Raw genomic sequence first — 57,671 nt, 5'->3', positions numbered from 1 at the left:
AAACGGACCCGGTCCAACGCCCAGCTATGCCAGGGCCCGGCCTCGTATTTCACCAGTTGCCCGTCAAAGGCCGCCCCTTCCGATACCTCGGCCCAACCCTTGAGATAGATCATCCGCCCCACACCCACCAGCACGATGAGTGCCAGCAGGGAAAGATGGAACAGCAGCAGCGGCAACTGCCGGCGAAACAGCGGGTTGACCAGGATGGCGGCCAGCAGATTGAGGGCCAATACACCCAGGGGCGGCGCCACCCACCAGGTAAAACCGTCCGCCAGGGTGAGGGCGCGCACCACCACCGCCAACAGCAGCAGCAGTGCCACCAGGGTGAACTTCAGCGAGCCGAGCCAGACCAGAAGCTGCCAGACCGGCGCCCCATTACTGCCCACTCGCTGTTGTTCAATCGTCGCCATCGCGCTCTCAGTTGGGACTCTCGCAGGCCTCGTCGCGCATCCAGTCCCGGCCGGTGTTACCCGATTTGGAGCCGCAGTCGTTCTCCCGCCACTGCCCGCTGGGGCGGAAGTTGATCACCTTGAGGAAGGCGTTCAGGTAGTAGGGGGCATTGGTATAGCCGTTGTCCTTGCTGCAGCCCCCGTTGGTGCTGCCCCAGCCGCCGCTGCCGGTGCAGATCTCCTCGCCGCCGGCCGCCTTGCCCGCCTCCGGCCCGACATCGTTCAGATTGACCAGCAGCGCCTTGTTCTTCCAGCCATGGGGCACCGCCACATGACACCAGCTGCACTTCATGGCGCCAATCTTTTTGCGGTGATAGGAGTGCAGATCGCCCCGGTCGGAACTGTAGAACCCGGTACGACTGCCGCCATCCGCCGGATAGGTGTTGTAGTCGTGGCACTTGAAGCAGAGGTCATCGGACTGGCCCGACCCAGTGTTGCTATCCCAGTCGCCCTTGAGGATGAAATTCTTGCTGGAGCCGTGGGGTCCCCAGGGGTTGCTGCCGGTCGGCACCCGGGTGGCGTTGGCGGTGGCCGAGCCGTGACAGTCGGTACAGTACATGGTCTGGTTGCCGATGTTGTTGCGCCAGGGCAGCAGGAAGGCGTTGGCGTTCATAGCGCGCACCGTGGCGGTACGGCCGGTGCTATCCATCACCGGGTGCCAGGAGCGGTGGTTATTGGTGGCATAACCGCTGCCGGCGCCGGTATTGGCGGCGCTCCCCTCACCCTGGTGACTGAACGGGGCCTGGAACTCCTTGGCCTGGTTGGTGTATTGGGTCATGCCGTTGGTCCCCGCGGGGGTGCCTCCTCCCGAGTCTCCCAGGTCGGGGCGGGTCCCCACCGGGTAGACATTGTCATCCTGGTAGCCGTAGTCCGAGTGACACTTGAGACAGATCTGGTACTCGCGGGTCAGGTGGGCGCTGGTCACGGCGGTGCTGGCGCCGCTGCCGCCATCCCCTTTCTTCACGGTGTAGCCGGACGGCTTGTCCTGAAAGCTGGTGGAGCTGTAGACCGGCTCCACGCCCCAGGTGCCGCGCAACGCCCCCGAGGCGATGTTGGAGGGGCTGTCCGGATCGTGGGTCGAATCCGCGGAGCTGCCGGAGCCGTTGAACAGCCGGTTTTTCATCAGCCGGTGGGGATTATGGCAGTCGGTGCACTCGGCATGGCGGTTGTTGGTGGTCTGATTTCTACCGAGGTTATCCTGGGTCTCGATAAAATCCGCATCATTGATATTGTGTTGCTCCGCGCCCGCCGGCTGATCATTGCTGCTGATGGGCATGCGGCGGGGGAGCTGGAAGTCGGTCTTGATATCCGGCACATCGGTCACCGTGGAGAGGATGCTCTCCGCCGCATTGCTGTGGCACTGGTAGCAGGTGCTTTCGATGGCGGCGCTGCCACCCAGTCGCGGGGTGGTGGGTCCACCGGCGGCATCGGTTCCCTCGCGCAGCAGGCGACGGGAGCCCTGCACCGTGTGGGTATCGTGGCAGTTGAGGCAGGCCGCCTCCCACACCCGGGTGCCGTCGGGAAATTCGCGCAGGGCCGCTGAAGCGCTTTTGTAGGTTTCATCCGCTACCGACGGATTGGCGTGCGCCGAATCCGCCCAGGCCTGACCCAGTTTGTCATGACAGGCGAGACAGACGATATCGCCACTCTCGTTGAAACTCCCGCCGCCGGGCGTGCTGCTTTGAAAGCGGTTGAGGCGCAGGAACTTGATATTTTTGCTCGGATCACTGTCCCGGATATGGGGATCGTGACAGCTCACGCACTCGACCTTGCCGTCCTCCAGCGGGACCTGATGCCTGATTCCGGGAGCCCGGGTGCCGATATGGGGGGCGCTGCCGGGGTCGCGCAGTTCACCATCCGCCAGGGCCAGGGTGCTGTTATAGGTGAACGAGATCGGGTGATCGTTGGTCAGGTCGACACCGAGCCTGCGGGTGAAGCCGCTGCTCTCGCCCTGCCCGGTTGCCATGGTACCCGCGGCGCCGGTCCCGCTCATATCGATACTCACCCCGGTCTGGCCGCTGGAGACATTGACCGAGCCGATCGCCAGGGTCCCGTCGTGGCAGGAGAGGCAGAGCTTGGAACTGCCGCCCGGCTCAGCGGCGATATCGGTGGCATTGATCGAATTCGAGGTGTAGGGGGTATAGGTGGCGCCGGAAAGCTCGCGATTCCACAGCGGTGCACCGACCGAGGCGGTAGAGCCGTGGGGTGTATGACAAAACACACAGACCTGGGTCTCACTGACCGCCTTCACCGTGCCGGGACCGGTCACCGACAGATTGTGCTTGGTGCTGCGGATGTCCGACACCCGGGCCGCCTGGGCCGTTGAAAACAGCCCCAGCAACAGCAACCCCAGCATTAACCTATGCCCGTTCACGGCGTTCCTCCGAGAAACTGGAAGATTGCGACCCGACCGTTGAACATATCGGCCACATAGATCTGATCTTGATTGTCATGCCACACCCCGGCCGGCAGAAAAAATTGTCCCGGTTGCTGGCCGCTGCCACCGATCGCCATCAGGAATTGCCCCTGGGGATCAAAGATCAGCAAGTGATCGAAGTAGGACTCCACCACGTAGATAAAACCGTTTAAATCAACGGTTATCCCCTTGGGACGCGAGAAGTTGCCGATATACAGGCCGCGTTCGCCGAACCGACCCCGCAGTCTGCCCTGGCGATCAAAGATCTGGATGCGTGAGTTGAGGGTATCGGTAACATAGAGCCGCCCTTCATGCCAGGCAATGTAGGTGGGTGCATTCAGCTCACCCGGACCATCCCCCGGCGCGCCGATGCGCCGCAACAGCAAACCCTCGGCATCAAACACCTTGATGGAACCATCCCGGGTGTCGGCGATAAACAGCTCACCGCTCCGCGGATCGCGGGCGATGCCTGTCGGCCGCGTTAATATGCCGGAACCCAATGGGCGCAGCGGCTCACCGTTTCGGTCCAGCCGGGCCACCAATCCAAGTTCCGCATCGGTGACCAGATAGTCCCCGGTTGCGCTTTCGACAATACCGATGGGCGCAACAAAACGCTGCCGGTCTGTCGCCATCTCCCACACCAGAAGCCGGGCCTGGAGCGGGTCAAACACATAGACCGCCTGGCGACTCACGTCGGTGACCAGAATACGCCCGGCCGAATCCACCAGCCCGCCCTGGGGTCGCTGCAGTACCCGGGGGATCCGCTCCTCCTGACCCAGCCCCACCAGCAGGGCGAACAGCCCCCTGCCCTGCCCCTCCGGCCGCTCGGTGACAAAGTTCTCTTCACCGCTCAATTGTCCGGAAAATATATACCGCGGCACCTCCGGTGCACTCGGCCAGACCGGCCACTGATCCCGGCTCACCCCGGCGAACGGGTCATAGTGGCGCGGCTCGTCTACACTGGCGCAGCCCGCCAGCAGCGCAAACCCGAGCAGCAGCAACCCGTGGCCCCCCAGCCGCTTCACCATCGTCCCGGACCTCCCGTCTCATGACCACCCATGATGCGGGTCTTGAGCCCCTTGCGCCCGGAATGGCAGATGTCGCAGTTTTCGACCGACCAGGCCACCTGCCCGTTGTGGCACATGCCGCAAAACTTGCCATCGATAATATCCGCCATGGTGATGTCGTTGGCCCCGGCGCGCATTTCAAACCCCAGTTCGTTATGACAGACCTTACAGCGGAAACGGATGCGGTGAAACCAGTGGGGATAAATCACCGGCCGCATCCCCTCTTGTTCCGCACGGTGGTTGAGGATGACATCGCCATACTCGGCAAAAACCGGCAATGCGAAAAACCCCAGCAGCAGCATGGCAAGCGCGGTGGCGCGGATTCGCTTGGGTATGGCGTGACGCTCGCTCATTGTCGCTGATTAACCTTATTCTCCAATGTGTCCGGTGGCACGCTGTGACAGCGGTTGCACAGGACCAGGGGGAAGGCCACCGCGCCGTGGCAGCGGCCGCAATACTCGCCGGAAAGGATAGCAAGCATACTGAGCGGGGTCTCACCCGCCTTCATCTTGAAGATCTTATCGTGACAATTGCTGCAGTCGAGCCACTCGGTATGGGGCTTGTGGGGAAAGCGCACATAAGCGGTACTGCCGGTGTGTTTCATGATGATATCAAGATCCAGCACCTCGATCTTGGTCTCCGGGAAGATGTTGGTGCGCGGTTCGATGTAACCCTGCTCCAGCGCCTGCACCCAACGCACCTTGTTGCCGACATCCCCCGCGTCATCCCGCGGCAACCGGGAGAGGGCATCGCCCGGATTCTGCATCACTTCAAGGGCCGGATTATCCGGATCATGCAACCCGTCCTCGGCCAACGGGGTCCACTCCGCGAACAGCGGGCCGGGCAACCACAGCCCGGTAAAAAACAGTGCCAGTGAATACCATCGCGCTTTTCCGTGCTGTCCCATTTTGCCCCCTTATCCCGGGATATAGACGCCGGCTCCGCGAATCGCACGCACCAGCTCTTTGGTCGACGACTCAAGCAACTCGACTGCCTGTTTATAATCGCCACCCGCCGCCTTCCGCTCGGCCTGGGCACGAAACTCCGCCGCCTTGGCCAGGAAGTCGTCCACCATTTTCCGCGTGTTGGCGGTCTTCATCTTCTCTTCCAGCAACACCGATACCAGCATCTTGTGGGTATCGTTGCGATCCAGTTCGTAGGTGTACTCATCCTTCTTGGTTGCGAAGTTAAGCGACCGAACCAGGGTATCACCCCGCCGCAGCCCTTCGATCGCCACCTTGGACTGGTAGTAGACATCATCCAGCTGCTGGCGCGCAGCATCCAGTTTTCCCTCGGATGCCAACTGCTGGGCCTGCTGCAGACCCTGCTCCACGCTGGCGATTGTCTGGCTGCTTTCACTGCCCGCCCCTTTTTCAGCGGCGATCCGCTTCAGCGCCTTCAGCAGCACATCCACACTGGCGGCCTTGGCATCAAAGTCCTTGCGCTTTTTCTGATCGATCTCCTTGTCAGCCCCCACCTCGCGGATGGCACCAAACATCAGGGCCGTGGCCTCGCCCAGCTGTCGGTTTGCCGCTGCGTAATCGCCCTTGCGCAAGAGTTTTTCCGCCTCGATCAGCTTCTGATCCGCCTGTTTCTGGTACCCCTGTGCCTTGCTATTGTCACTGGCTGCCACACGCCGGGCACCGGAGGAGGTGCGCACCAGGCGCTGCAGATTCTCCAGGCGGCTGCTGACAGACTCTTCGCTGACCGTCGGTTGCGGCGGTTTCTTAGTCTCCTCCGCCCACACCAGCGGCAGGATCAGGAGCGCTGCCAATACTCCCGCTATCAGACTCTGTCTCTTCATAATCCACTCCCGTAAAACCTTATTTGGAAAGATAGACGCCAACCACCGCCAACGCCTTGATCAATGTCTCGGTCGCCCCGGACTGGGTAGCGATTGCCGCGTTAAACTCTCCGCTCCGCGCCTGTTTTTCAGCTTCACTGTTGAGTTCCAGCGCCTGACGCCGCAACGCCTGAACCCGACCCATTCGCGCATCACCGAAGACCTGCCCATCCAGTTTCATGCGCAACAATAGCCGGTAGGTCTGATAGCGCCTGACCTCGTAACGATACTCGTCCTCCGGGCCCTTGAACTCCAGTCGGTAGTTGACCGTCTCCTTGTCCCGCAAGCGGGTCAGTTCCGTCACCAGTTCCTGATAGGTCACATCCATCAGCGCGATCGCCCTGGCGATCCCGTCAGTCCCGGCCGCCTTGTCGGCGGTTGCCAGCGTTGCGTGTAGCCGCGCCACATCCAGCTGGACCTGTGCGGCCCCCTGTTGCGCTATCCACTGTTCCAGGGACGAGAGCAGTGACCGAACCTCAACCCGCCGCCGCTGGTATTTCGTCCGTTGCCGCTCAGCCTGGTCTCCGCTACCGCGCGTCCGGTAGGTCCTGGCCAGTTGCCGAATCATCTCATCCAACCGCGCCTTGGCCTGCTCCGACTGGCCCTGCTCGATCAAGGCCCGGGCTTCTGCCAGGGAAGCCCGGTAGGGATCGTTCTTCGGATCGAGTTGCAACCGCTGATGCAGCCGCTCCACCAGGTGCAGCTTCTGCTCCAGCATTGCGGCATTCGCCGGGCCAGCGCTGCCGATGCTCATCACCAACAGCAGCACCGGCAGCAACGAACCCCTTATTTTTTCATCGGTTTGTTCTTGGAATGGCATTTTCTGCACTCCGCTACCGGAAACGCCACCTTGCCATGGCAGACACCACACTGCTCACCCATCAGAATGGATGCCATGCTGATGTTGTTCGCACCCTTCTTGGGAATAAAAATGGCCGGGTGGCAGTTGGAGCAGTCCAGCCACTCGGTGTGCTGCTTGTGGGGGTAGACCACATCGGGCATCGAGCCCTTCACCTCGCGCACGATATTCAGATCCAGCACCATGGGCCGCTTGTCCGGATCAAGCAGGTCATACCTTGGTGTGATCTTGTCACCCCCAAGGGATTTAACCCAGTCCACCCGGTTGCCGGAATTGGCCTTGTCGAGGCTGGAAAAGGCCTCTTTGGGGTGCTGCAAAACCTCGGTACCATCATTTTCCGCATCGTGAATACCATCTTTCGCCGGTGGCAGGTTGCGCTGCTCGGCGGGCCGCAGCAGCCGGTTGAAGGAGTTTACCCGGCGCGATTCGGGACTGGCCTTGGCGATAACCGCCGGCTTGGGTGCCGGCCTGGCCGCCGGCTTTTCAACCACCACGCTGCGTGCACTGTCCACGGGGCTCTTCCCGGCGGCAACCTTATCACTAGCCGGCGCAGGTTTGCCGGGCGCCTTCTCCGCTGCCGCGGGCTTGCCGGGGGGTGTTGGTGTTGCGGATTTGCTGCTGACGATACTCTCGCCCACCAGCCCCATCATGTGGTGCACCGCCAGCTTGATATCCTCCGTGGAGAGTGACGCGTTCCCACCTTTCGGCGGCATCGCGTTGAAACCCTCATCGGCATGTTTGATCAGGGCCTCTTCACCCTGCTGCAGGCGCGGCATCCAGTCCTGTATGTCGCCCAGTTTCGGCGCATTCAGCACACCCGCGACATGGCATGCGGCACAGACCGTATCGACGATCTGTTTGCCTTTCTCTTCAGCAGCCGAAGCCTGGAATCCCGCCAGACCGAGCAGGGCGACCCAGAGTACATTCCTCATGTATTCAGTCATCGCCATTACTCCTTAGCCTTCGGTTTTGCCGGAGCCAGCAGTTTCTGCAGGGTGCTCTGATGGACTTGCGTGGAGGTATTCGGCTTGCCGGAGTGGCACAGATTACAGTTCTCCACCGACCAGGCGATGTCGCCGTTGTGGCAGGCGCCACAAAACTCACCATCGATAATCTTCAACATGGTGATGTCATTGCCGCCCGCCTTGAACTGGAACCCCAGGTCGGCGTGGCACACCTTGCAACGGAAACGGATGCGATGAAACCAATGCGGAAAGATCGCCGGCCGCATACCCGCCTGGTCGGAATAGTTGTTGATGACGACATCGCCATACTCCGCCGTCGCCGGGGCGGGACCCAGCAGAAGAATCACCAGCATAACCGCCAAGCCTGGTATCCACCCCGGACAACGCCCCTTTCTGCTATTGATCATCGATTGCTCCTGTTAGCTAAAACACCGTCCGCAAAGGCTCAGAAGGAACGGCTGGTACTGAGAAAAATACTTTTGTCTTGTTCACCATCGGCACGCTGATGGACATTTGTGGTTAGTCGCAAATCCAGACGGCCGACGCTGTAATTGAATTCGTTGCGCCAGTGCAATCTGTTGGCGTCCATGAAAAAGTTGAATAGCTGCTCGCTCTCGGAGCGCAGTTCCAGATTGGACTGAAAACGCAGGTTCCGATAGTCCAGAAAACGCCGGTGAAAATAGCTTGCATTGGCGCTGGAAAAACTGTTCTGGCTGAGTTCACCGCTGCTGGTAACCGATGAGGTGCCGATATTGAAATCGGCGCTCCACCCGGAATTACGCGAGAGTGACTGATTGTGCCCTCCACCCAGGTTCAGCAACTGGATATGGGTATCCGTTTCACCCCGTATCAAGCTGTCCGTCGCCGACAGTCGCAAGCTGGAGCTGTTGCCCGCCCCGGCACGGGTCAGACCGGCCGACCCGGCATGGGTCAAGGTCATCAGGCTACCCTCGGGTGAACGTAAGTCACCGGTCACCCCCTGGCTGGCATTGATGGAGAGCATCCAGTCAGCAAATCCAAGCGCCAGTGAACGACCTATCTGGTGGGACAATGCGGAACTGACCCCCTGCCCGCCGCTGCCATCGGTCTGGAATTCGTTTCGTACCGCCCCGCTGGCCGACCAGTTGTAGGTAAACCCCAGTAGCTGACGCGCATCCGGCGTATAGCTCAGGGATGCCGTCTGAAAGCTGCTCACCGCGTTGTCGCTGTTACGCACGGTCGCCCCGGCATCGGCATTGAGCCGCAATGCATCGGTGAATCGGTACTCAACGCCACCACTGAGGCTGGCTTCCTGGCTCTCGCTGGCCGCGGATCCGGTGCCATCCTGACGCAACTGCAGGTTGGCCCGCGCGCGCGCCGTCAGTGGGCGATTGAGATCGCGCCACACCAGGTGGCTATTGGCCTGGAATTCCGTGTTGGTGCTCGCCGCGGAGGAGGCGGATTGCTGATCGGTCAGACTGAAGCTGGCATTGCTGTCAATCGACAACTGCTCTTGCGGATGGTAGCGGTGGGTACCACTCAACAGCAGACTGGACTGCTGGCTGTCAGGATTGGCCTGCTGGAAATCCAACCACAACATGTTGGCCGTAAAGTCATGCTGCTTGCCCCGGGTGATCATGTCGGCCTGCATATAGTCCCGGGTGCTGCTCTGGCCGTCCGACAACTGTTCCTGAACATTGCGTTCGACCCGGGCGGTATAGCGCTGGTTGCCTGCCACCGGGCGATAACTCTGAAACAGTCCCAGCCGGGTGTTGCGGCTGCCGCTTGATTCGATACTCAAGCCTGAACTGTCGATACGGCTGTCGGTCACATCGGCATAGGCCTGTAGCGGGAAACGGCTACGGGGAAACAGGTTGAGCTGCCCCATGCCGGAAAATACGCTACCGGTCTGTTCCAGGTCGTCGCTCTCACTGCTGGCCCGCGACACGGCCAGCCGCCCGTTCCAGTTGGCCAGCCAGGGACGCCAGATATAACTGTTGGCTGTGATCTCCGCGGTATTGGTCATTTGACTGCTGTTGTTTCCGTCTGATGGATGGTTCAACCGGTAGGTACTACGCAGAAGTCCGGAATAGTCAATCGGCGGCAGTATTGATTCGGCAGCATTGAGCCCCATTGACAGGCTGAAGCAGCAGGCGATCAATACCGCATAGGGAGCCGTCGACTGCGCCACCGAACCGCACCGGCCCCCAGTCAGTTCGCCGAGTTCAGGCCTTGACCGGGTTCGACCTCGGCCAGTTTCTGTCCCTGTTCCAGTTCCTGCTCCAGCGCACGGTATTGCGGGTCCAGGATTTCGATCCGTGCATGCTCTCTCAACTGCTTGACCTGCTCGGCCTGAACCGATTCCCTGGCCTGTCGAAGCCACAGTTCGGTGGCCCGTTGGCGAACCCTATCCAGGGGATTGACCCGGGGTAACTCGCGATCGATCAGGCGGAACAGCGCATAGCCTTCCAGCAGCTGCACGACCGGGGTGAGCTCTCCCGGCTGCAGGGCGTCGATCGCCTGCTGCGCCGTCTCGCCCAACATGCCCTGATGCAGGTAGCCCATGTCGCCACCCGACTCCGCCGACGGGTCCTGGGAAAACTCCCTGGCCAGCTCGGCAAAATCCCCACCTTCATCCAGGCGCAGTTTCAGCGTCTCCGCCAGCAGCCGGGTCTGCTGCCACACCTCTTGGCCGGACGAAGGATCCACCTTGAGCAGGATCGATTGCACATGATCACGACCCGGTGAGGTGAACTTATCGGGATTGGCACGGTAGTAACCGAGCAGCTGTGCATCATCCGGCGCGACCACCGCGTCCTTCCAGCGCTGGGCAAGTTGACTCAGGAGGCTCTTGCGCCGCAGCCGCAGCCGCAGATCGTCACTGACGATCTGCTGGTTCTCCTCCCAGCGGGGGTCCTTGCTGAAACGCTTCACCAGCCGATCAAACTCCGGCCCGGTCCACTGCGGATCGGGGACCAGACCCAGTCGCCCTGCCTCCTGAAGCTTTAGCTCCGTGTCGATCAGTTCCTGCCCCACCTGCCAGCGAAACTGCCTGACTTCGTCCTCGGGAGGGGTGCCGTGGTAGAAGCGGTTGCGCCCCGCATTCCGAAGTCCCTGGGCATAGCTTTCCATACTGATGGGTTGGCCGTTGACCCGGGCAAACAACGGTTCGGCCTCATCGGCTGGAATAGCCGGTGCCATTACCCAGAACAGGGCCCAGGAGACGATGAGTCCGGCAATCCTGTATCTCATTTTCCGCATAGCAATCTTCCTCGGAACCGCATCCACACCCGGCCAACAATTACCATGCGTCCTTAATGGTTTTGTAATCTCGAAACGTAAGTTGGGGTGCCAGGATTATTTCCCTGGCACCCCATAAACACAGCGAAGGTACGACTCTCTATTTAATATGACAGGAGAGGCAGACGTCGCTGTTGTTGTTGGCGATGCGCAGGAAGCTGACCGGTCTCTTGGTATCTTCATGCGGATCGTGACAGCTGGCGCACTCTACCGAAGGCCCGTTGGTACCGCTGAAGTCACGGGTGTAGAGGATCATGTCGGTCTTCTCCCGCACGTTTGCGGTGCCGGTCACGGCGGTGTTGGTGACGTCCACCCACCACTGGTCCTGGGTATTGATGGAAGCGTACTGCGCCACCGCGAAGTCCGGGTCACCGCTGCTGGCGGAAGCCGGATCGCAGTCCGCGGTGGTACCGGTACAGGCGCCGCCCGCATAGGCAATACTGATCGGATGGTCGTTACGCAGATCGGCGCCGATCTTGGGGATCGGATCGCCCACCATGGTGCCAATGGCGCCGGCATCGATCTCGCTGCCGGCGGCATTGTAGTTGCCGCTGCCCGGGCCGTTGAGCACCACGTCCATCGCCTGACTGCCGTCATGACAGGAGAGGCAGGCCAGCGAGACCGAACCGACGGTCACCTCCGAGCCATCCAGGCTGGCGGTACCCAGCGAGGAGTAACGGGTGTAGGTGGTGCTGGGCAAGGTCTTGTTCCACAACGGCGCCGCGACACCGGTATTGGACCCGTGGGGCGTATGGCAGAAGACGCAGACTTCTGTGGTCGCGGTCGAGGTACCCTGGCCGGCACCGCCGCTGCCAAGGTCATGCTGGCTACCCTTGATCCCGGCCCAGGCGCTGCCGTACGCAAGCAGTGTGCCCGCGATTAGGACGATATACTTGTTCATGTAGGAATTCCCTGTTTTCATTGTCGCACCCTCACTATGTTTAGAGTGGCTATTCACCTATGCTCAACAAGTGAATTGCAATACCGATGCCACTTTTATAATTTATTACTAATCAGTAACTTACCTTCTCGTTTCGGTGTGTTACACGGTTTTTTCCGGAAAACTTCCCGAATCCGGGAGGGCGGATTTTGGAATTTTCCCAATAGCGGGAGGCAGGGGGCGGGATTGGCCGAATTCAGGTATATCCGGCGGCAGGACCGACCGGGCCTATCCCGCCAGGCATAGGCTGGAGCAGGCCATTCGCGGGGTTGCCGGGTGACGGCGAGAAAAGGAGCCGGTTCGGTATGTTATTTGCTTGTTATCAGATTCAGTCAGCCAGCGGATGTATCGCCTGATCGATATACAGTATGAGGCTCTCGACCTGGGAATCACTCAGCACGGAACGCCAGGCGGGCATCGAGGTCCCCTCAAGTCCGTGCAGAATGACCTGACGCAAGCGCTGCGGGGTCATGCCGGCCATGAAGCGGTCGTCGGTCAGATCCCGCGCATGGGGCTCGAGAAAGGTCCCGATCCAGTTGCGGCCGGATCCGTCCGCGCCGTGACAGAAGGCGCAATTGGCGAGGAAGAGTTCGCCGCCCTGGCGGGCGGGCTCGGGAAGTAGATCGAGGGAACGGGCGATATCGTGGCGGGCGAAGGGAGAAGCGCCGGTGAGCGCATCCGGAGGCAGCAGAAAATCCCCGGTGGCGAATGAGGTGCGGGGATAGGAGACGGCGTCAGGCGCCCATGGCTCTCCTTCGTCGCTGACCCGGGCCCGGTCGTGACAACTGATGCAGCTGCCGAGAAACAGCCGCTTGCCCTGCCGCTGCCCGGGGGTCAGCTGTTCCCAGGGGCGGTCCAGGGGGATCCGGCCATCGGCAAACGGGAACGCCGGCTGGTAGCGCTGGTGATTCGCCCAGCCATTTTCGCGGGAATGGTAATGGGTGTTTGGCAGACGTTGGAGGATAAATTCCTCGCGAATGAAGTCGGCGACCAGTTCCATCTCCGCTTCACTGAGCAGGCGCGAGAAGGGTTTCATCGCCGTGCCCGGCCGACCTTCGCGGATCGCCTGCAGCATCTGATCCCGGCTCAGATCGCCCGGCGCGAGGGCGGTAAAATCACGCGGTGGCGGTTGCAGGTAAGTGGTGGCCAGGGTATTGGCATCACCCGAGTAGCCATGACAGAAGTAACAGCGAAAGTTGTAGATCTCTCTTCCTGCCTGGTGGCGATCCGGAGTAATCCCGGTCGCCAGGGAAACGGAGGCAAAGAGTGCCAGCAGCAGCCCGAGCAGGGCGGAGACAGTGGCCGTGTAGTTACGTGGACCCGGATTCATGGAAATTGGAAATCTCGCTATTTTTTCGTAACCAGATGATGAACATGCGCATGTCGAAAACCCGATACATGATAAACCACAGCCTGACCCTCCTGGCAATGCTGCTGGTTGCCGGCTGCCAGACGCTACCGGAGAAGGCGCCGGAAAAACAGCCGCCGATGGCCTTCCCCAGTCCACCGGAACCGGCACGGTTCTACCATGAACGTACGCTGTTGAGTACCAGTGCCGTCAAGCAGGCCGATAAAGAGGACAAGTTACGCGCCTTCCTGACTGGCGAGGGCAGCGACCAGGGGGAAGGTTTTGCCAAACCCTTCGACGTGGCCGTCCACCAGGGCCGGGTGTTCATCACCGACACCGTGACGCGCCAGGTGATTGTAATGGATTTTGTAACGGGTAAAACCTTCAATATCGGCACCGCTGGTGACGAGGGTGATCTCACCAAACCCCTGGGTATCGCCGTCGATCGTTCCGGTACCGTCTATGTCGCGGACAACGGTGCAAAAATCGTCAAGGTCTATGACCGTGATGGTAATTACCAGCGCAGCATCGGCAATCGGGAGCTGCTGCAGCGTCCCGCGGGAGTGGATGTCGACCCGGAGGGGAATCGCCTGTTTGTCGTGGATGTCGGGGGTGTGCAGAGCCAGCGACATGTCATTCAGGTGTTCGATGCCCGCAGTGGCGAGCTGGTACGGACTATCGGCGGGCGCGGAACGGGCGAGGGAGAGTTCAATCTGCCCCGGGATGTGAAACTCGGCCCGGATGGCCTGCTCTATGTCACCGATGGCGGCAACTTCCGCATACAGGTGTTGACCCAGGAAGGAGAATTCGTGCGCGCCTGGGGTAAACCCGGCGCACGGCTCGGCCAGTTCTCCCGCCCCAAGGGCATCAGCATCGACAAGCAGGGTAATGTCTATGCGGTGGATGCCGCGTTCGGCAACTTCCAGATATTCAATCCACAAGGCCAACTGCTGCTGTTCGTCGGCGCCCGCTCCACCACCCCAGGACCGGCCAAATACATGCTGCCCGCCGGCATCGACGTCGACGAGGATGGCCGGGTCTATCTGGTGGGGCAGTTCTTTCGCAAGGTGGATATCTACCGGCCGGCCACGCTTCCTCCGGACAAGGGATTTCTGGGGAATGCGGCGGAATGAGGCAGGGTGGATACCTTTCCGGGGCCGCCTGGTCGCACCAGGCGACAACGCCCGTCAATCACCCGGACACCGCGAAACATAACCAGCAATGGCCAGCATCTTACAGCCTTCGCTTTCATTCCGAATCTCTTGAACAACCGAAATACCGACTGGACCCGACCAAGATGAAGCCTATCCTGACTTGTATCACCAGCCTGATCATCGCGGCCACCTGTACCGGGGCACTGGCACAGACCCCGCGACCGGCCAACACCTATTTTTCCGTGGCGGTAACGGAAAACTCCCATAACCACTACGGTGAGAACCTGATGTATCTGGCCTTCTCGGATACACCCCAGGTTGCAGCAGACAACTCCCGGACCGTGCACTCGGTGCGTACGGAAGCCCAGCAGATCCAACTCGATGGCAAACTCGATGAATGGCCGGCACAGCGCTTCACCCGCATCCGCGGCCGGGTGATGAACAACTACCCACTCGGGTTGCACCATGATGCCACGCCGACCGAGATCCAAATCGCCTCCGCGTTTGATGATGAGTACATCTATTTCGCCTTGAGCTATGAAGACGCCAACCGGGACGCCTCCATCCGCCGTAACCAGTGGCAGTATCACGAAGGCGGCTGGCGACCACTGCCCCATGCCCGGCCGACACCCGGCACGGCGGCATCGGCCAGCGTCAATCGTGATGCGCCGCTGGCCGGTAATGAGGATGAAGATCGACTGCTGATGATGTTCCCGATCCAGGACAAGCAGAAAAATTTTGTCGACGGCGGTCTCGGATGCGCCGGATATTGCCATACCAATCTGCGCCTGACGCCCGATGCCGGGAAGGGTCTGACAGGTGAGGGGGTGGCGGCGATGCACACCGCGCTCCCGGGTGACCTGGCCGATCTCTGGCACTGGACCGCCACCCGAAGCCGGCCGATGAATACCCTCAAGGACGCCCATCTGGATTATGGAACCGAGAGCTACAACGGGCGCAAGGCCGATGACGGGGATTATCCGTTCGAGAACAACGCGCTGTTGCAGCCGCTGCGGCCCCGCTACGTCTCGCGTAGCGACTACCAGGCCGGCCGCTATCAATTACCCGGATTCGAAACCCGCCAGTTGCGGGCCGATGACCTGCTGGAGATCACCCCCGATATGCAATTCGCCGAAGGGGTTTCACTACCCTTCTATATCCCGACGGCACCCAGTGGCGGCATTGCCGACGTTCAAGTGGTCGCCCTGTTTGATGAAGCGAGTTTTCGCTGGCAGCTGGAACTACGTCGCAAGCGTGTGACCGGCGACCAGCATGACCGGCAGTTTGTCGCCGGAGAGGACCTCCCGGCGCCGACCGACCGGCCGGTGGCCGCCGGAGACCCGGGCAGGGGAGAAAAACTGTTTCACGAGAAGGCCTGTGCCGCCTGCCATGGAGAACAGGGCGAAGGTTTGCGCCACACGGAGCATACACACGCGGATGGCGGGGCTGCGGAGAGTGGCGAGGGTGGCTGGCACGCCCCGAGAAACCAGCGCGCATCGGCGCCGGCGATCCGCAAGACCGTCTCGCCCTTGCGGCCACGCCGCCTGCAGTACCTGGCACACTCGCTGCAGCAGCAGGACGGACAGCCACCCGAGGACCTGATGCCCTTCGTCACCCTGACCCCCCAGGAGATCGAGGATATCGCCAGCTGGCTGCAGCTACAGTACACACCCGACCGGCATTAATCGATAACGGCAGCGGATATCGCTTCGGATGTCCGCTGCCGTTGTCATCAATGTGAGGGGTGTGCGTGCTCTTCCCCATCGGCGTGCGGGTGATCTGTCTCTGCGCTGCCGGCTTCCGCTTCAACCTCGGGCTGGATAAAGGCGTTGAAAATATACTCCGATACGTGGGCGATCTCCTGGTAGGTCAACACCTTGTCCCAGGCCGGCATCTCGCTGCCGTGACTGCCGCTGGCGATCTCATTGAACAGGCGTTCGCGATTGAGCTTGTGGCGTGCGGCCGGGTGGCGGTAGTCGCGGGGACGCGGCAGGATGAAATAGGCCCGGGGCCCGTTGCCATCCCCCGTGACGCCATGACAGACCGCGCAGCTGGACTCATAGAAAAGCTTGCCCCAGGCCGCCTCCCCCACCAGACCGTGGGGCATGGGCTGTGCCATATAGGCGGGATCGAAGCGGCCGTCTCGGATCATTTTGTCCTCCTCGGCCGGTGCGGCGGATTCGGCACTGGCGGAATCCGGCAGTCGCATGAACGCCTCACGCATATAGTCCACCACGGCGATGACCTCCTGCGGCTTCAGCTGCGTGCCCCAACCGGCCATGGCGGTATTCGGCCGTCCGTAGGTCACCGAAAAAATCATCCGGTTCCGGCTCAACTCCCGCGCCGACTGTGGCGTGGTGAAATCGCGCGGTGGCGGCAGGAAGCTGTCACGCGCCCGGGAGCGGGCATCTCCGCGGTCGCCGTGACAAACCGAGCAGTAGTCATGGTAGATCCGGGCCCCATTGGGCGACTGTCCGGTACCCTCGCCCGCTGTTTGAGCCGCCCGCGCAGCCCCGCCCATGTGCAGCAGGAGCGCTGTCAGCAGCAGGCCGAATGTTTTGCGTTTCATAATTTCTGTCGATCCTCGATCCGCGCCTGGGGCGCCAACTAAAATCATCACTGGCCTGGATATTGCAATTACCATTCCATCGAAGGGTCACTCGTGGCTGGCCAGCGTAATAATTCAGGAGTATTTAGGGTGAAAGCCGGATATCTCGTCATGATCATGGCACTGTCGGCCGCCGGTTGCGGCAATCAGTCAACAGAAACAGCAAACCAGGCGGATCTTGTGGAGCAGGTTATCGCCCAGCAGACACAGGCAGCCTCCCCCACTGCGAACCCGCATGCCGGGATCCCCGGCTACAAGGCGACTGGTGACAGCGCACAACCACAGATCCTGGTCGGCAACCAGGGGCAGGTCAAGTTTGTCCAGCAGGCCGGAGGCTATACCTATGCGGAGGTAACGACTGACCTGGGCCCGGTTTGGGTCGCCGCCAATCGCAGCGCCGTCGAGGTTGGGCAGCAGGTCAGCTGGCGGGACGGTGCGGTCATGCGCAATTTCCACAGCAAGGCGCTGGATCGCTCTTTCCCTGAGATCATCTTCATCTCCTCCTTCATCACCGAGAGCGGTGATGGAGTCCAGGGTAAGGTGATTTCATCGAGCCAGAGCGCAGGCTACAGCTACCTGGAAGTGGAAACGGACAGCGGGACCGTCTGGCTGGCCCTGCCCGCCATGCGTATCGAGAACGGTGACCGGATTCGCTGGATTGGCGGGGCGGAAATGCAGAACTTCCACAGCAAGACCCTGGACAAAACCTTCGATGCCATCTGGTTCATCAGCTCTGCCGAAAAGCTGAAAAGCACCGGCTAAGGGCGCCCCCGGTGGGCCCGCTTCCAGGAAACGGGAAGCGGACCTTCCCATTTCCGGGAATCTTACCCAAACTCACCCCCTTTCTTCGACGCCTGTGGTCGCTTAGCAGCCGGCGCCGGACAACCCTGGCGCCAACCCCGACAATCCTGACATACAGGGATAAAAGTGCCTGATCTCCCGGTTGGACAAGGTGCCGGCTGGGATGCCCGTGGTATTTAGGCTCGCGCAAAAATAAGTTTCGGTATTCGGTCGCCACTGGACCCCGCTGGCGGCGTTACGCTTTTTGCCAAGGGAACAGCCATTGCCTGCAAAGCGTGCCTTGCCAGCGTGGCCCAGTTACGCCCTCGGTACTGCGAAATTATTCTTGCGCGAGCCCTTAGTGCAGGAAATCGGACAGACCACCCTCATCCAGGCCACCTGAATGGCCGAAGATCAGGCGATTGAGGGCGAGTCGACATTCGCCATCCAGTTCGTCAAACATCAGGCCGACGCCCTGTTCGGCGCAGCGCACCACGATCGCCTCGATCTGCATGTGGCACTGGGGACCGGACGTTCCGAGCATCAGGGAGGCCTCGAGGGTAGCATTTACCGGCAGTTGAATGCGCCCGATATCGACGAACATACCGCCCATACCGATGTCGCGGATGCAGCCCCGCACCAGCCCGAGGCTGGGATAATTCAACATGGTATAGAGGGTGACCGGTCGGCGCGGTGAATTGCGATGTTCCACTGCTTGCTATGCCTCCAGAGAGTTGAAAAACACCAGGGCGCCTACTCCTACTCCGATAGGCAACCTGGTGACTTTCTCTTAATATAGACCAATTATCCTACGCCAATGTGACGCAGGACTAATTCCGGCGGATTCGCCGCCCGCAGCGACACCGTTTAAATCACCCCATGAAAAAGAACATAAAAATTGATATAAATCAGTCAGTAACCCCTGGATTGCCGCGCCGCCTGGCGGCCATGCTGTATGACGCCCTGTTGGTCTTCGGCCTGTTGCTGCTGGCCTCGATGGTGGTTACCCTGCCGGTGGGGATGCTGGCCGGCGAGGCGGCCTCGCAGGCGCTGGCGGAGAAACTGCTGTTCAGGATCTGGCTGGCACTGGTGCCGCCGGCGTTCTTCCTGCTGTTCTGGCTGAAGGGGGGGCAGACCCTCGGTATGCGCTCCTGGCGCCTGCGGGTGGTGCGCGATGACGGCTCGCCGCTGCAGTGGCCCGACGCCGCGAAACGGCTGCTCTGCGCCCTGCTCTCCTGGCTGCCGTTGGGGCTGGGTTATCTGTGGATCCTGGTCGATCGGGACGGGCTGGCCTGGCACGACCGCCTGTCGGGAACCCGGCTGATCCTGCTGGCAAAACGGTAAGAACCGCGTCAGTGCACGCGACGTGCAAACCAGAAGCCGATGCCGAGAAACAGCAGCCCCGGGAGCGCGGCCGCGAACAGCGGATTCAGCGAGTAGACCACCGCCATGTGGCCGAGCACCTTGTTCAGCAGGAAGAAGGCCAGCCCCATCAGGGCACCGGCAAAGATCCGCTGGCCGATACCCACCGAGCGCAACACCCCGAACACGAACGGCACCGCCAGGAACACCATCACCAGGGTGATCAACGGCATGATCACCTTGCTCCAGAAGGCCACCTCGTAGGTGGTCGCCTCCTGGCCGTTCTCACGCATGAACGCAATGTATTGATAGAGCCCCCAGACCGGCAGCATGGTGGGACGGACCACCACCACATTGAGGATATTGGGATTGAGCATCGAGTCCCAGGTCGCCTCGTCGAGGGTGCGGCTCTCCACCCGGTCGACCAGGAAACGGGTCTGGTTGATGCCACGCAACAGCCAGTGCCCATCCTGGTACTGGGCAAAGTCGGCATGGGTGGAGACCAGCAACTCGCGCTGCTCGGAGAACTCGTAGATGTAGATATCCCTGAGTTGCGAGCCGGGAAGAATCTGGCGGATATTGACGAACGAGCTGCCGTCACGAGCCCAGAAGCCGTATTTCGATTTCAGGGTGATCTGCTGGCTCATCTTGCTGGCGCGCATCCGTTCGGCGTACTGCTCGGTATTGGGCGCAATCGCCTCGCCGATGACCAGCACCACCAGCATGGCCAGTAGACCCGCCTTCAGCACCGAGGCGATGATCCTGGCCAGGGAGACACCGGCCGCGCGCATCGCCACCAGTTCGGAGTTGTTCGCCAGGCCACCCAGACCGACCAGACTGCCCAGCAGTACCGCCATGGGGAACACCTCATAGGCGCGGCGCGGCAGAATCAGCAGCACATAATAGAACACATCCGCCGTGGTGTAGTCGCCCGTGCCGACACTGCCCAGCTCATCCATCAGGGTGACGAAGCCGACCAGCACCACCAGGATCACCAGGGTGAACAGGATATTCAGCAGCACGCTGGTACCGATATACCTGTCCAGTACTCTCATGCCCGCTGACCCCACAGCCGCCGGCGCAACACGCGGAACATGCGCGGGGATTTGTACAACATCACCGCGCCGCCCAGCAGCAGCATGAACGGATGCACCCACCAGCGCCCCATCCAGGCCGGGGTGACGCCGGAAACCATCCAGTTACCGGATACCGCCTGCAGATTGAGGAACAGAAAATAGCACAGCAGCGCCAGCAGCAGGCGTCCGTAGATCCCCTCCCGAGGCAGTGACTTGCTGAGCGGCACGCTGAGAATGGTGAACACCAGCACCGCGACCGGGAACATGAAGCGGTACTCCAGTTCCGAGCGCAGGCCCAACTCTTCCGTGTTGAACAGTTCATCGGTGGGGATCGCCTTGTTCGGCAGCTTGTCGCCGACCTGGTCGCGCCGGTCGATGAGGATCGCATACTTGTCGAAATCGCCGACGGCGTAGTCGTTGTGACCCGGGGTCCCCTCATAGCGGTGACCGCGGGTCAGCACCAGGTAGAGGTCGCCCGTATCCGGATCGGTGTACTGGTAACCTTCGGTGGCGGTGATCAGGCCCAGCTTGCCGTGCTGCCGGTTCTGCACAAAGACATTGCGCATGCGCCGCTTGTCCTCGCTCATCTTCTCCACATAGAAGACCAACTCGCCCTGGCTGAACTCGTTGAAGCGGCCGGCCACCGCCATGCCCAGTTCGGTCGACTCCGCCTTCTGCTGCTGCATGATCTCCGCCTTGTTGGCATTCACCCAGGGGACCAGCCCCAGGGTGAACCAGGCCACCACCAGGGCCACCGGCACGGCCACCAGGGCGAAGGCGCGGTAGATGCGTGCCAGGCCGACGCCGCCGGCCGCCAGGGCGGTCATTTCACTGTCGCGATACATGCGGCCGAGGGTGTAGAGAATGGCGAAAAAGAAGGTGGGCGGGGTGACCGGCCCCAGCACCTGCAACACCTCCAGGCCCAGCAGCCGGGTCATCACCTCGCTGCTGATGGAACCGACGACCGCGTCCTGCAGGATCTTGATATAGCTTTGGCTCACCACGATCAGCATCAGCACGGTCATGATGGCGAGAAACGACCTGGTCACTTCCCGAAGAATGTAGCGATCGATAATCGGCAGCATAAAAAGCGTTCTGTTGAAAAAACCGCGGCATGGTCCCGCATCGGTGGTAAGGACCTGTCAATAAACAACTGCTACATCCTGCTGGTCTTTTCGTCCGCCTTCGGCGTTACGGCAAGACTTACATAGCACGACTATGCGCGCCTTGCCGTGCCTTGAAGGCAAACGAAAATCCGGCGCAATATGCAGCAGTTATTTCCTTCCAGGCCCTAAACGGCCATAATTCTTGTAGACTATTACCACAATGGCTTACCGGACGGGTTGTGTACGACGCAACCGGCACCCTCACGGGATCGGCAGAAACCGCGATGGATAGTACATCCTGGCCGGGCCGTGGGCAAACCGGCGGCAACCGCGCCCGTCACGCCACGGCAATGCTAACGACAGACAAACAACAACCTTTCAGGGAACCGCTATGGAATACCATGTGAAATCAGGCGACCCATCCGCACAGCGCACCGCGTGCCTCGTGCTGGGTGTCTTTACCCGACGGCAACTGGCCGGACCGGCAAAACAGATCGACCAGGCCAGTAACGGATATCTCAGCGCCATTCTGAAGAAGGGCGACATGGATGGTGAGACCGGTCAATCCCTGATGCTCTATGACATCCCCAACATCCAGGCCGAGCGCATCCTGCTGATCGGGCTCGGCGTGGAGAAGGAGCTGACCCTGAAATCGGCCATCACCGCCTGGGCGGAAGCCGTCAAGAGACTCAACGAGAGCAGTGTCATCGAGGCCACCAATGCCCTCTGCTCCCTGGAGATCAAGGAGACCGACACCACCCAGCTGCTGCGCGAATCGGTAATTGCCACGGAAGAACAGATCTACCGGTTTGACCAGTGCAAAAGCGAGGCGAAGCCGCCCAAACGCCCACTGAAAAAACTCGGCCTGTTCATCGGCGAGGAGAAAAAGAGCCAGGCGGTGCTGCGCGCCATCGCCCAGGGCGAGGCGATCGCCGGCGGCATCACCCTGGCCAAAAACCTGGCCAACCTGCCGGGCAATCTCTGCACCCCGAGCTATCTGGCGGATCAGGCCCGGCAACTGGGCAAACAGTCGTCCAAGCTGAAGGTATCGGTGCTGGAGGAGAAGCAGATGCAGGCCCTCGGCATGGGCTCGCTGCTCTCGGTCTCCCGCGGCAGCCGCGAGCCGGCCAAGCTGATCGTCATGGAGTACCAGGGCGGCAAACCGAAATCCAAGCCGGTGGTGCTGATCGGCAAGGGTCTCACCTTTGACGCCGGCGGTATCTCCCTGAAACCGTCAGCCGCCATGGATGAGATGAAATACGACATGTGTGGCGGCGCCAGCGTAATGGGCGCCATGGCCGCCTGCGTCAGGCTGGAACTGCCGATCAACCTGGTGGTAATCGTTCCCTCCTCGGAAAACCTGCCGGATGGCGCCGCCAACAAGCCGGGGGATATCGTCACCAGCATGTCGGGACAGACCATCGAGATACTCAATACCGATGCCGAGGGCCGGCTCATCCTGTGCGATGCCCTCACCTACGCCGAGCGTTTCAACCCGGCCGCCGTGGTGGATGTCGCCACCCTGACCGGCGCCTGCATCGTGGCCCTGGGTGCCCAGGCCTCGGGTCTGATGAGCAACGATGAGCCGCTGGCCGCCGAGTTGCTGGCGGCGGGTATCCGGGCCACCGACCGCGCCTGGCAGCTGCCGCTATGGGAGGAGTATCAGGAGCAGCTGAAGAGCAACTTCGCCGACATGGCCAACATCGGCGGCAAGGGCGCCGGCACCATCACCGCCGCCTGCTTCCTGTCGCGTTATGCGAAAAAGTTCAAATGGGCACACCTGGATATCGCCGGCACCGCCTGGAAAAGCGGCGACCAGAAGGGCGCCACCGGGCGGCCGGTGTCGCTGCTCGCCCAGTTCCTCCTGCAACGGGCAGGCCAGATAAAGTGACCCGGGTCGATTTTTATATTCTCGGCGACCAGGCCGCCGGCGACCGCTTCCAGCTCGCCTGCCGCCTGGTCGACAAGGCGTGGCAGCAGGGACATCGTGTCTACCTGCACACCAACTCGGATGCCGAATCGCGCCATCTGGATAAACTGCTGTGGACCCTGCGGGAGGAGAGCTTCATCCCCCACGGCCTGATCAACGAGAGCGACGGGGCACTCACGCCGGTACTGATCGGACACGGTGAACAGGCGGGCGACGAGCACGATGTGCTGATCAACCTGGCGGCCGCGGTACCCCCGTTCTTCAGCCGCTTCTCCCGGGTGGCCGAGCTGATCGACAAGGACCCGGCGGTGCGCGAGGCCGGGCGTAACCGCTTCCGCACCTATCGCGACCGCGGCTACACCCTCAATACCCACAACTTATGAAAAATTGTCAGGACGTAACTACTCACGGGGTGATTGGCCTGCCTTTCCGGCCTCACACGATGGCTTATCTCCTCGAATCCAGCCCCCTTTTCAGCGCCGGCCCAAACTCGCTTCGCTCAAACAAGGGCAGGCTTGAATCTGAAAACGGGGCTGGATTCGAGGCGCCATCAAGATCGGCCAACAAGGCAGGCCAATCGCTTGCAGACCGGGTGAGTAGTTACGTCAGGATAAACTATTTCCACGGTTGCAGGCCGCCCGCCAGGGTGCGGCACAGGGATGGGCCTGTCGCATGAAAAATTGGCAGGAGAGGCAATTTCCACGGCCGCAGGCCGCCCGTCAGGGTGCGGCACAGGGATGTGCCGCATGAAATTCAAATGGCCATTGAGTAGGACATCCCCGGAACCTCCCCCCACGGAGGCGACCCTCGCGGTCGATCACGAGGGCATCCCGATCCTGCATGAGGTGGTGGAACCGGACGAGCTGCAGCCAGCAGACAATACGAACCCGGATCAGCCCGACCTGCCGCTGTTCGATGCCCCTCCAGACGCATCCGCTGACCCGACCGCGGTCGACCTGGACGCCGTGCGCGAGGAGCTGCGTAACGAGATGCTGGGAGTGATCGAACAGACCGCCGCCGCCGTGGCAGAACGCTTCCGCGACGACCTGGAGCACAGGCTACGGGAAGAGCTGGTCCGGACGCTGGATGAACGGCTGCTTCAGTCGATCTATCGCGAACACTGCAACGACCCCGAGTAGCCGCTGGCAACTGCCGGCTCCTTATCAAGCGCCCCCCTTGGATCTCCGCCCCCCGCCAAGATCGCGGCAAAGCGCGCCTTCCGTGGGTGTATCAGCCAAATGCAGGCCAAACAGAAACCGGGAGTAGGGGCAGGCCCCTGTGCCTGCCCTTCTCAGGCAGTGCCGCAACCATCCGGGCAACCACGGGGGGTTGCCCCTACCGGAGCCTCTATCAATCAAGGCCAGATGTAGGGTGGATAAGCCGGTAGGCGCATGCCATCCTCAGGTCCGTAAACGGTACATCCATGTACCACTCCTCACCAATGCCCGCGAGAACCTGGCCATAGGGCGGGCCGTGCCCGCCACGACAGCTACACCCTGATTCACGGCGCCCACGGGGCGCCCTGTATCCGTGGAAGCGGACAGGAAAACTACAACTCCACCTCGACCCGTTCCACCTTCTGGAAACCGCGCGGCAGCTTGTTGCCGCGGCGTCCCCGCTCGCCCTGATAATGCTCCAGGTCGCTCAGCTTCAGGGTGATGAAGCGCTTGCCGGAGTGGGCGGTGAGGCGCCCCCCCTCGGGCACGCAGGCCACCGCCACCACGAACTCGATCCGATCCTCCACCCGCTTGGCGGGGATGCCGATGATCTTGTTGCCCTTGCCGCGGCTCAGGGCCGGCAGTTCGGAGACCGGGAAGCTGAGCATCCGCCCCTCGTTGGTGATGGCCACCACCCGGTCGCGCTCGCGGTCGCTCACCTGGACCGGATGCAGCACCTTCGCCCCCTTGGGCAGGGTCAGCAGCGCCTTGCCCGCCTTGTTCTTGGCGTACAGCTCCTTCAGTTGCACCAGGAAGCCGTAGCCGGCATCGGAGGCGACCAGGTACCACTGCTCCGGATCGCCGCCCAGCACCACGCTGAAGGTGGCGCCGCTGACCGGCGACAGGCGCCCGGTGAGGGGTTCGCCCTGGCTGCGCGCCGACGGCAGGGTGTGGGCCGGCACCGAGTAGCTGCGCCCGCTGGAATCGATAAACACCACCGCCTGGTTGCTGCGCAGATGGGCCGCATCCAGGAAACCGTCCCCGGCCTTGTAATTCAGGCTGCCGGGGTCGATGTCATGTCCCTTGGCGGCCCGCGCCCAGCCCTTCTCCGAGAGGATCACGGTGACCGGCTCGCTCGGCGCCAGATCGGTCTCGGCCAGGGCCTCGGCGGCCTGGCGCTCGACGATGGGCGAGCGCCGCGCATCGCCGTACTTCTCCGCGTCCTCCTGGATCTCCTTGCGGATCAGGGTGGTCATGCGCTGTTTGGAACCGAGGGTCTTCTCCAGCCACTCCTGCTCCTTCGCCAGCTCATCCTGCTCGCCGCGGATCTTCATCTCCTCCAGGCGCGCCAACTGGCGCAGCTTGGTGTCCAGGATGTAGTCGGCCTGCAGCTCGGACAGGTCGAAGCGCTGCATCAGCACCGGCCTGGGCTCGTCCTCGCTGCGGATGATGCGAATCACCTCGTCCAGGTTGAGAAAGGCGACCAGCAGGCCATCCAGCAGGTGCAGGCGATCGCGCACCTTGCCCAGGCGATGCTCCAGACGGCGGCGCACGGTCTCGTAGCGGAACTCCAGCCACTCCCGGAGCAGGCGCAGCAGGTTCTTCACCTGGGGCTTGCCGTCGAGACCGATCACATTCATGTTGACCCGGTAGGTGCGTTCCAGATCGGTGGTGGCGAACAGGTGCGACATCAGCCGCTCCACGTCGACCCGGTTGGAGCGCGGCACGATCACCAGGCGGGTCGGGTTCTCGTGATCCGACTCGTCCCGCAGGTCCTCCACCATGGGCAGCTTCTTGGCCTGCATCTGCTGGGCGATCTGTTCCAGCACCTTGGCCCCGGAGACCTGGTGCGGCAGCGACGTGATCACCACGTCACCCTGCTCGCGGATATAGCGGGCGCGCATGCGGATGCTGCCACCGCCCGTTTCATAGATCTTCAGCAACTCCTCGCGCGGGGTGATGATCTCCGCCTCGGTGGGATAATCCGGCCCCTTGATATGCTCGCACAGCTCCTCCAGGGTGCTCTTGGGGCTCTCCAGCAGGCGGATGCAGGCGCTCGCCACCTCGCGCAGGTTGTGTGGCGGTACATCGGTGGCCATGCCCACGGCGATGCCGGTGGTGCCGTTGAGCAGCAGGTTGGGCAGGCGCGCCGGCAACATGGCCGGCTCCTTCAGGGTACCGTCGAAGTTGGGCACCCAGTCCACCGTGCCCTTGCCCAGTTCGGCGAGCAGCACCTGGGCGTAGGGGGTGAGGCGCGCCTCGGTATAGCGCATGGCGGCAAACGACTTGGGATCGTCGGCGGAACCCCAGTTGCCCTGCCCGTCCACCAGGGTGTAGCGGTAGGAGAAGGGCTGGGCCATCAGCACCATCGCCTCGTAACAGGCGGAATCGCCATGCGGATGGAACTTGCCCAGCACGTCGCCCACGGTGCGGGCCGACTTCTTGTGCTTGGATCCGGCGGAAAGCCCCAGCTCCGACATGGCGTAGATGATACGCCGCTGCACCGGCTTCAGGCCGTCGCCGATAAAGGGCAGCGCCCGGTCGAGAATTACATACATGGAGTAATCCAGGTATGCCTTCTCGGTAAACACCTTCAACGGCATCCGTTCGATGCCCTCGATACTCTGGTCGATTCCGCTGCTCATATCACCCTGTCAAATCGGTTACTGGGGAGGGGGATCATACGAAAAGTGCCGGCAGATGTCACAGGGAGAGTGCGCAATTCCGTTGGTGAGCAGGGAGACCGCAGGGAGTCGACGCAGGTTAACTAGCCACGGCTACTTCTCGGCCCCTAATTGGCGGGGGACTTGTACTCTCGCCAAGACGCAAAGCACGCCAAGGAATACCAACCCCTTATCTTAAACTTTGCGTGCTTGGCGCCCTTGGCGAGCATTGATTGTTAGGGGTCGGAGTCAAGCCGGTCGGAATGAATCAACCGATTCCCGGACATACGCGGCTTGACTCCGACCCCCGCGATATCGAAATCAACGGGGGATCGTCAGCCAATAAGTGTCGGGAATGACATAAAACAGCACGGCGAAGAAGTGGAAGATACTGCCGGCCAGCACGAACAGGTGCCACACCGCGTGATGGTAGGCCAGCCGTTCCCAGGCGTAGAAGATCACCCCCAGGGAGTAGAACAGACCACCGATCACCAACAGGGTCAGCCCTTCGAGCCCGATGGCCTCCAGCATCGGCTTGATCGCCGCCAGGGCCAGCCAGCCGAAGCCGAGGTAAATTGCCAGGGAGACCTTCGGGTAGCGCTGTTCGGTAAACAGCTCGAAGATCATGCCGACAATGGCGATGCCCCAGACGGTGCCGAACAGCCACCAGCCCCAGCTCTCGCGCATGCTGACCAGGGCAAATGGGGTATAGGTGCCGGCAATGAGCAGAAAGATGGTGGCATGATCGATCTGGCGAAGAATCCGCTTCGCCCGGGGATGGGGAATGCTGTGGTAGAGCGTCGAGGCGGTATAGCAGAGGATCAGGGTGGCGCCATAAATACTGCTGCTGGTGATGTGCCAGGCGTTGCCGTAGCGCGTGGAGAAGGCCACCAGCACCGCCAGCCCGGCGATGCTCAGGACAGCACCGATACCGTGGGTAACCGCGTGGGCGATCTCTTCACCCGGACTGTATTCCGACGCCAGCGCTTTCGCAGCCATGATGACCTCCTCGATCCAGATCCCTTTATCCAGGGTTCGGAGTCAATCCCGGTACGACAGGGTAAAAATAGACACCGCCAGGCGGCTTGACTCCGCCCCCGGTGTTGAACGAACGTTTATTTTAGGATGGTCCGCGCCGCTGGGAGTGTCAAGGTCGGGCGGGGTCGCGGAGTCCCCCTGCCCCTGGATGACAAAGGTTGCCGTTTGACGCCACGGGCTGAATAATAGTTTCATTCGAGGAGTGGTGCAGGGATGCACCGTTTACGGACCTGAGGATGGAATCAATCACGTTACCCGCAGGAGCCCGACGGCTTGAACAGACTCCATACATGGGCCGCCGAACGACTGGCCGGCCCCCTGCTGTTCCTGATGGTGCTGTTCTCGATCCTGCACGGCCTGCAGGCCGGATTCCCGGCCTATGCGGCCGGCGGGCTGGGCTGGCTGGCGGCACTGCTGCTGGCCACCGCGATCAACATGGTGCAGCGTATCCAGGTGATCGCCATGCTGCTGGTGGGCGGAGGCGGGCTGCTCTGGGGCCTGCTTGCCGCTACCCCGGTACCGGTGACCAAGGCGCTCAGCGCCAACCAGGCGATGCTGGCGATGCTCGCTTCGGTCAGCTTTCTGCGTCTGATCACCCAGCCGGCCGTCTGTGACGAGGCCCTGCCCCAGGGCGGGCGGCCGCTCTGGCGCACCCTGTTCGGGGTCCATTTCCTCGGTGCCGTGATCAATATGTCGTCCATTGTGATCATCGGTGACCGGCTCTCCGCCAACCGGCCCCTGACGCCGCAGCAGGCGTGCGTGCTGTCACGCGGCTTTGCCATGGCGGCCTGCTGGTCACCCTTCTTCGCCGCCATGGGTATCGCCCTCTCCAACGCCCCCGGCGCGCAGCTGACCACGCTCTCCACGGTGGGCTTTCCGGTGGCCATGCTGGGGCTGTTGCTGAGCGGCTGGGAACTGACCCGCAACGGCCGCGCCGACGGCTTCCACGGCTACCCGATGCAGTTCAGTGCCTTGTGGCTGCCGGGCCTGCTGGCGCTGCTGCTGATGCTGCTGCACCAGGCCTGGCCGGCCATCCCGATCCTGACCCTGATCTCGGCGCTGTCGCTGACGGTCACCCTGTTGCTGCTGCTATTGCGGCATGGGCGTGCGGGGTTCAGCGCCTATCATCAGCACATCCGGGTCGGCCTGCCGCGCATGTCGGGTGAGCTGCTGCTGTTTCTCGCGGCGGGCGTGCTGGCCACCGGCATCACCACGGCAATTCAGGCCAGTCAGCTGGTGGTGGATGTACAGCGCTTCGCTGCCGCCGAGGCGGGCCTGCTGTTGCTGGCGATGGTGGCGGCCTCGGTGATCGGTATCCATCCGGTGATCAGCATCGCCACCGCCGGGGGCATCCTCGCCCCGCTGGGGGTCGATCCCAACCTGCTCGGCATCACCTTCCTGCTGAGCTGGGCGATCGGCGTCAGCACCACCCCCTTCTCCGGCCTGCACCTGACCATACAGGGGCGCTATCACATCAACGCCTTGAGCCTGCTGCGCTTGAACGCGGGCTTTGCCCTGGTGATGCTGGGGATATCGCTTTTGGCCCTCTATCTCTACGCCGGCGGGTGATCGCCCGCCGCCGTTCCGTTAACGGAAACCCGACTCCCGGGCCTCCGGTCGGCCGTATTTCAGTTCGCTGATGATCTTTTCCGTGCTGGGATTCAGTATGCGGATATTGCAGAAATAGAACTCGGCCAGATCGCTGCGATAGCGGGTGTAGTTGTTCTCTGCAATCGCCTTCCATTCGATGCGGCGCGGCTTGACGAACTCGCCCTTGCCGTTGCCGAAGGCATAGGTCTTGTACTCGTGGGTGGTGCAGCGCATCCCCTCGAAGGCGACATTCTTCGCCCCGGTGCGGGACTTGATCACCACGGTATAGCGCACGATCCCGTCCGCCTCGGTATAGCTGACCGAGTCGGCGTCGATAAAATAGTTGAAGGAGGCGTTCGGACGGGTCACCTGAAACTCGATCAGGTTGTCGTCGTCCGGGAAGGGGGGCAGCTTGGCACCCTGCTCGGACCACTCATACTCCTCCACATTGGGATTGACCGTCTCATGGGGACTATAGAATTTGCTGTCGCCCTTTCTTGCCGTCAAGGGACCACCGCTATCCGCCGCCTGGACAAGCGCCGGCACGACCAGTGACGGTAGCAAAAACAGTAACGCGAGCTTTTTTATAGACATATCGATATATCCCCTTGAGATCCGCTGAGGCTCACCTCACACCTCCGCCAGATCGCCCTTCTCCTGTAACCACGCCTTGCGGTCCGAGGCCCGCTTCTTCGCCAATAGCATATCCATCATGCCGTTGGTGTCGTCTCCGGCATCGATGGTGAGCTGCACCAGGCGCCGGGTATCCGGGTCGATGGTGGTCTCGCGCAGCTGCAGCGGATTCATCTCGCCCAGACCCTTGAAGCGTTGGACACTCACCTTGCCGGTCAGTTTCTCCGCGGCGATCCGGTCCAGCACGCCCTGGCGCTCGGAGTCGTCCAGGGCGTAGAAGATGTGCTTGCCCACGTCGATCCGGTAGAGCGGCGGCATCGCCACGTAGACATGTCCCTCCTGCACCAGCTTGCGGAAATGGCGCAGGAACAGGGCGCACAGCAGGGTGGCGATATGGGCGCCGTCCGAGTCGGCATCCGCCAGGATACAGACCTTGCCGAAGCGCAGCTTGCCGAGGTCATCCGAGCCCGGTTCCACGCCGATCGCCACCGAGATGTCATGCACCTCCTGGGAGGCCAGCACCTCGGCGGAGTCCACTTCCCAGGTGTTGAGGATCTTGCCGCGCAGCGGCATGATCGCCTGGAACTCCCGGTCCCGCGCCTGCTTGGCGGAACCGCCGGCGGAGTCGCCCTCCACCAGGAACAGCTCGCTGCGGGTGGTATCGACGGTGCTGCAGTCTGCCAGCTTGCCCGGCAGCGCCGGCCCCTGGGTGACCTTCTTGCGCAGCACCTTGCGGCCCGCCCGCAGCCGCGACTGGGCGGCATTGATCGCCATGTCGGCGATGCGCTCACCGGCATCGGTATGCTGGTTCAGCCACAGGCTGAAGGCGTCCTTCACCACCCCGGAGACAAAGGCGGCGCACTCGCGGGAAGAGAGGCGCTCCTTGGTCTGGCCGGAGAACTGGGGATCGGACAGTTTCACCGAGAGGATATAGCAGCAGCGGTTCCACACATCCTCCGGCGCCAGCTTGACCCCGCGCGGCAGCAGGTTGCGGAATTCACAGAACTCCCGCACCGCGTCGGTGAGGCCGGAACGCAGCCCGTTGACGTGGGTGCCGCCCAGGGCGGTGGGGATCAGGTTGACATAGCTCTCGGTCACCGCCTCGCCGCCCTCCGGCAGCCAGACCACCGCCCAGTCGGCAGTCTCGGTGTTGCCCGACATGGAGCCGACGAACGGCGGCTCCGGCAGCAGTTCCAGGCCCTGCAGGGCATCCAGCAGATAGTCCTGCAGGCCGTCCTCGTAGTACCACTCGTAGTGGTCGCCACTGTGCTCATCCAGGAACAGCACCTTGAGACCGGGACAGAGCACCGCCTTGGCACGCAGTACATGCAACAGCTGGCGTACCGAGAACTTGCCCGAATCGAAATACTTGGCATCCGGCCAGAAACGCAGCCGGGTGCCGGTGTTGTTCTTGCCGACCCGACCCACCTCCTCCAGTTCGGACGCCTTGTGACCGTCGGCAAAGGCCATGTTGTACTCGGCCCCGCCGCGCTTGACCCAGATCTCCAGATGCTTGGAGAGGGCATTGACCACCGACACTCCGACGCCGTGCAGACCGCCGGAGAACTGGTAGTTCTTGTTGGAGAACTTTCCGCCGGCATGCAGCTTGGTGAGGATCACCTCGACCCCGGGCAACCCCTGCTGCGGGTGGATATCCACCGGCATGCCCCGGCCGTCGTCCTGTACCTGTAGCGAGCCGTCCTTGAACAGGGTCACCTCGATGGTGGTGGCGTGGCCGGCGACCGCCTCGTCCACGCTGTTGTCGATCACCTCCTGGGCGAGATGATTGGGACGCGTGGTATCGGTATACATGCCAGGGCGCTTGCGCACCGGCTCCAGGCCGCTCAGCACCTCAATGGCGGAAGCGTCGTAAGAACTGCTGCTCATGGATAAAAAAACCTGCCTGATTGACTCACGATGGGCCCAGAGTTTACACGCCCCCACGGTGCTATGCGAGGGGCTGGGCGAGCCCCCGGTCGCGGGTGCCGATTGACCGCCACCCCTCCTCTGGTTAAGGTTTACCTATTTACAGCTACAACGAGCCGCACCGTGCCAAAAAAAGAATCCGCAAAAACTGAAAACCACGCGCCTTCGTTCGAACAGGCCCTGAGTGAACTGGAGTCCCTGGTGGAGACCCTGGAACAGGGCGACCTCTCCCTGGAGGAGTCCCTAAAGTCCTTTGAGCGGGGCGTCGCCCTCACCCGCACCTGCCAGCAGGCCCTGAAGGAGGCGGAACAGAAGATCCAGATCCTCACCGACCAGCGCATCGACGCGGAACCGGAAGCGTTTGGCCGTGACGACTGAATCCGCCCTCAAGCAGTACCTGGAGCAGTGCCAGCAGCGGGTGGGTGCCGCCCTGGAACAGCAACTGCCGGCCGACAGCATCCAGCCGCAGCGGCTACACCAGGCGATGCGCTACGCCACCCTGAACGGCGGCAAACGGATCCGCCCGATGCTGGTCTATGCGGCCGGTGCCGCGCTCGGAGTGACGCCGGAACGGCTCGATGGGCCGGCCTGCGCGGTGGAACTGATCCACGCCTACTCGCTGATCCACGATGACCTGCCGGCCATGGATGACGACGATTTGCGGCGCGGCCGCCCCACCTGCCACAAGGCGTTTGACGAGGCCACCGCGATCCTCGCCGGCGACGCCCTGCAGACCCTCGCCTTCAAGGTATTGTGCCGGGAGGAGTTCGCCCCCTTCAGCGCGGATATACGCCTGGCGATGCTGGAGGCCCTGGCCAACGCCAGCGGCTCACGCGGCATGGCCGGCGGTCAGGCCCTGGACCTGGCGGCAGTGGGTCGGCAGATCGACCTGGCCCAGTTGGAGATTATGCATATCCACAAGACCGGTGCGTTGATCCACGCCAGCGTGCGCCTGGGCTGCCTGGCCGCACCCGCCGCCGATCCCGAACAGGTCCGTCGGCTGGAACACTACGCCAACTGCATCGGCCTCGCCTTCCAGGTGCAGGACGATATTCTCGATGTCGAGGGGGATACCGAAACCCTCGGCAAGACCCAGGGCAAGGACCAGGCCAACGGCAAGCCCACCTACCCCTCGCTGATCGGCCTCAAGGGGGCCAAGGAGCTGGCCCGGAGCCTGCGCCAGGACGCCCTGGACAGCCTCGCGGCCCTGGACGGGCAAGCCGATCCGCTGCGCTGGCTGGCCGACTACATCGTCAACCGCGACGTCTGAGCCGACCTACATTCACTTCAACATCAACCCCGCGGGCAACCACGGGGGGTTGCCCCTACAACAACTCGGAGAGCTGTCCCGTAGGGTGGGCACGTAGTTTGTGCCCACGCGGTTATCGCGCGGTATGCATTCCCACGCGGAGAGACTGTGAAAGAATTGCCAAATGACGCGAAAAGGGGGGTACCCAAACCCTTCCCGAGATGGCGATCGCCTCTCTACGGGCTTCTCAGGCGGTCAATTTTTTTGCCGCGTTGATCAGCCTGAATACTTTCACAGTCTCGGAGCATGGGAACGAGAAACACCAGAAGGCTTCAATATTCCAGGCATAGGGGCAGGCCCCGTGCCTGCCCTGTTATCGTCCAACCTCGAGCAATCGGTCAACCACCGGGGGTGGCCCCTACGACAATCCGGTGAGCAGCTCGCGCCGGGTCAGCGGGGCTTCCAGACGCTCGGACAGGGTCGGTCCCTCGTCGAGCGGGGTGGTCTCTGCCACCGCCTCCGTCACCGGCGCATCACCGCCTGCCCACGCCTCGGCGATCTCCCGGCTGTGGGTCGAGACCTCGGAGCGGTTCTCCTCCCGCATCACGCCGCGCATGATCTCGCGCGCCGTCGCCACCGCCAGCTCCTGGGAGTCGAACGGTTGCATGGGCGAGAACAGGGAGCAGGCCTGGTAGCGGCCCTGATTGTGGGCAAGCGCCGGCTCCTCGGCGACGATGAATTCGTACAGGCCGGAGGGGAAGGCATGACTGATCTTTTCCCCCGGCCATTGCTCGGCCAAGCGGTCGTTTTCCGCACCACCCAGCAGGATCAGGTTCATGAACCAGGGGGTGATCAGCACCCCCAACTGGTAGCCGTTCCAGGGCCTGAAGCCCACCGCCTGCACCCGCAGGGCCGGGTTGAGGATCGGCACACCGGCCATCCGGGACTGTTCGATGTGACGGAACAGCCCCTCCAGGCGGAGCACCTCGACCGGCCGCTCGGCCCGGCTCATGGCATCACCATGAAATCGTCCTTGCGGCCGTCGCAGTTGGGACAACTCCAGTCATCGGGCAGCCTGGAGAAAGGGGTCCCCGGCGGGATCTGCCAGTAGCTATCGCCCTCGGCCGGGTCGTAGAGATACCAGCAGATCTTGCACTCCAGCCGCGATGTGTCACTCAGCTTGTCCGCACAGCCGCCATAGGAGCCGGCAAAAAAGGCCGCACTCACCGGTAGATCTCCAGGATCTCGTCCAGCCGCTGGGCGCTGTCGACGATATCCTCCGGCGCGGCACAGGCCACCGCGGGCACGTCGGTCACCTCCAGGGTGTTGAGGATATTGGCATCCTGGGAGTTGAAATACTGCACCCACCAGACATAGCGCGTCGCGGTACTGGTGATGCGGCAGTTGCCGTAACCCCGGGAGAGGATGGTGACCGAACCGGCCCCCAACAACTGGTCGAGAAAGGCCAGGTCCTGCTCGGTCTGGGGCAGCAGGGTCAGGTTGATCACATGGGGTTGGCTGCCGGGGCGGCAGGCGAGGGACTTCTCATCCAGTTCGGCAATCAGCGGTGGCGCGTTCTGCACCCCCTCCGGCAACGGTGCATCCGGCAGGACCAGCTGCTCGGCGGCCGTGGAAAAGGTGGCCTGGCGCACCAGCCCGGGGATGTCCGCCACCTCCAGGGTGTCGCGCAACAGGGTGCCCGCACCATCCAGGTAACGTACCCGCCACAGCCCGGCCAGCACCGACTCCTGGATCCGGGTCTGTGCCTGGCCGGACACCACGATACTCACCTCCCCCTCCCCCAGCAACTGATCCACCAGCGCCAGGTTGGCCGCATCCAGGCCGCCCAACTCGAACAGCGACGGCGGATCGCCGGCCCGGTAGTCGCTCAGCGCGCTCTGCACGTCATCCAGCAGTTGCCGCGCCGCCAGCAGATCCGCCACCACCTCGGGTTCCGGTATCTCCGGCATGGCGAAGGTGGCCATGCCCTCCGGCATCGCCTGGTAATTCAGTTCGGCCCCGTCCGCCTCCGCGGGCTGTGTGCCCATGCCGACGGTCACCGCCGGCAGTTCGTAATAACCCATGATTTACCTCCTCAATTTGCAACCAAAGATGGGTTACGGCACGCCCGACTACCGTGGACGACCGCCAACAACGGTGGCGCGCGCCTCCACCTATCCTACGCACTCTCGCCATGACGCCAAGCACGCCAAGGAAAAACGATCCCTTTCTCTAATCTTTGCGCTCTTGGCGTCTTGGCGAGAGTCCATTTGCCATCAGGCATGCAGAGGCGGGCAAACCGAAAACCTTGGCAGGCGCGCCCCCCATCCACCTACGCCCGACCGGCCGCGGCGGTGATGACCGGGATACCGAGGCCGCGGACATGCAACGGCTCGGCGCCCAGCAGCCGTTCGATCTCGGCCAGGTACTCCCCCCAGTTCTGCACCCGGGTGATCGCCCCCAGGTAGTGCTCCCCGCGGAGGAAGACCAGCGCCGGCCAACTGCTGAAGGGAAAGCGTTTTTGCAGTGGCAACTCCGCCTCCCGCGCCACCACCGCCACCCGAAATCGGCCGGCGAACCTGGCCGCCAGCTCGGGCAGAATCACCGCCACGTCATTGCTCTCCGGATACTGTTTGGGGTCGCCGGTAAAGAACAGCACCGCATGCTCCTGTCCCGCCAGAAACGGTGCCAGGGCGGCCTCGTCCACCACCGGATAGGCCTGCTGCTGGATCATCTGTCTGATCAGTGTTGATGGCATCGGCTTACTCCTCTCTCTCCGCCCTGGCCCGACGATAGGGGTCCAGGTGTTGGTCCAGTCCGACCCGCAGCGGCACCCCTTCCAGGTCGGCCGGTCGATAGGCCACCTGGTAGTCGCCGGAGCGGAGCACCCGTTCGTCACCCAGCCGGCACGCCTGCTCCGGTCCCGGCCGCTCCGACTCGTAACGGGCCATGTCGCCGATGGCGGCGCTGTAGGCGTCCACCGAGGGCGGCCGTGCCCGGCGGCGGACCGCCACCCCCTGGCGCCGCAGATAGGCGACCGCCTCCCGCAGGGCCGGTTCGATCTGTGCCTTCACCACCGGTCGCAGGCTGCCGCCGTAGTCCTCGATCTCTTCCGGCTGCACGCCGATCAGCAGCAGCTGACGCGGGTAGTCGCCGAGCATCTCGGCCAGCGCCAGCACCTCCTGAAAACCGGTCTGGTGCAGGCTCACCTTCTTCACCCCGAGGTATTTCGGCACCGCCTCGCCCTCGATCAGTTTCAGTGTGCCCGGCGGCAGGCCGTAGTCGATGGCGTCGAACACCACCAGCAGCTCGGCCTCGCGCACCTCCTGCACCAGGTAGACTCCCTGGGTGCCGCCATCCAGCACCCGCACATGGGCCGGGGTGTGGTAGCGCTGCTGGAACGCCTCCACCGCCCGCACCCCGAACCCCTCGTCGGCCCACAGCAGGTTGCCGATGCCCAGCACCAGGACCCGTGGCGGCCGGTTGGTTGCCGCGTTCATGGCCGGTCATCCTTGAAGGTGCGCCAGCCGCTGATCATGGTGCTGATCAGGCTCTGGCGCGATACGATGTCCTCGCGGATCGCCACGTAGACATGCAGCATCACGAACACCACGATCACCCACATGCCCCAATGGTGCCACAGGCGCACGTCCTGGCTCTGGCCCAGCAGCGGGATCAGCCAGCCGAACAGGCTGTCCTGCCAGCTGCCCAGCCCGGTCTGCTCGGCATAGAGGGCGAAACCGGTGAGCAGCATGATGAAGCCGCCCACGGTAATAATCGCCACCATGAACAGGTGGGCCAGCGGGTTGTGGCCGACATACTTCTTCGGTTCCTTTTCCAGAAAGGCGTACCAGCGCACCTCGTGCAGCAGCTCCTTCCAGAACCGCGGCCGGTGCAACGGCAGGGTGAACAGTTGCCGCGAATACGCATTGCCCACCAGGGCCCAGTAGATCCGTCCCAGGAAACCGACCGCGAAGATATAGGCGGCGGCAAAGTGGACGAAGCGGATATAGCCCATGAGGAAATGGTCGCTGGCCTCCCCCGACATACTCGGCAGGGGATTCGCCACCAGGTAACCGGTGATCGCCAGCAGGGTGATGGAGAGGGCATTGACCCAGTGCCAGACCCTGACCGGGGCCTCGTACACATAGACCGCGCCCGAGTTGATTTCTGTCTGCATAATCGTGCCTCCTGGGCATTATGACTTGTTCATCAATAACTACTCACGGGGTGATTGGCCTGCCTTGCCGGCCTCACGTGATGGCTTGTCTCCTCGAATCCGACCCGAATGGCACTTACTTAAGCCAAGAACCACCGTCATCCCGGCGCAGGCCGGGATCCAGACTGCTTAATGGTGGCGGTTTTCCTGGATTATTCGCTTCGCTCACCCTTCGGGCCGACTTTCAGTCGTTCAACGCGCTTCGCGCTTTAGTCCGGCCTGCGCCGGAATGACGAAAATCCTGCAATTCGCCTTAAGTAAGTGCCACCAAGATCGGCCAACAAGACAGACCAATCACTTACAGACCGGGTAAGTAGTTACCTCTCCAGATCCTTAACGGACCTTGACCTCGGCCAGCTCCTGGCCATCCTCGCTCATCACGTGGGTGGAGCAGGCGAGGCAGGGATCGAAGCTGTGCAGGGTGCGCAGGATCTCCACCGGCTCCTCCGGGCGTTCCACCCTGGTGTTCATCAGCGAGGCCTCGAAGGCGCCGATGTTGCCCTGCTGATCCCGCGGCGAGCCGTTCCAGGTGGTGGGGACCACGCACTGGTAGTTGGCGATGCGGGTATCCTCGATGCGCAGCCAGTGACCCAGCGCCCCGCGCGGCGCCTCGGAGAAGCCGACCCCCTTGGCCTTGGCCGGCCAGGTCTCCGGGTCCCAGCGCTCCACGTTGGCCGTGGCGCTGTCACCGGCCTTGATGTTGGCCATCATCTTGTCCATGAAGTAGCGCATCTTGTCGGCCGCCCACTGCGCCTCGAGGCCGCGCGCCGCGGTGCGCCCCAGGGTGGAGAAGAGCGCCGTCACCGGCAGGTCCAGGGTCTTGAGGGTGAAGTTGATCTGCTCGGTGATCTCCTTGTCGCCCTTGGCGTAACCGACGATGTAGCGGGCCAGCGGCCCCACCTCCATGGCGTGTCCGCGCCAGCGCGGCGCCTTGATCCAGGAGTACTTGGCCGCCTCGTCGATCTGGCGGATATCGGTCTTGCTGCCCTTGGTGTTGGCGCCCAGCTGGAAGTCGGCCTCGGTGATCCCGTCCCAGGGGTGCAGGCCCTTGGCCCCGTCCGGGTACTTGTACCAGGAGTGGGGCACGAACTCCTGGATCTCCTCGGGATTGCGCAGGTCCACCTCGTGCACCTCTTTCAGGTTGCCGTTGATAATGGCGCCGCGCGGCATCATCAGGTTGTCCGCCGAGTAGTCGTTGGCGCGATCCGGAATGTCGCCATAGGCCAGCACATTCATGCTGGCCAGGCCGCCGCCGTAGGTCCAGCCCTTGTAGAAACCGGCAATCGCCAGCAGGTCCGGCACGTAGACGTTGTTAACGAACTCCCGCACCTGGTCGATGATCGAGGAGATCTGGTTCAGGTTGACCATGTTCAGCGCCCCAACCGCGCCGATGCCATCCATGTTGATGGCACAGGGCACGCCGCCCACCAGCCAGTTGGGGTGGGGGTCCTTGCCGCCGAAGATGGTGCGGATCTTGACGATCTCCTTCTGGAAGTCGAGCGCCTCCAGGTAGTGGGTGACCGCCATCAGGTCCACCTCCGGCGGCAGCAGGTAGGCCGGGTTGGTCCAGTAGCCGTTCTTGAACGGCCCCAACTGGCCGGACTCGACAAACTTCTTCAGCCGGTTCTGGATATCGCGGAAATAACCCGGCGAGGAGAGCGCGTGCCGCGGGGAGATCTTCTGCTGCAGCTCCGAGGTCGCCTTGGGGTCCGCCTTCAGGGCATTGACCGGGTTGACCCAGTCCAGGGCGTGCAGGTGGTAGAAGTGCACCAGGTGGTCGTGGGCCTGCAGGGCCAGCTGCATGATGTTGCGGATCGAGTTGGCGTTCTCCGGGATCTGGATGTTCAGCGCATCCTCCACCGCCCGCACCGAGGTGAGGGCGTGGGTGCCGGTGCAGACGCCGCAGATGCGCTGGGTGAAGGCCCAGGCATCGCGCGGATCGCGTCCCTTGAGAATCACCTCCAGACCGCGCCACATGGTGCCGGTGGAGACGGCGTTGCGGATCACGTTGTTCTCGTCCACGTTCACTTCGCAGCGCATGTGGCCCTCGATCCGGGTGACCGGGTCCACCACCACGCGCCTGCCGGAGTCGTCCAGGGAAAAACCGTTGGGTGTCTGTTTGATGCTCATTGATCCTGCTCCCCTTTGTGCTGAGCCTGTTTGATGGCGGTGACCGCCAGGTGGGCCGCAGCGGCAGCGCCCACGGTGCCGGCGGCGGCGAAGCCCACCTTGTCGGCGTTGGCCTCGATACCGAACTGGTGGGTATCGGTCACCCGGTCATAGAAGCTGCCCTTGTCCCAGAAACCGTCCTCGGAACAGCCGATGCAGCCGTGCCCGGCCTGGATCGGGAACGACAGGCCGCCGTTCCAGCGTATGGTGGAGCAGGCGTTGTAGGTGGTGGGGCCCTTGCAGCCCATCTTGTAGAGGCAGTAACCCTTGCGTGCCGCCTCGTCATCCCACTGCTCGACAAACTGGCCGGCATCGAAATGGGGACGCCGGTAACACTTGTCGTGGATGCGCTGGCTGTAGAACATCAGCGGGCGCCCCTGCCGGTCCAGCTCGGGGAAGCGCTCGAAGGTGAGGATGTAGGTGATCACCGCGGTCATCACCTCGGCGATGGGCGGACAGCCCGGCACCTTGATGATCGGCTTGTCCGCCAGCCCCGGCACCTTGTGCACCGGGGTGGCGCGGGTCGGATTGGGGCGCGCCGCCTGCACGCAGCCCCAGGAGGCGCAGGAGCCCCAGGAGATGATCGCCTTGCAGTGTTCCGCCGCCTTGCGCAGCTGCTCCACGAACGGCTTGCCGCCGATGATGCAGTACATGCCGTCCTCGTCCAGCGGCGGGTTGCCCTCCACCGCCAGGATGTAGTTGCCGTCGTACTTCTCGATGATCTCCTCGATGATCGCCTCGGCCTCGTGGCCGGCGGCGGCCATAATGGTGTCGTCGTAGTCCAGCGAGATCATCGACAGCACCACGTCCTTGGCCAGCGGATGGGCCGAACGGATGAACGACTCGGAGCAGCAGGTGCACTCCAGGCCGTGCAGCCAAAGCACCGGAATCCGCGGCTTGGTCTCCATCGCCTCGGCGATGGTCGGCGCGAAGGCCGGCCCCAGTCCCAGCGCCGAGGCGGTCAGACTGCAATATTTCAAAAAACTGCGGCGGGTGATCCCCTGGCGCCGCATCACTTCGTAAAAGGTCTCTCTCATTTCCCGACTCCTCCAGTGCATGGGTGGGTGGCGCGGCATTATTCGGAACTTGTGCCGCATCCTGGGGAGCCGGGATTGCAACGCCTATGCCAAACCGATTTTTCTGATATTTATCAGTTTCTTGTCGGTTGATGGATATTTTCCTCAATAGCAACAAGTGGTTAGTAGGATTGCGTAATCGGTCAGCCGGCTGAAAACCACTATTCCACTGCAATACCAAGGTAATAGGTCGATAATAGACGCCATCGGCAACTATTCCGCGGCGCAACCATCCAAAGGGTTATCCCGGCCGGCTTAATACTCACGGCGAATACACCTATCTTATTGATAATATTTGTTTTTATAAGTTAAATCCGGGACATTAACCGATACTGATGTTGCACAGAACCATGCCAGCCATCATAATTCCGGGCTCCCTGACGACCGCCTGGGCTGGCGAGGGGGCAAAACCCGGCAAACCGCCGGTATTCGCCAGTCGTCAAACAGGGTAAATTGCAAGTCAGGGCATAATTGTTGGATGCGTAGGCCGGATCGTGTGCGCACCGTTGTAGCGAGGAACAGAGACAGTGACGACCACCACTGAAATTGCCGACGTACAGAGCAGCGCCGATACCCGGCAGATCGCCATCAACAAGGTGGGGATCAAAGACATCCGCCATCCGGTGCGGGTCAAAGACCGCAGTGATGGGGAACAGCACACCATCGCCACCTTCAACATGTATGTGAACCTGCCCCATAACTTCAAGGGCACCCACATGTCGCGCTTCGTGGAGATCCTCAACTCCCACGAGAAGGAGATCAGCATCGACAACTTCAAGGTGATGCTGTCCGAGATGGCCGAGAAGCTGGAGGCCGAGTCGGGCCACATCGAGATGAACTTCCCCTATTTCATCAACAAGACCGCCCCGATCTCCGGCGTGCAGAGCCTGCTGGACTACGACGTCACCTTCATCGGCGAGGTGCATCACGGCAAGCCGATCACCTACATCAAGGTCCAGGTACCGGTCACCAGCCTCTGCCCCTGCTCCAAGAAGATCTCCGACCGCGGCGCCCACAACCAGCGCTCCCACGTCACCGTTCAGGTGCGCACCTGCGGCTTTGTCTGGGTCGAGGAGATCATCGACCTGATCGAGGGCCAGGCCTCCTGCGAACTTTACGGCCTGCTGAAACGGCCGGATGAGAAGTTCGTCACCGAGCGCGCCTACGACAACCCCAAGTTCGTCGAAGACATGGTGCGCGACGTGGCCGGCATGCTGGACCAGGACGATCGCTTCTGCGCCTATATCGTCGAGTCGGAAAACTTCGAGTCCATCCACAACCATTCGGCCTACGCGCTGATCGAGCGGGACAAGGAAGCCGAGTAACGGACTCCATCCAGTGGACACCCAAAGGGCGCCGCCAGGCGCCCTTTTTCTTTTTGGACTGCCTGGCGTGCCCCCGATCCCTTCACTCACGGGACCATTTACAGACTCGATTCACGGGACCGGTGTGAGCTGATCCACTGGCGGATCTGAATTCACCACTCACAGACGATGGCCCTGCTTTCCGCCTTCAGCATCGCCCTCGGCGGCGGCTCACCAGATCAGCCACCAGCCCAGCGCCACCCCGCTGAGCGCACTCACCAGCAGCGGGATCCCGACCAACAGCCCGACCCGGCCGCCGCCGATGATGCTGGCCAGTCCCGCCTTGGTCAGGCTGTTGGCGGACGCCGCGATCACCAGCCCAATAGCCACCACCCGCAGATCCACCTCGGCGGCCCTCATACGCGCCAGGGAGAGGGTGATGGCATCCACATCGGCCACCCCCGAGGCGGCCGCCAGGGCGAGCAGCCCGGCATCGCCGAACCACTCCTTCAGTGCCTTGCCCAGCAGCATCACCAGGGCCAGCAGCAGCCCGAACACGACCGCGGTTTTCAGCTCCAGGGGATTTTTCAGGGGAGAGACCATCTCCGTATCCTGACGCCGGTGCAGCCGCCAGTAGAACAACACCGGCAGATAGACCAGCAGCGCCATCACCAGCGTCGGCAACAGCAGGGGTTCGAACAGGCGCGGATTGAGCGCGGAGGCGAGCAGCAGCATGCGCGGAAACATGGTCCCGCAGGCAAACAGTATGCCCATGGAAAGTATCGGTCCCATGGCCCGGTCGCTGCGCGACAGGCGTGAGAAATGCAGGGTCAGCGCGGTGGAGGAGGCCAGGCCGCCGAACAGCCCGGTGAACAGGGTGCCGTGGCGGGCACCGCCTATCTTGACCGCGAAATAACCCACGAAGGAGATCGAGGCGATCAACACCACCATCCACCAGATGGCATAGGGATTGAGCGCCTCCCAGGGGCCAAAGCCGCGGTTCGGCAAGGCCGGCAGCAGCACCACTGAAATCAGCAACAGCTTGATCCCGGCGTGCAGCTCCTTCTGTTCCAGCGTACGCACCCAGCGGTGCAGCTGCGGCTTGTAACTGAGCAGCAGGGCGGTGACCACGGCCAGGGCGGAGGCGACCACCACCTCGCCCATGACCGCCATGGCCCCCAACAGGAAGGTCAGCAGGCCGGTCACCAGGCTGGTGATGCCGACATCGTTCTCGCGTTGCAGATTGACCGCGTAGACCGCCGTCAGGACCCCGGCCAGGGCGACAAACATCAGCCCCAGGGAGATGGGGCCGACCTTCTCGGAGAGCAGCGCCGCACAGCCGCCCAGCAGTCCGATCAGGCCATAGGTGCGCACCCCCGCGATGCGTTCCCCCTCTTCCGCCTTGCGTTCCCGCCAGCCGCGCTCGACGCCGATCAGCAGGCCAATGGCCAGGGCAACACCCAGAAAGTAGAAAGTGGAGAAATCCTCACCCATGCGCCGTTCCCGGATCCGCCATGCACCTTAACAGCCTAGCCCGAATATAGACGTCAGGCCACGGACGGGGTTGAATAGCCTATGTACCAATCAGGTATTGCCCGAGGGGCGGTGCTTTTGCAGCAGCGACTTTGGTTGCGATCTTCTTGGCGGAGCCGCTCCTACGGGTAATCACCAAAATACATCAACACCAACAAATAACTTGGACCGAACCTTAAGCGGCGTAGCCTGGATGAAGCCGCCACCACCGAAGCGGGAAGTACCGTATATGCTCACGGCGGCGCAATCCGGGGAGTGGAGCAGACGCCGTGCGATGCCCCGGATTTCACCCGTCCGGGGCGGGGAGTCTGTCGGGCTTTCGCGGGGCGGGCTTCATCCAGGCTACGAACCGGAACAGAACACTGGTCGCCGGCGGACGCCCCGGATCAACCCACCGAACGCTGCCGGTTGAGCTCCTCGATGCCCTGGCTGCGCAGATACTCGTCATAGCTTCCCCTGAAATCGACCACCCCAGCCGGGGTGATTTCGATAATACGGGTGGCCAGGGAGGAGATGAATTCACGATCGTGGCTGACAAAGAACAGGGTGCCGGGGTAGTTCTCCAGCGCCAGGTTGAGGGATTCGATGGACTCCATATCCAGGTGATTGGTCGGCTCATCCATGAGCAGGATATTGGGCCGCTGCAGCATCAGCTTGCCGAACAGCATGCGCCCCTGCTCGCCACCGGAGATCACCTTCACCGACTTCTTGATCTCGTGCTGGGAGAACAGCATGCGCCCCAGGGTGCCGCGGATCACCTGCTCGTCATCGCCGTTCTGGCCCCACTGCGCCATCCAGGCGAACAGGTCCAGATCCTCGGCAAAGTCGGTGGTGTGGTCCTGGGCGAAATAGCCGATGTTGGCGTTTTCCGACCAGCGCACGGCGCCGCTGTCGGCTTGCAGATCCCCGACCAGGGTACGCAGCAGGGTGGTCTTGCCGATGCCGCTGGCGCCGATAATGGCCACCCGCTCACCCACCTCGATCTGCAGATCGAGTTTGTCAAACAGGGGGTCGCCGCCATAGCCCTTGCCCAGCCCCTCGACTTCCAGCGCCAGACGGTAGAGCTTCTTGGTCTGGTCGAAGCGGATATAGGGACTGACCCGGCTGGACGGCTTTACCTCATCCAGTTTGATCTTATCGATCTGGCGTGCCCGGGAGGTGGCCTGCTTGGCCTTGGAGGCGTTGGCGCTGAAACGGCTGACAAAGGTCTGCAGTTCGGAGATCTGCGCCTTCTTCTTGGCGTTATCGGCCAGCAGCCGTTCGCGCACCTGGGTGGAGGCGGTCATGTAGTCATCGTAACTGCCGGGGTAAATACGCAGCTCGCCATAATCGAGATCGGCCATGTGGGTACAGACACTGTTCAGGAAGTGCCGGTCATGGGAGATGATCACCATGGTGCTGTTGCGCTGGTTAAGCACCCCCTCCAGCCAGCGGATGGTGTTGATATCCAGGTTGTTGGTCGGCTCGTCGAGCAGCATGATATCGGGATCGGCGAACAGCGCCTGGGCCAGCAGCACGCGCAGCTTCCAGCCCGGCGCTACCTCGCGCATCAGGCCGAAGTGCTGGGACTCGGGGATCTCCAGCCCCAGCAGCAGTTCACCGGCGCGCGCCTCGGCGCTGTAGCCGTCGAGCTCGGCAAACTCCACCTCCAGCTCGGCCACCTTCATGCCGTCCTCCTCACTCATCTCCGGCAGCGAATAGATCCGGTCCCGCTCCTGCTTCACCGCCCACAGCTCGGCATAACCCATGATCACCGTGTCGATCACCGAATAATCCTCGAAGGCGAACTGATCCTGGCGCAGCTTGCCCACCCGCTCGTTCACATCCACCTTGACGTGGCCGGCCGAGGGCTCCAGCTCGCCACCGAGGATCTTCATCAGGGTCGATTTGCCGCAGCCATTGGCGCCGATCAGGCCATAGCGGTTGCCGTTGCCGAACTTTACCGAGATGTTCTCAAACAGCGGCTTGGCGCCGAATTGCATGGTGATATTAGCAGTGGTAATCACATCAAATTCCGATCATATATAGAGGGGCTCGGCGGCCAGCGGCCGGCGAAACCGGGGACAAAAGAGGGAGGCGTATCCGAAAACAGTTGTCTACAGGCAGCGCTCCGGACAGCGGTCTGGGCGCAAATGGTGGGCTATAGTAGAGAAAAGCCCGGACAGATTCAAGTCGGGTGGCGTTTGGCACACATCGAAGTACTTGAACCTAAAGACTATCCGGGAAAAAACAGGTATGAGCTGAGCGCCTTCCTGGCATCTCTTCGGGCACGCTTCGCATGGGGAACAGGGATGGCGTCCACCGCAGGTCAACGCCTCCATAGTGGTAAGTTATCAAGCAGAACAGCTTCAGGGAATCCGTATGTCTCAGGAATGGTTACCGCGACTGCTTATGTGCCTTGCCATCTCGCTAACGATAGCGGGTTGCCGCCCACCCGCTTTGATCCAGGATTGGCAAGCGGGTCGCGATCTAAAGACGACCGCCCGCGCGGGTGACGCCGATAGCCAGTACCGACTGGGCATGCGGTACACCAACGGCCGCGGCGTGTCGCAAAACCATATCGAGGCGGTCAGCTGGTTCAGCCAGGCCGCCGAGCAAGGACATGCCGACGCCCAATTCATGCTCGGGGCAGCCTTCGCCTCGGGTCGCGGCATTGCGCCGGACAGAGAACAGGCCCTACGCTGGTTTGGCAAAGCGGCGGATGCCGGCCACATGCGCGCCCAGTATCAGTTGGGTGATGCCTACAGCAATGGCCAGGGTGTGAGAAAAGACCTTGCCTGGGGGGCGCGCTGGTATGGCATGGCGGCCAGCCAGGGGCACCGTGAGGCACAATTCATGCTGGCGGCTCTCTATTCCGCCGGGCTGGGCCTGCCCAAGGCCAATAACCGGGCAATCTTTTGGTTGCAGCTGGCCTCGCGGGGTGGACATCCACAGGCCGGCAAGGCACTTATCCGGATGCGGCAGAAGGTCTCCACCTCCCAGTATCGGATAGCGAGCACCAAAGCGGAACAATGGCAACCGGCGCAGCGGCTGCGCGGACTTAATAATCCACCCACGATTGCCTATGTACAACACGTACTCAATCAGCTCGGCTATGCCGTCGGTGCGGTGGATGGTATCCGGGGTCCGGAGACCGAACGGGCGATCGTGAGATTCCAGACCGACCAGGGCCTGGGGCCTAACCTGCCCCACCAACGGAGTGTCGATCTGTTACGGGATCGATCGCCTGATCTCTATCCGTAACCCGGAATCAACAGACGGTCCGGACAGCCTGCCGGATGAAAAAATGCCCCCAGGCAGATCAGCGCCTGGAGGCATTTTCCGGTTGATGGGTCGCTTATGCTAAGGGCTCGCGCAAGAATAATTCCGTAGTACCGAGGGCGTTCCTGGGCCACGCTGGCAAGGCACGTTTTGCAGGCAATGGCTGTTCCCTTGGCAAAAAGCGTAACGCCGCCAGCGGGGTCCGGGGGCGACCGAATACAGGAACTTATTCTTGCGCGGGTCCTAAGCCTTACAGCGCATCACTACTTCCCTCGCTATCCGCCTGTCCCGCGTCGGAAGCCTCGGCTTCGATTCCCAGCAACTCGTTGACCGCGGCCACCACGTCAGGGTCGGTCGAGTTGCCCTTGTTCGATGCGGCCGCTAACGCCTCTGCGGCTTCGGCCTCCAAGGCCTCCATCTCTTCGGTTGTAGCAGCCTCCTGGGCAGCAAGGGTCGCGGCTTGATAGGCGGCAATATGACCAACCACGGAGTTGGGAGAGGCATTGGCCAAGGCGCTAGGTGAGACATGCGCAGCATTCAGTGAACCCAGCGTACTGGGATGACCGGGCGCATGATTGGCGGTATTCGCCTGGCCAAAGGCATTCGCCTGACCAAAGGCATTTCCATTACCGGGTCCATTGGCCGCTTCGGCACCCTGGCCTCCGCCATGACCGCCACCATTTCCGCCACCATTTCCGCCACCATTTCCGCCGCCATTACCTCCGCCATTACCCCCGCCGGCACCGCCGCCACCCCGGGCTGCTGCATCGACGAACTCAAAATGACCGCTAACGGGATCGTAGACAACCGGAGTCAGCAGTAAGGCTGACACTGCCAGTCCGGTGGTCGCAATCTTAAGCAAAGAACAGGACTTCATCGTTAACCTCCATGGCCGACGCCAACGCTCGGTATATCCAAATTGTAGGCTATTCGCGCGGCCGGCATATCCCGGCCCGTTCCGATAACTTATCTGGTTGTAAACAATCACTTTTTCCGGATCAAGAGGCAAGGCACCGGTGACCTGCCCCAAGGCGAAAGCCAGCAGGGTGATACAAGGAAGGGCTATAGATCATTCCCTTTACCTTGAGTGGCGCACCTGGAAATCAAGTTCACCAAGTGAAATGTGATTGATGGGCGACCTCTTTAATTATTTCCCGCGATTGACAACCTATCCCCCCCCATAGGATACTTTGTCCATCATTACAGCCAAGTATACCGCTATGACATATACCCATGAATCGCATTCTGAAATCATCAAACGCCTCAAACGCGCCGATGGCCACCTGCAAAAGATCATCGCAATGATCGATCAGGGCAAACCTTGCCTGGATGTCGCTCAGCAATTGCAGGCGGTCTACAAGGCCATTGGCAACGCCAAGGGAGTTTTTGTCCAGGATCATATCGAGGGCTGCCTGAGCGGCAACACTAACTCGCCGTCTGAATTACGCAGCATGATGAAAGAAATCCGTGAAATATCGAAGTACTTGTGAAAGGTATGTGCACTTGGCGCTTGTTAACTGACTGCAGTTCAAGTGTGTTTTCCAGATAAGGAGTAGCAATCGTGAAAATAATTGTGGTCGCTTTGATCATCGGATTATCTACCACCGTTTCTTTTGCACAGGAAGACAGTGCCGAGCAACTGGTCGCCAGCAAGCAACAGGCAGACATGACCTACAGGCAACTCATGGAAATCCTGGGTGAAGCTTCATACATGATCCACGAAGGCATCATCCGGGAAAACAAGCAGATGGTTCGGCAAGGTGCCGACATCATATTGCACCATCCGGCCCCAAATCATAAACCGTGGACCATCATGGATGCGGCAGACCAGGAGGGCTTCAAACAGAGTCTTCTTACATTCGATAAAGTTCTGGACCAGCACGCTAGCAGGGCGGCGGAAGAGACAGCAAAGAAAAACTGGATAGAAGCCAGTCACGCCATGAGCGAACTGAATGTATCGTGCATCTCCTGCCATGCCGCATGGAAAGATAAAGCGACGAGATGAGCGTGTTTGTTAAGGGGTCACCGATTAGCCGACTCCGGTCAATTAACATCAATGCAATTAATCAATGGGGTCACCCATTGGTTTCATCAGGCGCGACGAGATCAGGGCAGGCTTTTACTTCAGAAAAAGTGGCGGGCCGGAAGCCTCGCCAATCCGCCCCTCGCCACTGTTAGAAAGAGGGGGGCGTACAGGCACTGATGATAATGCAATCCTCACTGCCGATATTGCGAAAACGGTGCTTCAGGCGGCTGTCGAACAGGTAGGAATCACCCGCCCGCAGAATCTGAATCCGACTATCCACCGTCACCTCGATTTCGCCGGATACGACAACCCCCCCCTCTTCCGCCTCATGGGTGATCATGTCCTTGCCGGTATCGGCCCCGGGCGGGTAACACTCATAGAGAATCTGCAGTGAATGCCGTGAGGCATCCCCGACCTGCTTCAGGGAGACCTGATCGATATTCCCTGTGACGCCGATGGTGCTGAGGACGGCCGGACTCAGCTCTTTCAGCTCCCCCTTGGTGAAGAAGTACTGCTCCTCTTCCTGTTCTTCAACACTGAAAAATTCCGATAGAGACATCGGGATCCCTTCAAGCACCTTTTTCAGGGATGCAACCGATGGACTGGTGCGGTTCATTTCAATCATCGAAATGGAACCGTTGGTGACACCGCTTCGGCTGGCCAACTGGCGTTGTGACAGACCACGGGATTTTCGGATCTCTTTGAGTCGCTTACCTATGTCAATACTCATCTCTTGCTCATCTGACCTGCTTACTAACTGTTTAGAATAGTTAACTATACTGCGATCAGAATATCAACCAAATAGTGTCTTATGTTAAACATTCCTTAAATAATGATCTGTTTACAGGAATTTCGTACCGGTATACTAATCACTTGATTTATATTTTGAACGGTTGTAGTGTAATTATCTACACGAGTTGATCATAATAATAAACACACGGATCAGGGGGGCGGTATTCGCCTCTCCACTTTACAGGCCACTGATCTCACCCCGGTGCGATCGTTAAAACTGAGCCGGCAAATGGAATACAAGACGGCAGAGAATCTGCCCGGTGGTACCCCTTTAACCAACTGACCGAAATAGAAATGCCATGAATCAGAATTCATCTTTCGTCGAGTTTCGTAATGTCCAGAAAAGCTATGACGGCAAAACACTGGTGGTGAAGGACTTCAATCTCTCCATTACCCGGGGGGAATTTGTCACCATGCTGGGACCGTCAGGTTCGGGCAAGACCACCTGCCTGATGATGCTGGCCGGCTTTGAGACGGCAACCTACGGCGACATTCTGCTGGATGGACAGCCCATCAATAAGGTCCCACCACAGAAGCGCGGCATTGGCATGGTGTTCCAAAACTACGCCCTCTTCCCCCACATGACGGTGGCGGAGAACCTGGCCTTCCCGTTGGAAGTGCGCAAGCTGGGCAGGAACGTCATCAAGCAGAAGATAGGCAACGCCCTGGAGATGGTGGAGCTTGGTGAACTGGCGAACCGACGCCCCGCCCAGCTTTCAGGAGGGCAAAAACAGCGTGTTGCGCTGGCCCGGGCTTTGGTGTTCGAGCCAAAGTTGGTACTCATGGATGAGCCGCTGGGCGCCCTCGACAAGAATCTGCGCGAGCAGATGCAATACGAGATCAAACGCATCCACGAAAATCTGGGTGTCACCATGGTGTATGTAACCCATGACCAGTCCGAGGCGTTGACCATGTCCGATCGGATCGCCGTATTCAATGATGGCATCGTGCAGCAGTTGGCCTCGCCCGCCACACTCTATGAAGAACCGGAAAATGCCTTTGTCGCCAGCTTTATCGGTGAAAACAACCGTTTTTCCGGCACCGTGAAGTCCCTGGACAGTGACCGTTGCATCGTGACGCTGGATGACGACGACTGCAACATCCGGGCACTGCCCATCAATATCACCGGTCACGGCTCGCGCGCCATTCTCTCCCTGCGACCGGAGCGGGTGGTCATTGATCCGGAAGAGGGTTCGTTACCCAATATTTTTAAGGTTCGCGCAGAAGGGGTCACCTATCTCGGTGACCATATTCGCTGCAGCGTCAACTTTGGTCAGCGCCATCAATTCATTATCAAGATTCCGAATTCGGAACAGCATCCGGTTCTCAAACCGGGCAGTGATTTTCGGATCGGATGGGCTGGACGCGATTGCCGTGCATTTAATGCATGAGTCATAAACGGCATAACCCTGCCTGATCGGCAGACAATATCAATAAGCGAGGATGAGAAATGCGAAAATTGATCCGTTTCACTTCAGTGATGGCCCTCGGCCTCAGTTGCACGATATCGATTGCTTCAGCGGCCGAACGCATCACGGTCGTCTCCTTCGGCGGCGCCTACACCAACGCCCAGAAGAAGGGCTCCCATGAACCGTTCATGGAGAAGACCGGGGTACAGATTCTGTCCGAGGACTACAATGGCGGGTTGGGCAAACTGCGCGCCCAGGTCGAGTCCGGAAGCGTGACCTGGGATGTGGTTGACCTCGAGACTTCCGATGTCATACGCGCCTGTGATGAAGGATTGATCGATACCATTGATGTCAATGATCTGGAGCCCGGCACCGACGGCTCCGCCGCGGCGGATGACTTCATGCCAACCGCGGTAAAAAAATGCGGCATCGGGGCGATCGTCTGGTCGACTGTTTTTGCTTATGACAAAACCAAACTAGCTACGGCGCCCCACTCGATCGCCGACTTTTTCGATACCAATAAATATCCGGGCAAGCGCGGAATGAAACGCTCCCCCAAGGTCAACCTGGAGATGGCACTGATGGCGGACGGGGTCGCAGCTACCGATGTCTATAAAGTGTTGTCTACCCCGGAAGGACAGACTCGCGCATTCAACAAACTCGCCCAGATCAAGGATCAGCTGGTTTGGTGGAAATCAGGGGCCCAGGCGCCGCAGCTCCTGGCCGATGGCGAGGTGGTCATGACCACTGCCTATAATGGTCGTATTTACAATGCCGTTAAAAATGAAAGTAAATCGTTTGTGATCGTCTGGGACGGCCAGGTCATGGATATCGATTACTGGGCCATCCCTGCCGGTGCGCCGAACAAGGCGAGAGCCCAAGAGTTCCTGGTATTTGCCACCGCACCGGAACAGCTGGCCAGACAGTCCAAGTTCATCTCCTATGGACCGCCCCGCAAAACCGCCGCGGCCATGGTGGATGAGTCAATGAAAAAACATATCCCAACGGCCCCCGTCAACCTGACCAATGCCCTGGCAGCCGATGCCGAATTCTGGGCCGACTACGAAGACGAGCTGAATGAGCGGTTTACCGCCTGGCTTGCCAATTAAGTAGCGTTCATCCGTATCACCGGCGGTACCACCGGGTACCGCCGGCTTTTACCACAATCCCTCTGGAGATGAACCGTGAACGAGATGGTGGCCCGGACCGATACCCTAAATACGCTCACCGCCGATGCCCGGGAATTCGAGGGGAAGGCCTTGCGGGCGCAGCTGGCACGCTCAACCCGACTGGAAAAGGCCAAGGCGCTGCTCCTGGTTCTCCCCCTGCTGCTGTTTATCGGCGTTATGTTCATTTTTCCGCTCGCCGATATGATGTTGCGCAGTACGGACAATGGTCCGGTGGCGGAACTTATGCCGGATACGGCGGCCCGGCTGCTGGACTGGGATCAGTTCACCCTCCCGGACGAGGCCACCTATGCCGCCCTGGCAAGGGATATCCAGACGGCCCAAAAAGAGCGTACCCTGGGAAAAATTGCCACACGCCTTAATTTCGAACTCAGCGGCATCCGTAGCCTGCTGACCAAATCCGCCCGCAAGCTGGCCCAAATGGAGTCCAGCGACGAATCCTGGAAACAGCGACTGGTTCAAATCGATCAGCGGTGGGGCGAACTGGCGACCTGGAGTGCCATCAAGCGGGTACTGCCGAGCGTCACTGCGACCTTTTACCTCAGTTCACTGGATCTTGCCTATGATGCCAAGGGCGAAGTAGTCCGCAAACCGCCGGAACGCGCCATCTATGTGGATAATTTCATCAAGACATTCGCCATCAGCCTTGGCGTAACCCTGAGTTGCTTTATCCTCGGTTTTCCCGTGGCCTACCTGCTCTCTGTCTTGCCCACGGCAAAGGCCAATCTGCTGATGATTTGCGTCCTGTTGCCGTTCTGGACCTCGCTTCTGGTGCGCACCACCAGTTGGATCGCGCTATTGCAGACCCACGGCATCGTCAACGACCTCCTGGTCTGGCTGGGCATATTGAGCGAAGGAAACAGGCTCGACATGATGTACAACATGTTCGGCACCGTCGTCGCCATGACCCACATCCTGTTGCCCTTCATGATACTGCCGCTGTTCAGCGTCATGAAGTCCATCGACCCCAGTTTCATGCGTGCCGCCACCTCGCTGGGCGCCTCGCCATTCACCGCCTTCATCCGGGTCTACCTGCCGCAAACCAAGCCGGGTATTGCCGCGGGATCACTGCTGGTTTTTATTCTGGCGATTGGTTACTACATCACCCCGGCCCTGGTCGGCGGCCGAACCGGTCAGATGATCAGCAACTTCATTGCCTACCATATGCAGCAGAGCCTGAACTGGGGCCTGGCAGCCGCCCTGGCGGTTATCTTACTGATCATCGTCCTGATCCTGTATTGGCTTTTTAACCGCATCATCGGCATCGACAAACTCAAACTGGGTTAAAGGGATCAACACCATGGCACTGCCTATCTATGCAACCCCGTTTCAACGGGCCTGGCACTATACCTTCCGGTTCATTTGCGGCCTGGTACTGCTGTTTTTGATGGCCCCCATTCTGGTCATCGTGCCACTGTCGTTCAATGCAGAGCCCTATTTCAGTTTTACACAGGGGATGCTGTCGCTCGATTCCGCGGCCTACTCCCTGAGGTGGTATGAGGATTTCTTTTCCAACAAAATGTGGCTCCTGGCGGTCAAGAACAGCATCTACATCGGCGTAGCGTCCACCTGTCTGGCCACCGTCCTGGGTACCCTCGCCGCCCTGGGCCTGTCCCGCCAGCACATGCCCTACCGCGGGACAATCATGGGCCTCCTCATCTCCCCGATGATTGTCCCGCTCATCATCACGGCGGCCGGGATCTACTTCTTTTATGCCCGACTGGGATTGGCCGGCAATCTCTGGGGACTGATACTTGCCCATACGGTACTGGGTACCCCTTTCGTGGTCATCACGGTCACCGCCACCCTGTCGGGATTCGACATCAGCCTGATACGCGCCGGGCTGAGCCTCGGCGCCTCTCACAGCCGCATCTTCTTCAAGGTGATCATGCCGCTCATCCTGCCCGGGGTGATTTCCGGCGCGCTGTTCGCCTTCGGCACCTCCTTCGATGAAGTGGTGGTGGTGCTGTTTCTCTCCGGCGCGGAGCAGACCACCATACCGCGACAGATGTGGTCAGGCATTCGGGAACAGATCAGTCCGACGATTCTGGCGGTCGCCACCCTGCTGGTTGCGCTGTCCATTCTTATGTTGACCACCATCGAACTGTTACGTCGGCGTAGCGAACGGCTGCGCGGCCAATCACCCGGATAATTTTTTTACGCCGCCGACGGCCAGGCAACCCAGTTCGGATCCGGCAAAGCCGATCGCTCCGGGTCACTCTCCGTGGTCGTCCAACGGTGCAACTAACTACAGGAGTACAAGATGCTGCAAGATCCAACCCTGCTAAAGAGCGCGGCCTATATCGACGGTGACTGGTGTCCCGCCGATAGCGGCAAGGTGTTTACGGTCACCAATCCAGCCACCGGAGAAACTGTGGGCAGCGTACCGGACATGTCGGCGGTGGAGACCCGGCGAGCCATTGAGGCGGCGGAAACGGCCTGGCCTGCCTGGCGCCAACAGACCGCCAAGCAACGGGCAATCATCCTCCGCAACTGGTTCGATCTGATCATGGCCAATCAGGATGACCTGGCCCGCCTGATGACCGCTGAACAGGGCAAACCGCTGGCGGAGGCGAAGGGTGAAGTGGCCTATGGCGCCTCCTTTATCGAGTGGTTTGGCGAGGAGGCCAAACGCGTCTACGGTGACGTCATCCCCTCCCCCTTCAGCGATCGCCGCATTGTCGTGATCAAGCAGCCAATTGGCGTCGTGGCGGCAATCACCCCCTGGAACTTCCCGATCGCCATGATCACCCGCAAGTGCGCCCCGGCCCTGGCAGCCGGCTGTCCGGTGGTGGTCAAGCCGGCCGCACTTACCCCGCTATGTGCCCTGGCGTTGGCCGAGTTGGCCGAACGCGCGGGGATTCCCAAAGGGGTCTTTAATGTAGTCACCGCGGAATCCGGCGCCCCCATTGGCGAGGAGATGACCGCCAATCCAATCGTTCGCAAGCTCTCTTTCACCGGCTCCACCGCGGTCGGGAAGCTGCTGACCCGGGCCTGCGCCGACACCATGAAAAAGGTCTCGATGGAATTGGGGGGCAATGCACCCTTTATCGTCTTCGATGATGCCGATCTCGATGCCGCAGTCGCCGGTGCGATGGCCTCCAAGTACCGCAATGCCGGACAGACCTGTGTCTGCGTCAATCGTTTTCTGGTCCAGGATGAGGTACACGAGGCTTTCACCGAAAAGCTCGCCGCCGCGGTGGTCAAGCTGCGGGTGGGTAACGGCATGGAAGACGGGGTGACCCAGGGTCCGCTGATCAACGACGCCGCGATCAAGAAGGTCGATGAGCACATTCATGATGCCCTCGCCAAGGGCGCCCGTCTGATCTGTGGCGGTAAACGGCATGCCCGGGGCGGGACCTTCTTCGAGCCCACCGTCATTACCGACGTCACACCCGACATGACCGTGGCACGGGAGGAGACCTTCGGCCCTCTGGCCCCGATATTCCGTTTCCATACCGAGGCCGAAGCGATCCGCCTGGCAAACGACACCGAGGTCGGTCTGGCGGCCTATTTCTACAGCCGGGATATCGGCCGCATCTGGCGCGTCAGCGAAGCGTTGGAGTACGGCATGGTCGGCGTCAACGAAGGGATCATCTCCAATGAAGTGGCCCCCTTCGGCGGCGTGAAGGAGTCGGGACTTGGGCGCGAAGGCTCCAAATACGGCATCGATGACTTTGTCGAGATCAAATACCTGTGTATGGGCGGACTCGACAAATAGCACTCGGCAAAAAACCATTAACACCTTTCAGGGCACGATAAATGACAACCAATAGCAAACTGCAACAACGCAAAGAGAATGCAATTGCCCGCGGCCAGGGCAACCAGTCCCCCATCTATGTCGAACGGGCAAAGAATGCCGAGATCTGGGATGTTGAGGGAAGATCCTATATCGATTTTGCGGCGGGCATCGCCGTAGTCAACACCGGTCACTGTCACCCCAAGGTGACTGCCGCGGTGCAGGCGCAGCTGGACAAGTTCAGCCACACCTGCGTCATGGTCAGCCCTTATGGGTCAGCGGTGGAACTGGCCGAACGATTGAATGCACTGGTGCCGATAAAACGGGCCAAGTCGATCTTCGTCACCACCGGGGCCGAGGCGGTAGAAAATGCCGTCAAGATTGCCCGGGCCTATACCGGGCGTCCCGGGGTCATCGCCTTCACCGGGGGATTTCATGGCCGTACCAATTTATGCATGGGCCTGACGGGCAAGATCGCACCCTACAAGGCGGGGTTCGGCCCCTTCCCGGGCGAGATATTCCATGCGCCCTTCCCGATCGAATACCACGGGATAACTGCCGCGGATTCACTGCGGGCACTGGACACCCTGTTCAAGTGTGATATCGAACCGAGCCGGGTTGCCGCCATCATCATCGAGCCGGTACAGGGCGAAGGGGGATTCTATCCAGCACCGGCCGGCTTTCTCAACCATCTGCGCCAGCTCTGTGACCAACACGGTATCCTGCTGGTCTGTGACGAAATCCAGACCGGCTTTGCCCGCACCGGAAAAATGTTTGCCACCGAACACCACGGCATCGAACCCGACCTGATCACCCTGGCCAAGGGCATGGCAGGGGGCTTCCCCATCGCCGCCGTGGTCGGCAAGGCCGAGATCATGGATGCCCCCAACCCGGGTGGACTGGGCGGGACCTACGGCGGTTCGCCCCTGGGATGCGCCGCCGCCCTGGCGGTACTCGATGTCATTGAGGAGGAGCGGCTTGTCGACCGCGCCCGGATCATCGGTGAGCGCATGGTCAGCCATCTGGCAGAGTTGCAAAAACGCTATACCGAACAGATCGGCCAGGTCAGAAACAGCGGCGCCATGGTCGCCATCGAGTTGGTCCGGAACGGTGACCCGGAGCAACCGGACACTGAATTGACCCGATCACTGGTCAGCAAGGCCGCAGGGAAAGGCTTGATACTGCTCTCATGCGGGGTACGCAGCAATGTCATCCGGGTGCTGGCACCCCTGACCATCTCGGATGAGTTGATCGACAAGGGCATGGAAATCCTCGCCGAGTGCCTCGCTGAAGGGAGTTGAACGCCGACAAAACCAGTCTATTCGTGGCACACCCCAAGTAATCACACGGCGGGGCGGATCCAAGCTGAAGAATCAGCTTAAATCAGCCGACACATAGGTTCGGGTTAATACGCGTTATACGTATTAACCCGAACTGCTTTGGAGCACTACCCCGTGTTGAGGGGTCAACGCCGAATGGCACTTACTTAAGGCGAACTGCAGGATTTTCGTCATTCCG

Annotated in this window: 53 protein-coding genes (1 of these 53 running past the window's edge); 20 read left to right on the top strand and 33 right to left on the bottom strand. The window is 61.2% G+C overall.

Going from position 1 to position 57,671, the window contains the following annotated elements:
• The 13 genes from O9K64_RS06520 to O9K64_RS06460 all read right to left on the bottom strand — a co-directional run.
• Positions 1-410: the start of a cytochrome c biogenesis protein ResB gene (locus O9K64_RS06520; RefSeq protein WP_275097267.1), read on the bottom strand. It extends 625 nt beyond the left edge of the window; only the first 410 of its 1,035 coding nucleotides appear in the window; the start codon lies at positions 408-410; its stop codon lies beyond the left edge, outside the window.
• A gap of 7 nt (positions 411-417) precedes the next feature.
• Complete coding sequence (locus O9K64_RS06515) at positions 418-2,823, bottom strand: multiheme c-type cytochrome (protein WP_275097266.1); 2,406 nt, start codon at positions 2,821-2,823, stop codon at positions 418-420.
• Positions 2,820-3,893: a 6-bladed beta-propeller gene (locus tag O9K64_RS06510; RefSeq protein ID WP_275097265.1), complete on the bottom strand. Its 1,074-nt coding sequence runs from the start codon at positions 3,891-3,893 to the stop codon at positions 2,820-2,822. Before O9K64_RS06510 ends, O9K64_RS06515 begins: the two co-directional genes overlap by 4 nt.
• Positions 3,887-4,285, bottom strand: a complete 399-nt coding sequence (locus O9K64_RS06505) for a c(7)-type cytochrome triheme domain-containing protein (RefSeq protein ID WP_335342246.1) — start codon at positions 4,283-4,285, stop codon at positions 3,887-3,889. The genes O9K64_RS06510 and O9K64_RS06505 overlap by 7 nt, the downstream gene beginning before the upstream one ends.
• The gene (locus O9K64_RS06500; RefSeq protein WP_275097264.1) at positions 4,282-4,839 is read right to left on the bottom strand and encodes a c(7)-type cytochrome triheme domain-containing protein; all 558 of its coding nucleotides are present in this window, start codon (positions 4,837-4,839) and stop codon (positions 4,282-4,284) included. Before O9K64_RS06500 ends, O9K64_RS06505 begins: the two co-directional genes overlap by 4 nt.
• A gap of 9 nt (positions 4,840-4,848) precedes the next feature.
• The gene (locus tag O9K64_RS06495) at positions 4,849-5,736 is read right to left on the bottom strand and encodes a hypothetical protein (protein ID WP_275097263.1); all 888 of its coding nucleotides are present in this window, start codon (positions 5,734-5,736) and stop codon (positions 4,849-4,851) included.
• 19 nt (positions 5,737-5,755) lie between these two features.
• Positions 5,756-6,595: a hypothetical protein gene (locus tag O9K64_RS06490; protein ID WP_275097262.1), complete on the bottom strand. Its 840-nt coding sequence runs from the start codon at positions 6,593-6,595 to the stop codon at positions 5,756-5,758.
• The gene (locus O9K64_RS06485; RefSeq protein WP_275097261.1) at positions 6,562-7,578 is read right to left on the bottom strand and encodes a c(7)-type cytochrome triheme domain-containing protein; all 1,017 of its coding nucleotides are present in this window, start codon (positions 7,576-7,578) and stop codon (positions 6,562-6,564) included. The genes O9K64_RS06490 and O9K64_RS06485 overlap by 34 nt, the downstream gene beginning before the upstream one ends.
• Positions 7,579-7,583: 5 nt before the next feature.
• Positions 7,584-8,006 (bottom strand): c(7)-type cytochrome triheme domain-containing protein, encoded by a 423-nt coding sequence (locus O9K64_RS06480; RefSeq protein ID WP_335342245.1) that lies wholly within the window; start codon positions 8,004-8,006, stop codon positions 7,584-7,586.
• Positions 8,007-8,044: 38 nt separating this feature from the next.
• Positions 8,045-9,604, bottom strand: coding sequence for a hypothetical protein (locus tag O9K64_RS06475; protein WP_275097260.1), 1,560 nt, complete (start codon positions 9,602-9,604; stop codon positions 8,045-8,047).
• Positions 9,605-9,789: 185 nt separating this feature from the next.
• Entirely contained in the window at positions 9,790-10,839 is a 1,050-nt protein-coding gene (locus O9K64_RS06470) for a peptidylprolyl isomerase (RefSeq protein ID WP_275097259.1), read from the bottom strand.
• A 139-nt stretch (positions 10,840-10,978) separates the two neighbouring features.
• The gene (locus O9K64_RS06465; RefSeq protein ID WP_275097258.1) at positions 10,979-11,779 is read right to left on the bottom strand and encodes a cytochrome c3 family protein; all 801 of its coding nucleotides are present in this window, start codon (positions 11,777-11,779) and stop codon (positions 10,979-10,981) included.
• Positions 11,780-12,146: 367 nt separating this feature from the next.
• Positions 12,147-13,148, bottom strand: coding sequence for a c-type cytochrome (locus tag O9K64_RS06460; protein ID WP_275097257.1), 1,002 nt, complete (start codon positions 13,146-13,148; stop codon positions 12,147-12,149).
• Between the two features lie 50 nt (positions 13,149-13,198).
• On the opposite strand from O9K64_RS06460, the gene O9K64_RS06455 reads away from it, so the two are divergent.
• Positions 13,199-14,299, top strand: a complete 1,101-nt coding sequence (locus O9K64_RS06455) for a 6-bladed beta-propeller (protein ID WP_275097256.1) — start codon at positions 13,199-13,201, stop codon at positions 14,297-14,299.
• 164 nt (positions 14,300-14,463) lie between these two features.
• On the top strand, positions 14,464-16,005 hold the full coding sequence (locus O9K64_RS06450; protein ID WP_275097255.1) for an ethylbenzene dehydrogenase-related protein: 1,542 nt from the start codon (positions 14,464-14,466) through the stop codon (positions 16,003-16,005).
• A gap of 47 nt (positions 16,006-16,052) precedes the next feature.
• Here the strand turns inward: O9K64_RS06450 and O9K64_RS06445 are convergent, their stop codons facing one another.
• On the bottom strand, positions 16,053-16,889 hold the full coding sequence (locus tag O9K64_RS06445; protein WP_275097254.1) for a c-type cytochrome: 837 nt from the start codon (positions 16,887-16,889) through the stop codon (positions 16,053-16,055).
• A 150-nt stretch (positions 16,890-17,039) separates the two neighbouring features.
• Between O9K64_RS06445 and O9K64_RS06440 the strand changes: the two genes are divergently transcribed.
• Positions 17,040-17,690 (top strand): hypothetical protein, encoded by a 651-nt coding sequence (locus tag O9K64_RS06440; RefSeq protein ID WP_275097253.1) that lies wholly within the window; start codon positions 17,040-17,042, stop codon positions 17,688-17,690.
• A 376-nt stretch (positions 17,691-18,066) separates the two neighbouring features.
• Here O9K64_RS06440 and O9K64_RS06435 read toward each other — a convergent pair whose 3' ends face one another.
• Complete coding sequence (locus tag O9K64_RS06435) at positions 18,067-18,420, bottom strand: PilZ domain-containing protein (RefSeq protein WP_275097252.1); 354 nt, start codon at positions 18,418-18,420, stop codon at positions 18,067-18,069.
• Positions 18,421-18,587: 167 nt separating this feature from the next.
• On the opposite strand from O9K64_RS06435, the gene O9K64_RS06430 reads away from it, so the two are divergent.
• A complete protein-coding gene (locus O9K64_RS06430) occupies positions 18,588-19,052 on the top strand; it encodes an RDD family protein (protein ID WP_275097251.1) in 465 nt (154 codons plus the stop codon).
• Positions 19,053-19,060: 8 nt separating this feature from the next.
• Here the strand turns inward: O9K64_RS06430 and lptG are convergent, their stop codons facing one another.
• Together lptG and lptF are read right to left on the bottom strand one after the other, a co-directional pair.
• Positions 19,061-20,125, bottom strand: coding sequence for an LPS export ABC transporter permease LptG (lptG, locus tag O9K64_RS06425; protein ID WP_275097250.1), 1,065 nt, complete (start codon positions 20,123-20,125; stop codon positions 19,061-19,063).
• Complete coding sequence (gene lptF / locus O9K64_RS06420) at positions 20,122-21,231, bottom strand: LPS export ABC transporter permease LptF (protein ID WP_275097249.1); 1,110 nt, start codon at positions 21,229-21,231, stop codon at positions 20,122-20,124. The genes lptG and lptF overlap by 4 nt, the downstream gene beginning before the upstream one ends.
• Positions 21,232-21,643: 412 nt before the next feature.
• Between lptF and O9K64_RS06415 the strand changes: the two genes are divergently transcribed.
• The 3 genes from O9K64_RS06415 to O9K64_RS06405 all read left to right on the top strand — a co-directional run bounded on the left by O9K64_RS06415 (position 21,644) and on the right by O9K64_RS06405 (position 24,321).
• Complete coding sequence (locus O9K64_RS06415) at positions 21,644-23,143, top strand: leucyl aminopeptidase (protein WP_275097248.1); 1,500 nt, start codon at positions 21,644-21,646, stop codon at positions 23,141-23,143.
• Positions 23,140-23,565, top strand: a complete 426-nt coding sequence (locus O9K64_RS06410) for a DNA polymerase III subunit chi (RefSeq protein WP_275097247.1) — start codon at positions 23,140-23,142, stop codon at positions 23,563-23,565. Before O9K64_RS06415 ends, O9K64_RS06410 begins: the two co-directional genes overlap by 4 nt.
• A 363-nt stretch (positions 23,566-23,928) precedes the next feature.
• Positions 23,929-24,321, top strand: coding sequence for a hypothetical protein (locus O9K64_RS06405; RefSeq protein WP_275097246.1), 393 nt, complete (start codon positions 23,929-23,931; stop codon positions 24,319-24,321).
• Between the two features lie 410 nt (positions 24,322-24,731).
• Here O9K64_RS06405 and parC read toward each other — a convergent pair whose 3' ends face one another.
• Entirely contained in the window at positions 24,732-26,984 is a 2,253-nt protein-coding gene (parC, locus tag O9K64_RS06400) for a DNA topoisomerase IV subunit A (protein ID WP_275097245.1), read from the bottom strand.
• A gap of 339 nt (positions 26,985-27,323) precedes the next feature.
• Complete coding sequence (gene trhA, locus O9K64_RS06395; protein WP_275097244.1) at positions 27,324-28,001, bottom strand: PAQR family membrane homeostasis protein TrhA; 678 nt, start codon at positions 27,999-28,001, stop codon at positions 27,324-27,326.
• A gap of 312 nt (positions 28,002-28,313) precedes the next feature.
• Here trhA and O9K64_RS06390 point away from each other — a divergent pair, with 312 nt between their 5' ends.
• Complete coding sequence (locus O9K64_RS06390) at positions 28,314-29,609, top strand: hypothetical protein (protein WP_275097243.1); 1,296 nt, start codon at positions 28,314-28,316, stop codon at positions 29,607-29,609.
• Positions 29,610-29,627: 18 nt separating this feature from the next.
• Here the strand turns inward: O9K64_RS06390 and O9K64_RS06385 are convergent, their stop codons facing one another.
• Together O9K64_RS06385 and parE are read right to left on the bottom strand one after the other, a co-directional pair.
• Positions 29,628-30,224, bottom strand: coding sequence for a CNP1-like family protein (locus O9K64_RS06385; protein WP_275097242.1), 597 nt, complete (start codon positions 30,222-30,224; stop codon positions 29,628-29,630).
• Between the two features lie 36 nt (positions 30,225-30,260).
• Positions 30,261-32,150 carry a DNA topoisomerase IV subunit B gene (gene parE, locus O9K64_RS06380; RefSeq protein WP_275097241.1) on the bottom strand — a complete coding sequence of 630 codons (1,890 nt, stop codon included), beginning with the start codon at positions 32,148-32,150 and terminating at the stop codon, positions 30,261-30,263.
• 162 nt (positions 32,151-32,312) lie between these two features.
• Here parE and O9K64_RS06375 point away from each other — a divergent pair, with 162 nt between their 5' ends.
• On the top strand, positions 32,313-32,567 hold the full coding sequence (locus O9K64_RS06375) for an exodeoxyribonuclease VII small subunit (RefSeq protein WP_275097240.1): 255 nt from the start codon (positions 32,313-32,315) through the stop codon (positions 32,565-32,567).
• A complete protein-coding gene (gene ispA, locus O9K64_RS06370) occupies positions 32,557-33,459 on the top strand; it encodes a (2E,6E)-farnesyl diphosphate synthase (RefSeq protein ID WP_275097239.1) in 903 nt (300 codons plus the stop codon). Before O9K64_RS06375 ends, ispA begins: the two co-directional genes overlap by 11 nt.
• Positions 33,460-33,856: 397 nt before the next feature.
• Here the strand turns inward: ispA and hybE are convergent, their stop codons facing one another.
• The 8 genes from hybE to O9K64_RS06330 form a co-directional block, all read right to left on the bottom strand.
• Positions 33,857-34,450 carry a [NiFe]-hydrogenase assembly chaperone HybE gene (gene hybE, locus O9K64_RS06365; protein ID WP_275097238.1) on the bottom strand — a complete coding sequence of 198 codons (594 nt, stop codon included), beginning with the start codon at positions 34,448-34,450 and terminating at the stop codon, positions 33,857-33,859.
• Positions 34,447-34,665, bottom strand: a complete 219-nt coding sequence (locus tag O9K64_RS06360) for a rubredoxin (RefSeq protein WP_275097237.1) — start codon at positions 34,663-34,665, stop codon at positions 34,447-34,449. Before O9K64_RS06360 ends, hybE begins: the two co-directional genes overlap by 4 nt.
• The gene (locus O9K64_RS06355) at positions 34,662-35,522 is read right to left on the bottom strand and encodes a hydrogenase expression/formation protein (RefSeq protein WP_275097236.1); all 861 of its coding nucleotides are present in this window, start codon (positions 35,520-35,522) and stop codon (positions 34,662-34,664) included. The genes O9K64_RS06360 and O9K64_RS06355 overlap by 4 nt, the downstream gene beginning before the upstream one ends.
• Before the next feature lie 248 nt (positions 35,523-35,770).
• Positions 35,771-36,196 carry a hydrogenase-1 expression HyaE gene (locus tag O9K64_RS06350; RefSeq protein WP_275097235.1) on the bottom strand — a complete coding sequence of 142 codons (426 nt, stop codon included), beginning with the start codon at positions 36,194-36,196 and terminating at the stop codon, positions 35,771-35,773.
• A gap of 4 nt (positions 36,197-36,200) precedes the next feature.
• Positions 36,201-36,938 (bottom strand): HyaD/HybD family hydrogenase maturation endopeptidase, encoded by a 738-nt coding sequence (locus O9K64_RS06345; protein ID WP_275097234.1) that lies wholly within the window; start codon positions 36,936-36,938, stop codon positions 36,201-36,203.
• Positions 36,935-37,618, bottom strand: coding sequence for a Ni/Fe-hydrogenase, b-type cytochrome subunit (gene cybH, locus O9K64_RS06340; protein WP_275097233.1), 684 nt, complete (start codon positions 37,616-37,618; stop codon positions 36,935-36,937). Before cybH ends, O9K64_RS06345 begins: the two co-directional genes overlap by 4 nt.
• A gap of 372 nt (positions 37,619-37,990) precedes the next feature.
• Positions 37,991-39,787 (bottom strand): nickel-dependent hydrogenase large subunit, encoded by a 1,797-nt coding sequence (locus tag O9K64_RS06335; RefSeq protein ID WP_275097232.1) that lies wholly within the window; start codon positions 39,785-39,787, stop codon positions 37,991-37,993.
• Entirely contained in the window at positions 39,784-40,863 is a 1,080-nt protein-coding gene (locus O9K64_RS06330) for a hydrogenase small subunit (protein WP_275097231.1), read from the bottom strand. The genes O9K64_RS06335 and O9K64_RS06330 overlap by 4 nt, the downstream gene beginning before the upstream one ends.
• Positions 40,864-41,429: 566 nt before the next feature.
• On the opposite strand from O9K64_RS06330, the gene folE2 reads away from it, so the two are divergent.
• The gene (gene folE2 / locus O9K64_RS06325) at positions 41,430-42,227 is read left to right on the top strand and encodes a GTP cyclohydrolase FolE2 (RefSeq protein WP_275097230.1); all 798 of its coding nucleotides are present in this window, start codon (positions 41,430-41,432) and stop codon (positions 42,225-42,227) included.
• 210 nt (positions 42,228-42,437) lie between these two features.
• Here the strand turns inward: folE2 and O9K64_RS06320 are convergent, their stop codons facing one another.
• Both O9K64_RS06320 and O9K64_RS06315 read right to left on the bottom strand, forming a co-directional pair.
• The gene (locus O9K64_RS06320) at positions 42,438-43,700 is read right to left on the bottom strand and encodes an MgtC/SapB family protein (RefSeq protein WP_275097229.1); all 1,263 of its coding nucleotides are present in this window, start codon (positions 43,698-43,700) and stop codon (positions 42,438-42,440) included.
• Positions 43,701-44,125: 425 nt separating this feature from the next.
• Positions 44,126-45,745 (bottom strand): ABC-F family ATPase, encoded by a 1,620-nt coding sequence (locus O9K64_RS06315; protein ID WP_275097228.1) that lies wholly within the window; start codon positions 45,743-45,745, stop codon positions 44,126-44,128.
• 355 nt (positions 45,746-46,100) lie between these two features.
• Between O9K64_RS06315 and O9K64_RS06310 the strand changes: the two genes are divergently transcribed.
• Entirely contained in the window at positions 46,101-46,982 is an 882-nt protein-coding gene (locus tag O9K64_RS06310) for an SEL1-like repeat protein (RefSeq protein WP_335342244.1), read from the top strand.
• Between the two features lie 268 nt (positions 46,983-47,250).
• Here the strand turns inward: O9K64_RS06310 and O9K64_RS06305 are convergent, their stop codons facing one another.
• A complete protein-coding gene (locus O9K64_RS06305; RefSeq protein ID WP_275097227.1) occupies positions 47,251-47,877 on the bottom strand; it encodes a hypothetical protein in 627 nt (208 codons plus the stop codon).
• Positions 47,878-48,220: 343 nt separating this feature from the next.
• On the opposite strand from O9K64_RS06305, the gene O9K64_RS06300 reads away from it, so the two are divergent.
• Both O9K64_RS06300 and O9K64_RS06295 read left to right on the top strand, forming a co-directional pair.
• Positions 48,221-48,490: a metal-sensing transcriptional repressor gene (locus O9K64_RS06300; RefSeq protein WP_275097226.1), complete on the top strand. Its 270-nt coding sequence runs from the start codon at positions 48,221-48,223 to the stop codon at positions 48,488-48,490.
• A gap of 71 nt (positions 48,491-48,561) precedes the next feature.
• A complete protein-coding gene (locus O9K64_RS06295; RefSeq protein WP_275097225.1) occupies positions 48,562-49,005 on the top strand; it encodes a hypothetical protein in 444 nt (147 codons plus the stop codon).
• Between the two features lie 169 nt (positions 49,006-49,174).
• On the opposite strand, the gene O9K64_RS06290 is transcribed toward O9K64_RS06295, so the two are convergent.
• Positions 49,175-49,750, bottom strand: a complete 576-nt coding sequence (locus O9K64_RS06290) for a cupin domain-containing protein (protein ID WP_335342249.1) — start codon at positions 49,748-49,750, stop codon at positions 49,175-49,177.
• 367 nt (positions 49,751-50,117) lie between these two features.
• On the opposite strand from O9K64_RS06290, the gene O9K64_RS06285 reads away from it, so the two are divergent.
• From O9K64_RS06285 to gabT, 6 genes are all read left to right on the top strand, one after another.
• Positions 50,118-51,209 carry an ABC transporter ATP-binding protein gene (locus O9K64_RS06285; RefSeq protein ID WP_275097223.1) on the top strand — a complete coding sequence of 364 codons (1,092 nt, stop codon included), beginning with the start codon at positions 50,118-50,120 and terminating at the stop codon, positions 51,207-51,209.
• A gap of 59 nt (positions 51,210-51,268) precedes the next feature.
• Positions 51,269-52,336 (top strand): ABC transporter substrate-binding protein, encoded by a 1,068-nt coding sequence (locus O9K64_RS06280; protein ID WP_275097222.1) that lies wholly within the window; start codon positions 51,269-51,271, stop codon positions 52,334-52,336.
• A gap of 84 nt (positions 52,337-52,420) precedes the next feature.
• Positions 52,421-53,701, top strand: coding sequence for an ABC transporter permease (locus tag O9K64_RS06275; protein WP_275097354.1), 1,281 nt, complete (start codon positions 52,421-52,423; stop codon positions 53,699-53,701).
• A 13-nt stretch (positions 53,702-53,714) separates the two neighbouring features.
• Positions 53,715-54,566, top strand: coding sequence for an ABC transporter permease (locus O9K64_RS06270; RefSeq protein WP_275097221.1), 852 nt, complete (start codon positions 53,715-53,717; stop codon positions 54,564-54,566).
• Positions 54,567-54,677: 111 nt separating this feature from the next.
• Entirely contained in the window at positions 54,678-56,135 is a 1,458-nt protein-coding gene (locus O9K64_RS06265; protein ID WP_275097220.1) for an NAD-dependent succinate-semialdehyde dehydrogenase, read from the top strand.
• Positions 56,136-56,176: 41 nt separating this feature from the next.
• Positions 56,177-57,454 (top strand): 4-aminobutyrate--2-oxoglutarate transaminase, encoded by a 1,278-nt coding sequence (gene gabT / locus O9K64_RS06260; RefSeq protein ID WP_275097219.1) that lies wholly within the window; start codon positions 56,177-56,179, stop codon positions 57,452-57,454.
• The last annotated feature ends 217 nt before the right edge of the window (positions 57,455-57,671 follow it).

The sequence above is a fragment of the Sedimenticola hydrogenitrophicus genome (genome assembly GCF_029017505.1).
Lineage (GTDB): Bacteria > Pseudomonadota > Gammaproteobacteria > Chromatiales > Chromatiaceae > Sedimenticola > Sedimenticola hydrogenitrophicus_A.
Note: the sequence above shows the minus strand (reverse complement) of the source record. Positions and strands in the feature narration are given on the sequence as shown.

Bases quoted from the DNA above. Each gene is read 5' to 3' on its own strand.
- O9K64_RS06265 (WP_275097220.1), top strand. From the start codon at position 54,678: ATGCTGCAAGATCCAACCCTGCTAAAGAGCGCGGCCTATATCGACGGT.
- O9K64_RS06385 (WP_275097242.1), bottom strand. From the start codon at position 30,224: ATGTCTATAAAAAAGCTCGCGTTACTGTTTTTGCTACCGTCACTGGTC.
- O9K64_RS06280 (WP_275097222.1), top strand. From the start codon at position 51,269: ATGCGAAAATTGATCCGTTTCACTTCAGTGATGGCCCTCGGCCTCAGT.
- O9K64_RS06455 (WP_275097256.1), top strand. From the start codon at position 13,199: ATGTCGAAAACCCGATACATGATAAACCACAGCCTGACCCTCCTGGCA.
- O9K64_RS06320 (WP_275097229.1), bottom strand. From the start codon at position 43,700: ATGGGTGAGGATTTCTCCACTTTCTACTTTCTGGGTGTTGCCCTGGCC.
- O9K64_RS06345 (WP_275097234.1), bottom strand. From the start codon at position 36,938: ATGAACGCGGCAACCAACCGGCCGCCACGGGTCCTGGTGCTGGGCATC.
- O9K64_RS06485 (WP_275097261.1), bottom strand. From the start codon at position 7,578: ATGACTGAATACATGAGGAATGTACTCTGGGTCGCCCTGCTCGGTCTG.
- O9K64_RS06450 (WP_275097255.1), top strand. From the start codon at position 14,464: ATGAAGCCTATCCTGACTTGTATCACCAGCCTGATCATCGCGGCCACC.
- O9K64_RS06415 (WP_275097248.1), top strand. From the start codon at position 21,644: ATGGAATACCATGTGAAATCAGGCGACCCATCCGCACAGCGCACCGCG.
- O9K64_RS06460 (WP_275097257.1), bottom strand. From the start codon at position 13,148: ATGAATCCGGGTCCACGTAACTACACGGCCACTGTCTCCGCCCTGCTC.
- hybE (WP_275097238.1), bottom strand. From the start codon at position 34,450: ATGAGCCGGGCCGAGCGGCCGGTCGAGGTGCTCCGCCTGGAGGGGCTG.
- O9K64_RS06480 (WP_335342245.1), bottom strand. From the start codon at position 8,006: ATGATCAATAGCAGAAAGGGGCGTTGTCCGGGGTGGATACCAGGCTTG.
- O9K64_RS06470 (WP_275097259.1), bottom strand. From the start codon at position 10,839: ATGCGGAAAATGAGATACAGGATTGCCGGACTCATCGTCTCCTGGGCC.
- cybH (WP_275097233.1), bottom strand. From the start codon at position 37,618: ATGCAGACAGAAATCAACTCGGGCGCGGTCTATGTGTACGAGGCCCCG.
- parE (WP_275097241.1), bottom strand. From the start codon at position 32,150: ATGAGCAGCAGTTCTTACGACGCTTCCGCCATTGAGGTGCTGAGCGGC.
- parC (WP_275097245.1), bottom strand. From the start codon at position 26,984: ATGAGCAGCGGAATCGACCAGAGTATCGAGGGCATCGAACGGATGCCG.
- O9K64_RS06305 (WP_275097227.1), bottom strand. From the start codon at position 47,877: ATGAAGTCCTGTTCTTTGCTTAAGATTGCGACCACCGGACTGGCAGTG.
- O9K64_RS06475 (WP_275097260.1), bottom strand. From the start codon at position 9,604: ATGACCAATACCGCGGAGATCACAGCCAACAGTTATATCTGGCGTCCC.
- O9K64_RS06500 (WP_275097264.1), bottom strand. From the start codon at position 4,839: ATGGGACAGCACGGAAAAGCGCGATGGTATTCACTGGCACTGTTTTTT.
- O9K64_RS06465 (WP_275097258.1), bottom strand. From the start codon at position 11,779: ATGAACAAGTATATCGTCCTAATCGCGGGCACACTGCTTGCGTACGGC.
- O9K64_RS06510 (WP_275097265.1), bottom strand. From the start codon at position 3,893: ATGGTGAAGCGGCTGGGGGGCCACGGGTTGCTGCTGCTCGGGTTTGCG.
- O9K64_RS06310 (WP_335342244.1), top strand. From the start codon at position 46,101: ATGTCTCAGGAATGGTTACCGCGACTGCTTATGTGCCTTGCCATCTCG.
- O9K64_RS06505 (WP_335342246.1), bottom strand. From the start codon at position 4,285: ATGAGCGAGCGTCACGCCATACCCAAGCGAATCCGCGCCACCGCGCTT.
- O9K64_RS06490 (WP_275097262.1), bottom strand. From the start codon at position 6,595: ATGCCATTCCAAGAACAAACCGATGAAAAAATAAGGGGTTCGTTGCTG.
- O9K64_RS06270 (WP_275097221.1), top strand. From the start codon at position 53,715: ATGGCACTGCCTATCTATGCAACCCCGTTTCAACGGGCCTGGCACTAT.
- O9K64_RS06355 (WP_275097236.1), bottom strand. From the start codon at position 35,522: ATGGGTTATTACGAACTGCCGGCGGTGACCGTCGGCATGGGCACACAG.
- O9K64_RS06405 (WP_275097246.1), top strand. From the start codon at position 23,929: ATGAAATTCAAATGGCCATTGAGTAGGACATCCCCGGAACCTCCCCCC.
- O9K64_RS06285 (WP_275097223.1), top strand. From the start codon at position 50,118: ATGAATCAGAATTCATCTTTCGTCGAGTTTCGTAATGTCCAGAAAAGC.
- O9K64_RS06445 (WP_275097254.1), bottom strand. From the start codon at position 16,889: ATGAAACGCAAAACATTCGGCCTGCTGCTGACAGCGCTCCTGCTGCAC.
- O9K64_RS06335 (WP_275097232.1), bottom strand. From the start codon at position 39,787: ATGAGCATCAAACAGACACCCAACGGTTTTTCCCTGGACGACTCCGGC.
- O9K64_RS06300 (WP_275097226.1), top strand. From the start codon at position 48,221: ATGACATATACCCATGAATCGCATTCTGAAATCATCAAACGCCTCAAA.
- O9K64_RS06275 (WP_275097354.1), top strand. From the start codon at position 52,421: ATGGTGGCCCGGACCGATACCCTAAATACGCTCACCGCCGATGCCCGG.
- O9K64_RS06430 (WP_275097251.1), top strand. From the start codon at position 18,588: ATGAAAAAGAACATAAAAATTGATATAAATCAGTCAGTAACCCCTGGA.
- O9K64_RS06495 (WP_275097263.1), bottom strand. From the start codon at position 5,736: ATGAAGAGACAGAGTCTGATAGCGGGAGTATTGGCAGCGCTCCTGATC.
- lptF (WP_275097249.1), bottom strand. From the start codon at position 21,231: ATGCTGCCGATTATCGATCGCTACATTCTTCGGGAAGTGACCAGGTCG.
- trhA (WP_275097244.1), bottom strand. From the start codon at position 28,001: ATGGCTGCGAAAGCGCTGGCGTCGGAATACAGTCCGGGTGAAGAGATC.
- O9K64_RS06350 (WP_275097235.1), bottom strand. From the start codon at position 36,196: ATGCCATCAACACTGATCAGACAGATGATCCAGCAGCAGGCCTATCCG.
- O9K64_RS06330 (WP_275097231.1), bottom strand. From the start codon at position 40,863: ATGAGAGAGACCTTTTACGAAGTGATGCGGCGCCAGGGGATCACCCGC.
- O9K64_RS06440 (WP_275097253.1), top strand. From the start codon at position 17,040: ATGATCATGGCACTGTCGGCCGCCGGTTGCGGCAATCAGTCAACAGAA.
- gabT (WP_275097219.1), top strand. From the start codon at position 56,177: ATGACAACCAATAGCAAACTGCAACAACGCAAAGAGAATGCAATTGCC.
- lptG (WP_275097250.1), bottom strand. From the start codon at position 20,125: ATGAGAGTACTGGACAGGTATATCGGTACCAGCGTGCTGCTGAATATC.